This window comes from Embleya sp. AB8 (genome assembly GCF_049739465.1).
GTDB lineage: Bacteria > Actinomycetota > Actinomycetes > Streptomycetales > Streptomycetaceae > Embleya.
The window spans coordinates 230,687-288,357 of sequence record NZ_JBMHHY010000010.1 but is presented as its reverse complement, the minus strand read 5'-3'; the positions used below and the strand labels follow the sequence as shown (position 1 = coordinate 288,357).

General features: G+C 71.2%; 45 protein-coding genes and 1 pseudogene. 17 read left to right on the top strand and 29 right to left on the bottom strand.

Translation table 11 applies throughout. From position 1 onward, the window contains the following. Positions 1-19 precede the first annotated feature (19 nt). On the top strand, positions 20-1,099 hold the full coding sequence (locus tag ABIA38_RS16875) for a helix-turn-helix domain-containing protein (RefSeq protein ID WP_424639464.1): 1,080 nt from the start codon (positions 20-22) through the stop codon (positions 1,097-1,099). A 1,298-nt stretch (positions 1,100-2,397) separates the two neighbouring features. On the opposite strand, the gene ABIA38_RS16870 is transcribed toward ABIA38_RS16875, so the two are convergent. Beyond that, positions 2,398-3,477 carry a hypothetical protein gene (locus ABIA38_RS16870; protein ID WP_424639463.1) on the bottom strand — a complete coding sequence of 360 codons (1,080 nt, stop codon included), beginning with the start codon at positions 3,475-3,477 and terminating at the stop codon, positions 2,398-2,400. A 175-nt stretch (positions 3,478-3,652) separates the two neighbouring features. On the opposite strand from ABIA38_RS16870, the gene ABIA38_RS16865 reads away from it, so the two are divergent. Both ABIA38_RS16865 and ABIA38_RS16860 read left to right on the top strand, forming a co-directional pair. After that, positions 3,653-3,862: a hypothetical protein gene (locus ABIA38_RS16865; RefSeq protein WP_424639462.1), complete on the top strand. Its 210-nt coding sequence runs from the start codon at positions 3,653-3,655 to the stop codon at positions 3,860-3,862. Between the two features lie 88 nt (positions 3,863-3,950). Continuing rightward, entirely contained in the window at positions 3,951-4,610 is a 660-nt protein-coding gene (locus ABIA38_RS16860; protein WP_424639461.1) for a hypothetical protein, read from the top strand. 88 nt (positions 4,611-4,698) lie between these two features. On the opposite strand, the gene ABIA38_RS16855 is transcribed toward ABIA38_RS16860, so the two are convergent. From ABIA38_RS16855 to ABIA38_RS16840, 4 genes are all read right to left on the bottom strand, one after another. Beyond that, positions 4,699-4,953 (bottom strand): transposase, encoded by a 255-nt coding sequence (locus tag ABIA38_RS16855; protein WP_424639460.1) that lies wholly within the window; start codon positions 4,951-4,953, stop codon positions 4,699-4,701. Positions 4,954-5,930: 977 nt separating this feature from the next. Beyond that, positions 5,931-6,161 (bottom strand): hypothetical protein, encoded by a 231-nt coding sequence (locus ABIA38_RS16850; protein WP_424639459.1) that lies wholly within the window; start codon positions 6,159-6,161, stop codon positions 5,931-5,933. 1,496 nt (positions 6,162-7,657) lie between these two features. Beyond that, a complete protein-coding gene (locus tag ABIA38_RS16845) occupies positions 7,658-8,008 on the bottom strand; it encodes a MerR family transcriptional regulator (protein ID WP_424639458.1) in 351 nt (116 codons plus the stop codon). Positions 8,009-9,423: 1,415 nt separating this feature from the next. Next, on the bottom strand, positions 9,424-10,080 hold the full coding sequence (locus ABIA38_RS16840) for a type III effector protein (protein ID WP_424639457.1): 657 nt from the start codon (positions 10,078-10,080) through the stop codon (positions 9,424-9,426). A gap of 147 nt (positions 10,081-10,227) precedes the next feature. Here ABIA38_RS16840 and ABIA38_RS16835 point away from each other — a divergent pair, with 147 nt between their 5' ends. Further along, on the top strand, positions 10,228-10,662 hold the full coding sequence (locus ABIA38_RS16835) for an Hsp20/alpha crystallin family protein (protein ID WP_424639456.1): 435 nt from the start codon (positions 10,228-10,230) through the stop codon (positions 10,660-10,662). Positions 10,663-10,918: 256 nt separating this feature from the next. After that, positions 10,919-11,353 (top strand): DUF2267 domain-containing protein, encoded by a 435-nt coding sequence (locus ABIA38_RS16830; protein WP_424639455.1) that lies wholly within the window; start codon positions 10,919-10,921, stop codon positions 11,351-11,353. A gap of 226 nt (positions 11,354-11,579) precedes the next feature. Here ABIA38_RS16830 and uxaC read toward each other — a convergent pair whose 3' ends face one another. From uxaC to ABIA38_RS16810, 4 genes are all read right to left on the bottom strand, one after another. After that, positions 11,580-12,983, bottom strand: coding sequence for a glucuronate isomerase (gene uxaC, locus ABIA38_RS16825; RefSeq protein ID WP_424639454.1), 1,404 nt, complete (start codon positions 12,981-12,983; stop codon positions 11,580-11,582). Positions 12,984-13,299: 316 nt separating this feature from the next. Then, positions 13,300-14,316, bottom strand: coding sequence for a nickel pincer cofactor biosynthesis protein LarB (gene larB / locus ABIA38_RS16820; protein WP_424639453.1), 1,017 nt, complete (start codon positions 14,314-14,316; stop codon positions 13,300-13,302). Between the two features lie 307 nt (positions 14,317-14,623). After that, positions 14,624-15,997, bottom strand: coding sequence for a mannitol dehydrogenase family protein (locus ABIA38_RS16815; RefSeq protein ID WP_424639452.1), 1,374 nt, complete (start codon positions 15,995-15,997; stop codon positions 14,624-14,626). Continuing rightward, positions 15,994-16,176: a hypothetical protein gene (locus ABIA38_RS16810; RefSeq protein WP_424639451.1), complete on the bottom strand. Its 183-nt coding sequence runs from the start codon at positions 16,174-16,176 to the stop codon at positions 15,994-15,996. The genes ABIA38_RS16815 and ABIA38_RS16810 overlap by 4 nt, the downstream gene beginning before the upstream one ends. A gap of 99 nt (positions 16,177-16,275) precedes the next feature. Here ABIA38_RS16810 and ABIA38_RS16805 point away from each other — a divergent pair, with 99 nt between their 5' ends. The 3 genes from ABIA38_RS16805 to ABIA38_RS16795 all read left to right on the top strand — a co-directional run bounded on the left by ABIA38_RS16805 (position 16,276) and on the right by ABIA38_RS16795 (position 20,202). Then, positions 16,276-17,505, top strand: coding sequence for a lactate racemase domain-containing protein (locus ABIA38_RS16805; protein WP_424639450.1), 1,230 nt, complete (start codon positions 16,276-16,278; stop codon positions 17,503-17,505). Continuing rightward, entirely contained in the window at positions 17,502-18,827 is a 1,326-nt protein-coding gene (larC, locus tag ABIA38_RS16800) for a nickel pincer cofactor biosynthesis protein LarC (protein ID WP_424639449.1), read from the top strand. The genes ABIA38_RS16805 and larC overlap by 4 nt, the downstream gene beginning before the upstream one ends. 316 nt (positions 18,828-19,143) lie before the next feature. After that, the gene (locus ABIA38_RS16795) at positions 19,144-20,202 is read left to right on the top strand and encodes a LacI family DNA-binding transcriptional regulator (RefSeq protein ID WP_424639448.1); all 1,059 of its coding nucleotides are present in this window, start codon (positions 19,144-19,146) and stop codon (positions 20,200-20,202) included. A 437-nt stretch (positions 20,203-20,639) separates the two neighbouring features. Here ABIA38_RS16795 and ABIA38_RS16790 read toward each other — a convergent pair whose 3' ends face one another. The 7 genes from ABIA38_RS16790 to ABIA38_RS16760 all read right to left on the bottom strand — a co-directional run bounded on the left by ABIA38_RS16790 (position 20,640) and on the right by ABIA38_RS16760 (position 28,486). Continuing rightward, on the bottom strand, positions 20,640-21,287 hold the full coding sequence (locus ABIA38_RS16790; RefSeq protein WP_424639447.1) for an SGNH/GDSL hydrolase family protein: 648 nt from the start codon (positions 21,285-21,287) through the stop codon (positions 20,640-20,642). Between the two features lie 65 nt (positions 21,288-21,352). Further along, positions 21,353-22,201: a sugar phosphate isomerase/epimerase family protein gene (locus tag ABIA38_RS16785; RefSeq protein WP_424639446.1), complete on the bottom strand. Its 849-nt coding sequence runs from the start codon at positions 22,199-22,201 to the stop codon at positions 21,353-21,355. Between the two features lie 162 nt (positions 22,202-22,363). Further along, positions 22,364-23,788: a chondroitinase-B domain-containing protein gene (locus tag ABIA38_RS16780; protein ID WP_424639445.1), complete on the bottom strand. Its 1,425-nt coding sequence runs from the start codon at positions 23,786-23,788 to the stop codon at positions 22,364-22,366. A gap of 103 nt (positions 23,789-23,891) precedes the next feature. Beyond that, positions 23,892-25,217, bottom strand: a complete 1,326-nt coding sequence (locus ABIA38_RS16775; protein WP_424639444.1) for an alpha-L-fucosidase — start codon at positions 25,215-25,217, stop codon at positions 23,892-23,894. Positions 25,218-25,314: 97 nt separating this feature from the next. Continuing rightward, positions 25,315-26,181 (bottom strand): carbohydrate ABC transporter permease, encoded by an 867-nt coding sequence (locus tag ABIA38_RS16770; protein ID WP_424639443.1) that lies wholly within the window; start codon positions 26,179-26,181, stop codon positions 25,315-25,317. Then, the gene (locus ABIA38_RS16765; RefSeq protein WP_424639442.1) at positions 26,178-27,161 is read right to left on the bottom strand and encodes a carbohydrate ABC transporter permease; all 984 of its coding nucleotides are present in this window, start codon (positions 27,159-27,161) and stop codon (positions 26,178-26,180) included. Before ABIA38_RS16765 ends, ABIA38_RS16770 begins: the two co-directional genes overlap by 4 nt. Then, complete coding sequence (locus ABIA38_RS16760; protein ID WP_424639441.1) at positions 27,158-28,486, bottom strand: sugar ABC transporter substrate-binding protein; 1,329 nt, start codon at positions 28,484-28,486, stop codon at positions 27,158-27,160. Before ABIA38_RS16760 ends, ABIA38_RS16765 begins: the two co-directional genes overlap by 4 nt. 480 nt (positions 28,487-28,966) lie before the next feature. On the opposite strand from ABIA38_RS16760, the gene ABIA38_RS16755 reads away from it, so the two are divergent. Next, positions 28,967-30,004: a hydroxyacid dehydrogenase gene (locus ABIA38_RS16755; RefSeq protein WP_424639440.1), complete on the top strand. Its 1,038-nt coding sequence runs from the start codon at positions 28,967-28,969 to the stop codon at positions 30,002-30,004. Positions 30,005-31,156: 1,152 nt separating this feature from the next. After that, positions 31,157-32,494 (top strand): tetratricopeptide repeat protein, encoded by a 1,338-nt coding sequence (locus tag ABIA38_RS16750; RefSeq protein ID WP_424639439.1) that lies wholly within the window; start codon positions 31,157-31,159, stop codon positions 32,492-32,494. Positions 32,495-33,007: 513 nt separating this feature from the next. On the opposite strand, the gene ABIA38_RS16745 is transcribed toward ABIA38_RS16750, so the two are convergent. The 6 genes from ABIA38_RS16745 to ABIA38_RS16720 form a co-directional block, all read right to left on the bottom strand. Beyond that, the gene (locus tag ABIA38_RS16745) at positions 33,008-33,964 is read right to left on the bottom strand and encodes an ACP S-malonyltransferase (protein WP_424639438.1); all 957 of its coding nucleotides are present in this window, start codon (positions 33,962-33,964) and stop codon (positions 33,008-33,010) included. Continuing rightward, positions 33,961-38,940 carry a beta-ketoacyl synthase N-terminal-like domain-containing protein gene (locus tag ABIA38_RS16740; RefSeq protein WP_424639437.1) on the bottom strand — a complete coding sequence of 1,660 codons (4,980 nt, stop codon included), beginning with the start codon at positions 38,938-38,940 and terminating at the stop codon, positions 33,961-33,963. The genes ABIA38_RS16745 and ABIA38_RS16740 overlap by 4 nt, the downstream gene beginning before the upstream one ends. Further along, positions 38,937-40,280, bottom strand: a complete 1,344-nt coding sequence (locus tag ABIA38_RS16735; RefSeq protein ID WP_424639436.1) for an acyltransferase domain-containing protein — start codon at positions 40,278-40,280, stop codon at positions 38,937-38,939. Before ABIA38_RS16735 ends, ABIA38_RS16740 begins: the two co-directional genes overlap by 4 nt. 50 nt (positions 40,281-40,330) lie before the next feature. After that, positions 40,331-40,846 (bottom strand): acyl-CoA thioesterase, encoded by a 516-nt coding sequence (locus ABIA38_RS16730; RefSeq protein ID WP_424639435.1) that lies wholly within the window; start codon positions 40,844-40,846, stop codon positions 40,331-40,333. 152 nt (positions 40,847-40,998) lie between these two features. Then, entirely contained in the window at positions 40,999-41,892 is an 894-nt protein-coding gene (locus tag ABIA38_RS16725; protein WP_424639434.1) for a spirocyclase AveC family protein, read from the bottom strand. Between the two features lie 354 nt (positions 41,893-42,246). Next, the gene (locus ABIA38_RS16720) at positions 42,247-42,471 is read right to left on the bottom strand and encodes a DUF5988 family protein (RefSeq protein WP_424639433.1); all 225 of its coding nucleotides are present in this window, start codon (positions 42,469-42,471) and stop codon (positions 42,247-42,249) included. A 1,611-nt stretch (positions 42,472-44,082) separates the two neighbouring features. On the opposite strand from ABIA38_RS16720, the gene ABIA38_RS16715 reads away from it, so the two are divergent. The 4 genes and pseudogenes from ABIA38_RS16715 (at position 44,083) to ABIA38_RS16700 (ending at position 50,624) form a co-directional block, all read left to right on the top strand. Further along, complete coding sequence (locus ABIA38_RS16715; RefSeq protein WP_424639432.1) at positions 44,083-44,295, top strand: hypothetical protein; 213 nt, start codon at positions 44,083-44,085, stop codon at positions 44,293-44,295. Positions 44,296-44,675: 380 nt separating this feature from the next. Continuing rightward, positions 44,676-44,813: pseudogene (locus ABIA38_RS16710) on the top strand (HU family DNA-binding protein); the annotation flags it as partial. Between the two features lie 380 nt (positions 44,814-45,193). Then, complete coding sequence (gene ligA, locus ABIA38_RS16705) at positions 45,194-47,305, top strand: NAD-dependent DNA ligase LigA (protein WP_424639431.1); 2,112 nt, start codon at positions 45,194-45,196, stop codon at positions 47,303-47,305. Between the two features lie 1,477 nt (positions 47,306-48,782). After that, positions 48,783-50,624, top strand: a complete 1,842-nt coding sequence (locus tag ABIA38_RS16700; RefSeq protein WP_424639430.1) for a hypothetical protein — start codon at positions 48,783-48,785, stop codon at positions 50,622-50,624. A gap of 292 nt (positions 50,625-50,916) precedes the next feature. On the opposite strand, the gene ABIA38_RS16695 is transcribed toward ABIA38_RS16700, so the two are convergent. The 3 genes from ABIA38_RS16695 to ABIA38_RS16685 form a co-directional block, all read right to left on the bottom strand. Continuing rightward, the gene (locus tag ABIA38_RS16695; RefSeq protein WP_424639429.1) at positions 50,917-51,120 is read right to left on the bottom strand and encodes a hypothetical protein; all 204 of its coding nucleotides are present in this window, start codon (positions 51,118-51,120) and stop codon (positions 50,917-50,919) included. Continuing rightward, positions 51,087-51,491, bottom strand: a complete 405-nt coding sequence (locus tag ABIA38_RS16690; protein WP_424639428.1) for a hypothetical protein — start codon at positions 51,489-51,491, stop codon at positions 51,087-51,089. Before ABIA38_RS16690 ends, ABIA38_RS16695 begins: the two co-directional genes overlap by 34 nt. Positions 51,492-51,738: 247 nt before the next feature. Further along, positions 51,739-52,044, bottom strand: a complete 306-nt coding sequence (locus tag ABIA38_RS16685) for a hypothetical protein (RefSeq protein ID WP_424639427.1) — start codon at positions 52,042-52,044, stop codon at positions 51,739-51,741. 97 nt (positions 52,045-52,141) lie between these two features. Between ABIA38_RS16685 and ABIA38_RS16680 the strand changes: the two genes are divergently transcribed. Then, on the top strand, positions 52,142-52,519 hold the full coding sequence (locus ABIA38_RS16680; RefSeq protein WP_424639426.1) for a nuclear transport factor 2 family protein: 378 nt from the start codon (positions 52,142-52,144) through the stop codon (positions 52,517-52,519). A 700-nt stretch (positions 52,520-53,219) separates the two neighbouring features. On the opposite strand, the gene ABIA38_RS16675 is transcribed toward ABIA38_RS16680, so the two are convergent. The 3 genes from ABIA38_RS16675 to ABIA38_RS16665 form a co-directional block, all read right to left on the bottom strand. Then, positions 53,220-54,206, bottom strand: a complete 987-nt coding sequence (locus ABIA38_RS16675; RefSeq protein WP_424639425.1) for a hypothetical protein — start codon at positions 54,204-54,206, stop codon at positions 53,220-53,222. A gap of 364 nt (positions 54,207-54,570) precedes the next feature. Next, the gene (locus tag ABIA38_RS16670; protein WP_424639424.1) at positions 54,571-54,798 is read right to left on the bottom strand and encodes a hypothetical protein; all 228 of its coding nucleotides are present in this window, start codon (positions 54,796-54,798) and stop codon (positions 54,571-54,573) included. 323 nt (positions 54,799-55,121) lie between these two features. Then, positions 55,122-55,973, bottom strand: coding sequence for an alpha/beta fold hydrolase (locus tag ABIA38_RS16665; protein ID WP_424639423.1), 852 nt, complete (start codon positions 55,971-55,973; stop codon positions 55,122-55,124). A gap of 101 nt (positions 55,974-56,074) precedes the next feature. On the opposite strand from ABIA38_RS16665, the gene ABIA38_RS16660 reads away from it, so the two are divergent. Continuing rightward, positions 56,075-56,488, top strand: coding sequence for a winged helix-turn-helix transcriptional regulator (locus tag ABIA38_RS16660; protein ID WP_424639422.1), 414 nt, complete (start codon positions 56,075-56,077; stop codon positions 56,486-56,488). A gap of 21 nt (positions 56,489-56,509) precedes the next feature. Here the strand turns inward: ABIA38_RS16660 and ABIA38_RS16655 are convergent, their stop codons facing one another. Then, entirely contained in the window at positions 56,510-56,878 is a 369-nt protein-coding gene (locus ABIA38_RS16655; protein WP_424639421.1) for a helix-turn-helix domain-containing protein, read from the bottom strand. Positions 56,879-57,183: 305 nt separating this feature from the next. On the opposite strand from ABIA38_RS16655, the gene ABIA38_RS16650 reads away from it, so the two are divergent. After that, the gene (locus tag ABIA38_RS16650; RefSeq protein WP_424639420.1) at positions 57,184-57,519 is read left to right on the top strand and encodes a helicase associated domain-containing protein; all 336 of its coding nucleotides are present in this window, start codon (positions 57,184-57,186) and stop codon (positions 57,517-57,519) included. Positions 57,520-57,671 lie beyond the last annotated feature (152 nt).

The following is a 57,671-nucleotide window of genomic DNA, read 5'->3' as shown; positions in this document are numbered from 1 at the left end:
GACGACGGTGCAGCCACCCTTGCCGGAGCGAACCGCGCGGCCTCGGCGCCACAGCGTCCGCCGCGACCGGTTCAAGAGACCCGTCATACGCTCCGGTCCCGGTGTCCTGGGATCCGGCTCCCTGCCCGGCTTCGAGACCTGGCGCGCCGTGTTGCGGGACGCCGTCTTCGAGACGGACACGACACCGCTCGGCCCGCCCGACTGCCCCGACTACACCGGTTGGGTGTACCTCCTCGGCCTTGGACCCGTCAGCGTCACCGACCTCGGTAGCGAACCGGTCCGCGTCGCCCGCACCGCCCGCCTGATCAGGCGCAATCCGGTGGACCTGTACACCCTGTCGATCGCGCAGCGGCCCGCCATGATCCAGAGTCACGGACGACAGGTGTGGCTGCGCAGCGGCGACGCCTTGCTCTCCGACCCCAACGAGCTGCTCTCCGTGACGACCCAGGGCTTCGGGCACTTCGTCGTCCTCAACGTGCAGCGCGGCGCGCTGGAGCGCGGCCTCGGCACCTACCGGAACACACTCGGGCGACACATCCCCGCAGGCAACCCGAACCTGCGGGTGCTGACGACACTGCCGGCCGAGTCGGGGCGCGAAGCATCCTGCCTGCCGACTGCGACAATCCACGAACTCGGCCACACAGCAATTGAGTTGCTGTTCTCCACGGTGCGGCCGGCCGAGGCGGGGCAGGGACGTCTTCCGGACCCCGCGCTGTCGCGGGGTGCCCAACTGCTGCGCATGCAGGACTTCGTCCGGCTGCATCTGGACGAGCCGGACCTGTCCCCGAAGCTGCTCGCGGCCGCGTTCGCCGTCTCGGTGCGCTATGTCGAACTGGCCTTCCGCGAGGGCGGCCTGTCCCCGGCACGGTTCATCCGCGAGACCCGGCTCGCGCAGTCCCGGCGGCTGCTGGCCGACCCGCGGCAGCGCCATCAGCCGATCACCGTACTCGCCCGGTGGGTCGGTATCGAGAATCCGACCGTGTTCGCACGGAACTTCCGGGACAGATACGGGATGACGCCGCACGAGTACCGACGTTCCGCAGAGGCCACCCCGAACTGCCCGAAAGGCGAGGCGGCCGACGCTGTCGGCGACGGATGAAATGAGGTTCCGGAGCACTTTCCGTGCTGTCCTGACGGTGCGTCACCACCTTTGCCTCGGGTCGCCGGATGGTCGTCCGGCCAGGAGGACGCGCTTGCGCAGGACGGCCGGGCCCGCCCGGCCGAACATCTGCCGCCTTGAGCCGCTGTATCTCGTCGTCATCTCGTCGTCGCCGAGGCCGTCCGGGTGGCGGGTGATCCGGCTGGTGACGTCCCGGACCGACGCCGGCTTGGCCCGGTCAGCCGGCCTGCCGCCGCCCCGGAGGGGGTTGAGGTGGTCACGGACCACCGAGTAGCCGCCGCGGAACCCCGGTTGACGGGCGCCGGACCGCGCGAGCGCCGACTCGTACGCCGGATCACCCTCACCCGACCACCCCGACGATCCACCCCCCGGCCCACGCCGCGCCCCCCACCCTGAACCATGCCCGCGAGCCGAAGGGTGTCCTCCGAACGCCGGGACCTCGGGTGGCCGTTCTCGTCGGGCGACGGCCGTGAACCCTTCCGCCCGTCGGCATCGTCTTCCCGGACCGGGACGAACGACGGCCCCTCCGCGCCGTCCGAAGGACGGGGACACGACCGCGTGCCCGGGTCGTGCGCGTCCGTGGTCCTGCGCAAGGCGGCCTCGTCGATCGCGGAAGGAAAGTCGTGTCCGATGCCGTCGGTTCGGATGTCGCCGCCTCACCGGCGGCGGGGAATTCGCGGCACGACCGTCGGCCCGACGGTGGCCGGGTGGACACGAGATCGCCGGGCATACCGGCAGTGCAACACCGTCGACGGCCCGGCACCCCGAGTTGCTCGCGATTTCGGACCGGCGCATGCCACAGCTGTTACCTTCCGCGGATGCCGAGAGGCCGGGTTTTTCGGCTCGTTGCGTCGAACGGGAGAATCCGGCGTACCGATCGTCGTGGTTCGGCTCCATGACGCACAGCCGGGTGAGCAGTGGAGGCCGCCCATCGGGGGGCCTCCACTCTTCGCAAGCCGCGGCGACAGGCGATCGGCCCGCGGCTGGGGCTCGTCGACGTCGCCGACCCCACCGTCGAGAACCTCGCCACGGCCGGCGGACTCGACCTCAACCGCGGGCCGGGCCGGCGCACCCCGGAGAAAGTCGAGGAGTACCGGGCCGCACGCCTTGCCGCCCTGCAGACCGCCGTACTGCGGGTCGCCGCCGACCAGGATCCGAGCACCGTCATCGCCTACCACGCGCGGACCGCCGAGGCCCAGGCGTGCGCGGAAACCCCGCCCGACGTCGCCAGGCGGCTGCACGAGGTGGTGTCGGTGCCGACGAGCGGGTACGCGTCTTCACTCGTCCGGTTCGTTCATCCGGGGAAGTCGCAGACCGGGCAGGTCGAGCTGGAACTTGTGGCCGCGTCCGACCACGCTCCCGTGGTAGGTCAGTTCGTCCGCGTCATTGACACCCATGGCCCTGATCGCCTCCAGCAGCATGGTCGCCGCGGTGTCGGCGTGTCCGTTGTTGCCCGCGGCGTCGTCGAAGCGTCGTTGCCACCCGCCGCCGACGTCCGACCAGCCGCGCGTGGCGAGCAGGTCCGGGCCGATCGGGTCGGCGTGGTGGACGAAGGACTCGATACGCAGGTCGAGGCCCTCGTTCCAGGCGCTGACGAAGCGGAGCGGGTCGACGGCGGACCGCAGATGGAGGATGAACCGGCCGGGCAGGCAGGCCGTGTCGGCGCACAGCGCGCCCAGTGCCCTGGCCAGGGCGGGCTGCACCGACGCCCAGACAACAAAGGAGCGCCGCTTGCCGCGGTCGAGCACGCCGGGCAGGTCGGCCGGCTTTCCGGCGCGCCATACCTCGCGCGACATGCTCGGGTGGCCTGCCGCGTCGTGGTCCGAGGCGGTGTGCAGCATGGACATGACCGGCGCCGAATGTACGTCCAACCCCACGGCCAGGGTGGTCTCTTCGGGGCAGCGCCAGAGCATCCGGGGACCTCGGCTCTCCCACCGATTCCCGGCGCCGGTCCACAGCGTCGGTGGCGTGCCGAGGGTCTCCTCCATGACGTCCCAGGCGGTCCGCAGGAAGTCCACCTCGTCGCGGTGGTCGTCGTCGTAGGCGATGCCGTAGCCGAGATTCACCTCCAAGCGGACCGCCTGCTCCGACCTGGAGTGGTCGACGACCACGACCCCGATCCCCTGCCGTGGCCCGCGCGGGTGACGATCCAGCTCCCAGCCCACCCCGGGCAACGGCCCCCGCGCGAGGTCGACAACGTTGCCGGGCTCCACCGGGAGCAGTTCCCACCCGAGCGTGGCCAAGGCGGCCTTGACCTCTTCCATGCGCCATCCGCCCATGTCCAGCGGGGCCAACTCCTCTACCAAGCCCCGGAATCGATCCTCCGAGGACAAATACTTGTACGCAATGGTGCTCATGCGAGGCACTGTACGGATCGACACCGACCTCGACGCGCCCCGACGCATGCGGACGTGCTCACCCCGCCCGAGCCGCCGCGCCCCTACGGTCCGACACGGCGATCCGTGCCGGAGCCATCGCCTCTGCTCGACTGGCTCTATCCGACAAGCCGTAGAGCGCGACGACGCCGCGATCGTGGGCGCCCTCGACGCCGAGGGCGCCTTCCCCTCCCCGTGGGTGCGCGAGGCCATGCTCGCCGTGCCGCGCGCCGCGTTCACGCCCGACAGGGTCTGGCGCACCGGCCTCGCGACGGGCCGCTACACCGCGGTCGACCGGTACACGCCGCCGCGTTCCCCCACCGGATCCCCTGCGCGTGGATCGCCCGGGCCCACCCCGGCGCGGTGATCGTCGCCCGTGGTCACGCGGCGTCGGAGCCGGCGCCCTCCTGCGCCTGGTCGCGGGCGACGACGGCCGCACCGCGTCGGGGAAGCTCGTGCGCAGCGTCGCGTTCATGGAGTTGCGCGGCCAACGCGGCGACGGCGGCGCCGGGTTCGAGGCGGCGCGCGAGGCCGAGCCGGCCACGGGCGAGGTGGAGGTGGAGTGGGTCCTGGAGTCGCTGTACCAGGACGGGAACTTCACCCACGCCGTCGCGCTGAAACTGCCCGACGTGCGACTGGAGACACTCGATGGCGGGACGGTGTGGCGGCTGTGGGACCGGGGCGACCGGGGGCGTTCCTGGGCGCTGGTCGACGACCGGCCCCGCGTGGGAAGGGCCGTCCAAGGCGGGCCGCGCCGACTGTGGGACGAAGTCGCCGCCGCACTGGAGTGGCAGGACGAACACCGCGTGCACGGCTACGACTTCGGGATCACCGTCGAACCCGACCGGCAGTGGGCCTGGGCGGAGCGGCCCGACCGGCGCCGGCGATGTAGCCCGCGCGGGCGCGCGAACCACGACGGCAGCCGGGCCCGGCGCGGCGGCGGGTGGGCGTGTCGAGGCGAAGGAGCACCCGTCGCCGCGCCGAACAGGGCGATGCCTCGGCTGGGCGTCGGAGCGGGCGGAACGTGCCTGATGGGGGCCTGCCGGCGGTGGGCCCAGGGGCGGCAGTCGACGGCCCCTCGAATAGAACTTCGGATGATTGACAGCGGTCGGTAAATCGGCCGCCGGCGCGTTGATTGTCCGGCCGCCGGCAGGGAGGACTCAGGCTCTGTCGCGAGTTCCGTGAAACCCGAGATGTCGATCTTCAGTGGGCGAGCAGGACGCGCTTGCGCAGGAGGTCGGGCTTGGCCCTGCCGAACATCTGACGCTTGATCATTTTGATGCGGTTGACGTGCCCCTCGACCATGCGGGAGTTCCGGTGCACGGTGAGGCCGGCCAGGACCGCGTTCCAGTCCTTGCGCAGTCCGTTGGCGAGGCCGCGTAGCTCGGGCCGGTCGCAGTGCCGGGCTTCGCTCGTCCAGGATTCGAGTTCGTCCTGGCCGCGACGGTAGACGAGCATGGTGGCGAAGGCCCGTACTCGGCATGCCAGATCGTCCGGTTCGGCACTTCGGGAGCGCAATTCCTTCGGGACGACCCAACCTCGGCGGATACCTGACTCATCTCGGCAACCGACGGGAGGAAGCTCATGTCCGCGCGGCGCCGGCGAGCGACATCGGGCGTGCGGCCCACCGGGCGTGGCCAACGCGAAGTCGCGGGGGTCACCACATCGCGAACGTTGTCCGTGGCCCGCCGACTGCCCGGTCCGGTCCGCGAGATGGCCGCCGGGCCCGCGTGGTGGGCGGCGGCCGGGTTGCGCGAAGTCCACGCCAGGGTCGGTCCGTCGGTTGTTGGTCGGTGGCGCCACGGCGTGCGTTCGCGTGTCACCGGGTGGGCGCCGGTGGGGAGCGGCATGAACGGGCTGACGGCTGACGACCCGCCACACGTTGGGCCGTTCCGGATCGAGCGGCGAATCGGGCCGGGCGGCTTCGGCCTGCACATCCTCGACACGGTCACCACCGACTGGGGCGTCCGGACACACCGGGCAGGCAAGACCGTCCGGGCCGACATCGACGGCCCCCGCCCCGACACGAGCCGGCGCCCGTGGTCGGTGCGCGCCCGATCGGGGGCCGTCTCGGCCCGAGCGGCCCTCGGCTCGGGTCAGTGGGCGGGCATGGCGGCGGCCCGTCGAGGGACCCGACCGGGTCGGTCGGTGGTGTGCGTGTGGCGGCGGGTCGGCGCGAGCGCGACGGTGAGGCCGGCGGCAGTGTCGTGGCCCATGGCGTCGAAGACGGCCGGGTGCGCGGTGTCGCCGTCGACGGCGTACGCGTACGCCGTCGCCGCCCATCTCGTACGCGGGCTCCATGGCCGCGCTGACCGTGACCTGCTCGCCGGCGAAGGAGCCGGGCGGCGTCACGGGCCACTGCATCTGCGCGGCCGGGCCCAGAAGTCGACCGGTTCGACCCGGGCTCGAGGCCGCGCGGGTCTCGTCGTCTCCCGTCAGGGCGCGTGCCCGGCCGCGTCGTTCCAGGGGTCGCGCCCACGATGGAGGGCGGTGATCCGCGTGGCGCTGTTCGTGAGGCAGCTCGCGACGTCACGCAGGTGGGCTCCGCTGTAGGAGTCGGTCGACCAACCGAGGTCGTCCATGCCCTTGACGGCCAGGAGCAACTGCTCCGCCGCGGCGGCCAACCGCCCCGCCAGAGCGGCCATGTCCCCCGGGTCCCGCTCCATCGCCTGCCTCCGATCGTCGACCGGGCCCACGGCCCGAGCGGTCTCCTCGTCGCGGGCTCCGCTGCGTTCGGGTAGGGCCGGCCGCTCAAGACGAGGACCCCGGTGCCACAGCACCGGGGTCCGGGTTGGGGTTGTCTCACCATCCACCGGCTTACGAAGCCCGGTTTCGTATCCGCACCACTGCCGCACGCGACGGGGCGATGTGCGGGGATCGTCTATGCGTGACCGAAGACCACCTTTCGTTCGGATGGACCGCGGTGCCCGCTCGGCCGAAGTCACCGGGCGCGGGCGATCCGATGGCGCCTGGACCCTTCCCTTCCTCCTCCGACCTGCGACTGCCTGTCCGACGTACTGCGCTTGCCCTGCCTCTGCTTGCTTCCGTCGTCGGCCGAAACCCTTACGACTGCCCGGTTCCGACCCGCTCGACGGCCCTGCCATGTGCACTGTCGGAGCCCTCCAGACATCGGCCCCGACGGTTTCCTCACACGTTCACCTTCACGGGCAGTTCGTCATCTGCCACGTCCGTTTGACGTTTCCTTCGCTTCCGACGTCGAGAACATTATCCATGTCGCACGCGAATGTCTATCTCCGCTGTGACAGATTTTCGTTCGTGTCGATGCCCACTCATGTCGGTTGCGCCATGCACCCGTTCGGTGCTCTCGCCGGCGAAGTAAATGGGCCCGTCGAGGCATGGGCTGCGGAACGCGCCTACGCAATCGGCCGGGATTCGACGGTGAAGGCGCCTTCGGCACGGATGGTTTCCAGGATCCGGACCATCTCGGGGGAAGTACGCGCAGCCGCAGACGGACGCCCGCGCGTGCGACGGTCCGACCGCCGGCCCGGGGGACGCGCGGCCCGGAGCAGTCGCAAAGCGTCACGCCGGACAGGGCCGGGCACGATGTCCACGAGCCCGACCAGAACCCTGCGCAGGAGATCGGGCAGTTGTTCGGCGGTCGCGATGTCGGTTCCCCGACGAGGCCGGCGACGGCCACGCCCACCGAGTCGGTCGTCACGGCCAGGGACCGGACAACCGGGTGCAAAAAGGCCGACTCGCCCGTTCGGCGAACCGTCCCCGGTCGGTGGACGGGCGCTTCACCGGCGCCCGCGTCCACCACACGGCCGACGTCGTCCCCACGTCGGCCGGCCGCGACGATCCGACGCCGCGGGACGTGTCCCTCCAACGCGCCACGGAGCATGTGTCGTTGCGACTGCGGGAGGCCGAGTTCGAACACGCCCCCGCATCGGGCGGGCCAGACGCATCACGGTCGGGCGAGGAAGGCGAGACGGTCGCGACGAGTGCGATCGTCGGGCACCGGGGCCTCGGGCACCGCAGGGCGCCTTCGCCGGTGGCTCCCGGACCGCGGCGAGAACGGGGAGTCGGCATGCGGCCCACGGGCGAACACCCGCGCATGACGGGCCGGACCGGGCTCGGCAACCGGCGGCGGGGAGAGCGATCCGCGCCCGTCGGGGCGCCGCACGTCGATGTCTTCGAGGAGTCAGGGGTTCTCGTCCGACCCGGTCCCGGCCGCGTCGCGCAGTTCGGCGTTCAGGCGCAGGGCCTCTTCCAGCTGATCCTCAAGGATGACGATGCGGCAGGCGGCGTCGACCGCGGTGCCCCGGTCGACGAGTTCGCGAGCGCGCTGGGCGATGCGCAACTGGTAGCGGGAATAGCGGCGGTGGCCGCCCTCGGAGCGCAGCGGGGTGATCAGCCCGTATTCGCCGATCGCGCGCAGGAAGCCCTGGGAGGCGCCGATCAGTTCGGCTGCGCGTCCCATCGTGTAGGCGGGGTAGTCGTCGTCGTCGAGTCGGTCGGGCCTGGCCGGATTCGAGCCGGGTGTGGGAGCCATCGGCGCCTCTCTTGAGTTCACATCCGTCGGAGTTGCTTCGGGGAACGCGTCGAGGGGCCCTGGTGCCGTACGGCACCAGGGCCCCGAAAGAAATCCACACCATCCGCCGACACCGACGTGTCGGCCTACCTGTTCCGCATCCGCCCCAGGTGATGGGGGCGCGGGGATCGCAATTGCGTGACCGCGGACCACCTTTCGTACCGGCGTCCCTACGGATCCCACTCGGCCGAACAACTTCACCGCGCCGAGCGGGCGATCCGGATGGCGTTCGCTCCTTTCTCTCCTGTCTTCGTCGTGCAACGTGTACTGCCACTGCGGGTACAACCGAACTGCAGGTACTGCCGGGTACTGCTCGGCGGCCCCGTGGGCCGCCCTCGGTTTCTCCTCGGCCCGACAACCAGCCTCCGGAACCCTCGCGTACGACCACCGGCCCCGGGACTCTGCTGTCGAACCCTCAACAACGCGCGCCAGTTCGTCTCTGTCGCGCCTCACTGACTCGCTTGGCTACGCGAGAAAACATACCGACGGATTCGCTCAATGTCTACTCCGAGCACGATAGATATTCCGACGGTGGCGGACGCGGAAACGGCCCCGCCCCTCGTGGTGTCCGCAAATCCGGCGGCCATGCGACGCGGACCGTGGGCCGGCAGGTGAGCCCTCATCGCCCGGAACCGGTCGGCTCCGGCTCGCTCAACGCACCCGCCCGGTCCGCGGACATGCCCGCGCTCCCGGTCTTGTCCGCGAAGATCCGGCCGCCTCGCACCCGAAGACGGGGCGTTCCGGGCGGGGGTGCCTACGCCCTGTGAGCTCTGTGCGGCGAGGCGCAGAGGAAGGTCCGGGAGTGTCCCGGAAAGCGATCGATGCGTCGATCCGGGCGGGCGTCCGCAGGCCGCTCCGTCATCAGCCGGGCCCGCGGCAGCACGGCCGACGGGGCCGACTCGCCGATCGGATGAGCGTCCCACCGCGCTTCCCGTCGAAGCCGACGCCCCCTCGCCCGGCACCCGCCGAAGTTCTCGCCGCCCGCGTCGGCACCATGCCCCACATCTGCCGGCACCGGCGGCGGCCGCTGGTACCGCTGGTAGAGGCGCCGCCCCGGGCGAGACCACGATGCACGGCGCACACGCCGACATACCGTCCCGAACACGCGTCCCGGACCAGGAACGCTCACCCGCCTGCGCCCGAGCCCGGCTCCTCCCGTGCCCACGTGGCCCTACCGACGGGCCCTCGACGTCGTGCCGCGCCGGCCCCGCGATGGAACGCCTGCGCGGTGGCGGGCCATGACCGGCCGTTACCTACGACCATGACCGGCGCCTCACCTCGTCCGACTCCCGCCCAAGCCTTCGAGTTGCTGCCGGCAGGCAACCGGCGCTTCGTCGGTCCGCGGGCATCGCCATCGCGCGGGAGCGGGCGAGCCGTCACGTCGCGCCGGCGCGGCCGGTCGCGGGCGGATCCACCAGGGCGTCGATGCGGGCGACCAGTTCCGGGTGGTCGACGGTCAGGTGCGGGCGGGTGGCATCGAGGGGAGCGATCAGGGCGGCGGGGTCGTCCTCGCCCAGGGCCCGGTCCAGCCTTCCCACGCTCGCGCGGGAGCCGGCCGGGAGGTCGGTGAGTGCGGTGATCTGTCCGGCGAGGCGGCGCAGGTCGGCGGCGTTGTCGCGGGCCCGGGCGCCGGCGGCGCGCTCGGCGGCGCGGCGTTCGCGGGTGGCGGTGACGCGTTGTTCGCCGGTGGTCCCGGCGAGGCCGGGGCGCAGCCTCAGGTAGCGGCGCTCGGCGGCCTGCCGGCTGGCCACTCCCAAGGGAAGGGCCAGGTCCGCCCAACTGGCGCCGGCGTCGCGGGCGTTCTCGATCAGCCCGCTCTCCCACCCGGCGAGCCGCTCGCGGATCTCGCGCAGCAACAACAGCGAGGCCAATGCCTGTTCCGGTCCTTCGCCCGGACCGGGTGGCCCGACCTCGCCGTGTTGTGCCGTGCGCACGGCCCGGTCGATGGCTTCCAGGGCCGCCGCGGCGGCCGGAAACGACGCGGGGCCCGCAGCGTGGGGAGCGGGTGTGTCGGGCCGGTCCTTCGCGTTCACCGGCACTCCTCTCGGCTCGTCATCACTTGTCGGCTCGTCATCACTTGGACGACCTTCATGTTTGTCATCCTTCCGATGACATGCTACAACGGTTTCGGGCAGCCCGTCAGGGCGCCACCGACCGAACCTTTCGGAGGTGTTCTCGCGATGTTGATGCGTACCGACCCCTTCCGCGAGCTCGACCGGCTCGCGCAACAGTTCCTCGTACCCGGCACCGCCTCCAGGCCGACCGCGATGCCGATGGACGCCTGGCGCGACGGCGAGGTGTACGTGGTCGCGTTCGACCTGCCGGGCGTGACCCCCGAGGCGATCGACATCGACGTCGAACGCAACATGCTCACCGTCAGGGCCCGCCGCGAACCCGTCGCCAAGACCGACGAGGTGCAGGTGGAGTTGTCCGAGCGACCCACGGGCGTCTTCTCCCGCCAGATCGTGCTCGCCGACACCCTCGACACCGAACGCATCGACGCCGACTGCGAAGCCGGTGTCCTGACCCTGCGGATCCCCATCGCGGAGCGGGCCAAGCCCCGCAAGATCCCCATCGGCAGCAACAATTCCGACCGCAAGGTGATCACCGCCTGAGGCAGGCCCCGGACACCCCCGTGCGAGGCCGGCGGCGAGCACGCCGAAACGAAGGGCGCCCGCCGCCGGCCCTCTCCCCGACACGGACCGCGAACCCGCAGCACGGGATCCGTGGGCGACAACACGGGTCGGGCCCTCTCCGGCCCGCAACGACTGCTCGTCCGCCCGGACGACCGCAGCCGTGCCGACCTGTGCTCCCGTGCCCCGATCCACTCCGCCCCCGCACAGCCCGAGACCGGAAAGGCGATCCGCGACCATGCACCCCCGAAACGAACCACTCTCGGCCCCGGCGGTGAGCACCTACACCGAACTGGTGGACAAGGTCCGTCTGGAAGGGGCCTACCACACCCGGGAACAGGCCGAGGAGGCACTTCGCGTCGTACTCCGCGAGCTGGGCCGCCAACTCGCCGACCGCGACCGCCCGGACCTCGCCGCCCGACTCCCCCTCGAAGCCGCCCTCCTGCTCACCTCGCACACCACCGAAGCCCGGCCCTCGACCGGCCTGGGCTTCGTCAAGGCCATCGCCGCCCACACCGGAGCCACCCCCGGCGTCGCCCGTTGGGACACCGGATCGGTCCTGACCGTCGTCGCCGCCCTCGCCGGCCCCGACCTGATCACCCGCATCCTGACCCGGCTGCCCCCCGGCTGGGCCCTGCTGTTCGGCCGCGCCGAACTCGCCCCCGCGGCCTGAAACCCGGCCTCCTCGGGACCGGGCCCGAGCGCCGGGCGCCGGGCGCCGGTGGGCGGGGCCGGCAACGGAGGCAGGGGTCACCGTGAAGAAGGCGATACCCCGGTGGGCGGTGTCCGTCGCATGCCCGGTGTACCCGGCCTGGTGTGCCGTAAGAACCCGCCCGGTCCCGGATGGAAAATGCGAATCGGCGCCTGACGCCCGTCGAGGGTGCGGGTCGAGGCCGTGCTCACAGCTTGAACGCCTTTCGCGGGTTGACCGTGACCAGATCCACGGCCGCCTCCATCGCCTCGTCCTCGTCGAGTCGGTGCTCGGCGACCAGTTCGGCGAGATAGCCACAGTCCAGCCGCCGCGACATGTCGTGTCGGGCGGGGATGGAGCAGAAGGCTCGGGTGTCGTCGACGAAGCCGGACGTCCGGGAGAATCCCGCTGTCTCGGTGACCGCACGGCGGAACCGGCGGATGGCGTCGGGGGCGTCGAGGAACCACCACGGGGCGCCCGCGTAGACCGAGGGGTAGAACCCGGCCAGCGGAGCGATCTCCCTGGTGAAGACGGCCTCGTCGAGGGTGAACAAGATCAGGTGGAATCCTTCGGCGGTTCCGTACCTTTGCAGGAGCGGACGCAGGGCGTCGGTGAACTCGGCGCGCAGCGGAATGTCGTGACCGGTGTCGGGGCCGTACCGGTGGTGGGTGGGCACGTGATGGTTGCGGCGCACCGATGGGTGCAGGGTCATCACAAGGCCGTCGTCGCAGGACATGCGGGCCATCTCGAGCAGCATGTGTCGACGGAAAGCGACGCCCTCGGCTTCGCTCGCCGTCTCCTGCAAGGCGGCCCGGTAGATGCGGGCGGCCTCGCCGTGGGTCAGCGGTTCGGTGCCCACGTCCGGGTGGCTGTGGTCGGCGGAGGTGGCGCCGTGCGCGATGAAGTGGCGTCGTCGGTTTTCCAACGCCCGGATGTAGCCGTCGTAGTCCGAGGTATCGATGTCCGCGGCCTCGCCCAGGCACGTCACGGCCTTTCCCCAACTCCGACCGGGTTCCAGGTAGCGGTCGGGTCGGAAGGTGGGCAGGACCCGCGCCGTCCACCCGGGGTCGGCGGCCAGTGCCCGGTGGGCGGCCAGATCGTCCGCGGGGTCGTCGGTGGTGGCCAGCACCTCGATGCCGAAGCGGCGGAACAGTGCCCGCGGGTGGAAGGCCGGATCGGCCAGCCGCGCCGCGATCCGGTCGTAGATCCGGTCGGCCGTGGCCGCGGCGGGCTGCTCGGTCGCGCCGAAGATCTCGACGAGTTCCGCCTCCATCCAGTAGCGGACAGGGGTCCCTCGGAAAGCGGTCCAGTGCTCACACATCGTGCGCCACACCTGGCGGCTCTGCTGTTCGGGCAGTGGCCCCTGCCCTACCCCGAGTGCGTCCAGCGGGACACCGCAGGCGTGCAGCAGGCGCGTGACGTAGTGATCGGAGGAGATCAGCAGACTCGCCGGATCGCTGAACGGCTTGTCGTCGACCAGCAACCGAGGGTCCACGTGACCGTGCGGCGACAGGATCGGCAGGTCGCGGACCGCTTCGTAGAGACGGCGGGCGACGGCGCGTGCTTGTGCATCGACGGGCAAGAGCCTGTCGGGGTGGAGTGAAAAGGGCATACTTCGCATGGTTGTCCGCGGCCGGAGGCCATGGCAATCGGTTGTCATGTATTGCCGCGAGAGCTTGTGTGCGGGGGTGGGCGCAGGCGCCGATCGGCAAGGCCTGTCGACGACTTGGGCCCTGCGTGGGACCGAGCGCCCGAGCGCCCTGCCGGAGCCGAACCCCGACGACATGGATCGAGGTGGGATGGCAGATCGGGACGCCGCAGGCGTGCAGGCGACTGCGCGGTCTGCCGCCCGTCTCGCGTCCGATCATGGACTCGGGTCGGGGCGGGTCCGCAAAACCGCCGGGAGGTAGCCGGCCACGGGGCGACGCTCATTCCCGGCCGTCCGACCCCCACGATGGAGCGCCGGCCGCCGGCGTGGGGGGTGCCGCGATCTGCGCCGCGAGGTGCCCGGCCCCGAAGCCGTTGTCGATGTTGACGACCGCAACCCCGGGGCTGCACGCGTTGAGCATCGACAGCAGGGGTGCCAGGCCGCCGAAGGCCGCTCCGTAGCCGATGGAGGTCGGCACCGCGACGACGGGCGCGGCGACCAGCCCCGCCACCACGCTGGGCAGCGCGCCGTCCATGCCTGCGGCAACCACCACGACCCGGGCGGAACGCAGCAGGTCGAGCATGCCGATCACGCGGTGGAGTCCGGCAACGCCCACGCCCACGGCCAACTCACAGCGCCGTCCCGGATAGCGCGCGATCGGTTCGGCCTCGCGCGCCACCGGGAGTTCGGAGGTGCCCGCCGCCAACACGACCACGAGACCTCCCTCCGGAGCGGGCGGTTCGGGCGGCCACACCAGCAAGCGGGCGGCCGACTCGTGACGGGCGTCGGGCAGTTCGGCGAGGACGGCCCGCGCGTGCTCGGGACCGGCGCGGGTGAACAAGGCCACCGCCCGGCCGCGCTCGCGCAGTTCGACGGCGATCGCGCCCACCTGGTCCGGGGTCTTCCCCTCGCCGTAGGCGACGGCCGTCAGGTCGTGCGCCCGGACCACCTCCGCAAAAATGCGGGCGAACAACTCGTCCTTGCGGTGGAAGCACCGGTCGAGGCCGTTGGCCCGGTAGGTCGGCGGGTCGCCCTCGTGGGTGGCGACCTCGACCACGCGTGCACCGATCTTCGCGGCGGCTCCCAGGGCTGCCGTCCGCTCGTCCACGGCGAGGCTGGGCGAGACGCCGAGCACCGCGACCGCGCGGTCGGCGCCCAGCGCTCGGACGGCCAGGGCCAACGGCACGCAGGAGTCCACTCCGCCGGAGAAGGCCACACCGAGCCGTCCGGGCGTGTGAAGCAGTGTTCCGACGCGGTCGGCGGCCTCGCTGTCGGTGCCGGACAGTCCCGGGAGCATGACGTGCTTCTCCGGTTCGAGGCTGGTTCGAGGGTTTGCGGCCGTCGAGTCCGCCGCGGCGGGTCCGCAGCGCATGAGCGGCCGACTCGAGCCGCCGGTCACGGGGGAAAACGCCCTTGTCTTGTCCGTTGACCCGATGGATGCCGTTGCAGGTCCGGAAGTCCGCGAAGTTCCATACGTGTTCGCCAACGAACGCCTCGATTCGGTCGAACACCCGGTGGTTCGTCTCCGGGTATGCCTGCCGATACCTGTCGGTCCAGGGGATGTCCCGGGTTTCCGACGTCCACGCCGATGGCGATGTCTTCGGTCAGGCGAGTTCCCGGGCGCGGGCGGTGAGCGCCTCGACCAGTTCGGTGTCTCGCGCGAGGGCGGGATCGAGGAAGGCCAGCACGGCGTGCGCGGCGTCGGACGGTGATCCGGTGAGGACCGGGGCGGCGGCGTCTCGTACGGGGATCCCGTTGCTTCCGAGCAGGTGCAGCAGCCACGCGGCGATGACGCGGAGCGCGCCGGGCGGCATCGCGCCGGACGCCCGCTCGGCGTAGAGCGTCGGAAGAACGCGCACCGGGATCTTCTGGGCTCCGTCCTCGGCGATCTTGGCGAGGGTGTGCCGGATACGCGGGTTCGCGAAGCGGGCCGTCAGCGCGTCCCGATAGGCGGCCGACGCGGTTTCGGGGAAGTCCAGGTGGGCCGAGGCCTCGTCCCACCATTCGCGCACCCAGACCCGGCAGACCGGATCGGCCACGGCCTCGGCGACGGTGGCGTGCCCGCGGAACGGCGCCGCGTACGCCAACAGCGAGTGGGCGCCGTTGAGCAGCGCCAGTTTGCGTTCCTCGTACGGCGTGACGTCGGCGACGAAGCGGGCTCCGGCGTCCTCCCAGCGGGGCCGCCCGGCCGGAAACTCGCCGCCCAGCACCCATTCGGTGAACGGCTCGGTGACGACGGGGACTTCGTCGCGGCGCCCGGTCGCGTCGCGAACGGCGGTCACCTCGTCCGCGGTGGTCCACGGGGTGATCCGGTCGACCATGGTGGCGACGTACGAGGCGTGCGTGGCCGCCTCGCGCCATCCGGGGCGCCCGATCGCGTCCGCCAGTTCGCCGATCACCCGTGCGGTGACCTCGCCGTTTCTCGGCAGGTTGTCGCACGGCACGACAGCCACGGGGCCGCCGCCCGCGCGCTGCCTGGCGGCCAGCCCGGCCAACAGCCGCGCGGCGACTGTCGATACCGGGGCCTTCGGATCGGCGCGGAGTGCGGCGATATCGGCACGCACATCGGCGCGTCGGGTGTCCAGGCCGCCTCCGGGAGCGCGGGTGTACGCCGCCTCGGTGACCGTCAGGGTGATCACTGCGAGTTCGGGTCGCCGCCAGTGGTCCAGCCACGCGGTGTGGTCACCGCCGGAGTGCGCCGAGGTGAGCGAACCGACCACCTCGAAGCGGTCGCGGTCGGGGGCCCGGGTGACCAACGTGTAGAGCCCGTCCTGGGCGGTCAGCCGGTCGGCGATCGCGGGGCTGCGCCCGGTGAACGCCGCGATCCCCCACCGGTCGGCGTCGCCGGCGTGCTCGGTGTACCAGGCCTGATGGGCCCGGAAGAAGCCGCCCAGGCCGAGGTGGAGCATGCGCACCGGCGCGGCGGGGCGTCCGTCGACCGCGCGGGACAACGGCCGGGTCACGGGTTGGACGGTCACGGTTCGAGGGCCTTTCGCGAATTGACGCTCACCGGTTCCGCCGCCGCGAATGCCTCGTCCCGGTCGAGCCGGTGCGGTGACAGGGTCGGCAGGTCGCGCACCGTCTCGGAGCGGCGCCGGGCGAGAGCCCGCGCACCGGGGTCGACGGGAAGTGGTCGGTCCGCATGGCGGCTTGGCATGACGGCATGTTCGCTGCCGTCGGCCCGCCGCGGCAACCGGTTGCCATGTGTTGCCCCGGGCACTTGCACCGCGTCGGACGCCATGGTCCGCTGGCCGCCATGACAGCACAGATCGGTGGGCCGGGCGCCGTCCTCCCCGAGGCCCGGGTGCGAGCCTTCGTCGCCGAACAACTGGCCGGCGAGGATCTCGACGGCCGGAGCGTATGCCTGGTGGTACCCGACGGCACCCGCAGTTGCCCACTTCCGCTGCTGCTCGCCGCGGTGCACGAGGCGCTGTACGGCCGAGTCTCCCGGTTGACGGTGCTTGTCGCGTTGGGTACGCACGCGCCGATGGGCGAGGCCGAATTGGCCGGCCACATCCCGCCGCTGCCGGGCATGACCGTCCTCAACCACGAGTGGTGGAAGCCGTCGACGTTCGCCTCGGTCGGCACGATCGGCGCCGAGCGCGTGGCCGAGTTGTCCGGCGGGCTGCTGCACCAAGAGGTCGACGTACGCCTCAACCGGGCCGTCGTCGAGCACGACGTGGCCCTGGTCGTCGGCCCGGTCTTCCCGCACGAAGTGGTCGGTTTCTCCGGCGGTGACAAGTACTTCTTCCCCGGCGTCGCAGGTGCCGACATCATCGATCTGTCGCACTGGCTCGGGGCGCTGATCACCAGCGCGGAGATCATCGGAACGCGCGGCATCACGCCCGTCCGCGCGCTGATCCACGAGGCGGCCGCGCTGATCCCGAGCCGCAGGCGCGCGCTGTGCGTCGTGGTCGAATCCGGCACCGGGGCGCTGCACTCGATGGCCTACGGAACGCCGGAAGCGGCCTGGTCGGCGGCGGCCGACGTGTCCGCGCACGTCCACGTCCGCTACCTCGACGCCCCCGTGCGGCGGGTGTTGTCGGTGATCCCGGAGAAGTACGAGGACATCTGGACCGCGGCGAAAGGCTTCTACAAGCTCGAACCGGTCGTCGCGGATGGCGGTGAGATCGTCCTGTACGCGCCGCATGTGCGGACGATCTCCGCGATGCACCCGGAGATCGAGGAGATCGGCTACCACTGCCGCGACTACTTCACCAAGCAGTGGGACCGCTTCAAGCACCTGCACTGGGGCGTCTTGGCGCACTCCACACACCTGCGCGGCGCGGGTACGTACGACGAAGAGCGCGGCGAGCACTGCCGGTTGACCGTCACCCTCGCGACCGGCATTCCCGAAGGCGTCGTCCGCGGCGCGAACCTCGGCCATCTCGATCCCGCCACCGTGGACTTCGCGGCTTTCGCCGCCGACCCGGACACACTCGTCGTGCCGCAAGCCGGCGAGGTCCTGCACCGGTTGCGCCGATGAGGGCCGCGTGGGTCGATGCGTCCGCCGGCATCGCCGGGGACATGTTGCTCGCCGCCCTCGTCGACGGCGGGGCCGCGTTGCGCGCCGTGCGTGCCGCGGTGGAGGCCGTGGTCCCCGGCGAGGTACACCTCGTGCAGACCCGGGTCACCCGCGCCGGTATGCGAGCGACGCGGATCCACGTGACGCCGAGCGACGACGACCACGCACACCGAACGTGGCGTGAGGTACGCCGCCTCATCGAGCGGGCGCCCCTGGCCGATCCGGTCCGCGCGTCGGCACTCGCCGCCTTCACCCGCCTCGCCGCCGCCGAGGCACGCGTACACGGCACCGGAACGGAAGAGGTGCACTTCCACGAGGTGGGGGCCTGGGACTCCATCGCCGACGTCGTCGGCGTCTGTGCCGCGCTCCACGACCTCGCCGTCACCGATCTGACCGCGAGTCCCGCGGCCTTGGGCGTCGGACGCGTCACCACCGCCCACGGCGAACTCCCCGTCCCCGTCCCCGCGGTGGCCGAACTCGCCACCGCGTGGCAGGTGTTCGCGGGCGGCGAAGGCGAGCTCGCCACCCCCACCGGCATGGCACTGCTCACCACCCTGGCCCGCGAGTGCTGCCCCCTGCCACACCTGCTCCTGGAGCGAACCGGCATCGGCGCCGGCAGCCGCGACACCCCCGGACGCCCCAACGTCACCCGCGTCTTCCTCGGCGCCCCGGTCTCCGCCACGACCCCCGGCTCCGCCTTCGACGCCGCCGAAGCCGTCGTCCTGGAAACCAATATCGACGACCTGGACCCGCGCGCCTGGCCCAGCGTCCTCACCTCCCTCATCGAGGCCGGCGCCTCGGACGCCTGGCTGACCCCCATCCTCATGAAGAAGGGCCGCCCCGCGCACACGCTCTCCGTCCTGTGCCCACCGCAACGCGCCCAACCCCTGCGTGACGCCGTCTTCCGCCTCACCAGCACCCTGGGCGTACGCGAACGGCCGGTCCGCAAGACCGAACTCCAGCGCGGCTGGACCCACGTGGACGTCCTCGGCAGCCGCCTCCCCGTCAAGGTGGGCCACCGGTCCGGCGAAATCCTCCAGGCGACCCCCGAGTTCGCTCCCGCCGCCGCCCTCGCCGCCCGTCTGGTCCTCCCCGTCCACACCGTCCTCGCCGCCGCCACCACCGCCGCCCACCAAGCGGGCCTGACCCCCGGCACCCCCACCCCGCAAACGCTCACCCCCGAACCCGCCCTCCCGCCTGATTCCGCGGCGCCGCCGCGGGCGCCCGTCTCGCCCGTCAGCGGGGGGACCGCTGCTCGGGCCGCCGGGTGGCCGGCGGCGTAGCCGTTCGACGACGACTGCGCCGGGGGCACCGGCGTCGACCATGGCGGGCCGGGAAGCCGGGCCGGCGCAGGCGGTCGGGACCGCGGTGGCGGCGGACGACTGCACGATCGGGGGCGTGGCGCGGGCGCCGGACCCGATACCGGTGAGGACGACGGTCATCGTCGTCGACCCCGACGACCGCGCGGTGGGTGAGGGTGTCGAAACGGAGTACAGTGCGCTCCCTCCCACCATCCCATGGGCAGCCATGGCGTCGTCCGATACCGGGGATCGCCGCCCCGGATCCGTGGCTTGGCCACGAGAACGGAAGTGAGATCGGGTGAGCGGGCGTGACGGCGCACCGACCGCCGCAACCGGCGGGAGCAAGGCACCGACGATCTACGACGTCGCCCGGGCCGCGGGGGTGGCCGCGTCCACCGTGTCCCGGGCGTTCGCCAGGCCGGGCCGGGTCAACGCGGCGACCGCGGAACACATCCGGCGGGTGGCCGCGGAACTCGGCTACCGCGTCGATCCGTTGGCTTCGGGATTGCCCACCGGCCGCACCTCGATGCTCGCGTTGGTGGTGTCCGACGTGACCAACCCGTTCTACGCCGAGATCATTCGGGGAGCCGAGTCCGCCGCCGCCGAGGCCCGCTTCGTCCTCCTGCTGATCGACGCCCAGGAGTGCGACCGGGTGGAACGCGCCAGTCTGGAAAGGGCGTTGCCCGCCGTCGAGGGACTCGTGCTGGCGGGTACCCGACTGTCGGACTCCGCCATCCGCATGACTGCCAAGCAGCGGCCGGTGGTCGTCCTCAACCGGGACGTCGCCGACGTCCCCAGCATCATCCTCGACAACCCGCACGGCATGCTCGTGACCGCGGCACATCTGGCACGGTTGGGTCATCGCACGGTGACCTACGTGGCCGGCCCGGAGGCATCCTGGGCAAACGGGATGCGCTGGCGGAGCCTGCGCGAGGCGGCGACCGGGCTGGACATGCGGGTGCAGCGCGTGGGCCCGTTCGCGCCGACGGTCGCAGGTGGTCGCGACGCCGCCGACGCGCTCCCCGCGGATCTGCCGACCGCCGTCGTGGCCTACAACGACCAACTGGCGATCGGGGCGATGCTCGCTCTCCAGGCACGCGGCGTCCGAGTTCCCGAGGACGTCAGCGTGGTCGGCTTCGACGACATCTTCCCGACACGCATCGTCCGACCCGGGCTGACCACCGTCGCCGCCCCGCTGCGCGCCCAGGGACGGGCTGCCGTCGACGCGCTGCTGTCCTCGCGCGGCAACCCGGCACCGCGCACCGGCAAGCCCATGACCTTGCCGGTAAGGCTGGTCGTCCGTGACTCGACGACACAGTCTCGACGCACCCGGCGCGGTCCGCGCGGGGCGTCGTAGGGCGCGACCACCGTGACCGGACCGAAGCACTCTTCGAGCGGCACGTCGTACTCGGGCCCACGGCCGGTGGAGGCGCCGAAACGGTCAAGACATCGGCACGGACGACGTGTTCGCCGTGGCGACGCGACCACGGTGGGCTCGTCCGGCAGCAGACCGGGAACCTGGTGGACGGCCGACGTGCCGGCCCCGGTCGGCATGACGACCGGCCTCTCGCGGCGTCGCATCACCGCTTCCATGGCCGGCAGCTGCTCGGGATGCCGCTGCCGGTCGGCCTCCCGGTCCGTTCGTCAGGCCGGCCCCGTGGCCCACCACCGCGGCCGGGCGGGGAGAAACCGGGCCCTGGAGGAGAGCCGGCCGGGCGGTGACCGCACCGGATCCAGGGTCTGCGCCGACGCGAGCGCGCGCATCCGACGCTCCGGTGGTGACCCGCGGCGCTGCTACCGCCGTGCGACCGGGGCGGTGGGAGCGACCTCGGCGAGCCACGCATCGGCGATCAGCCGATGCCCCAGCGGGCTCGGGTGGACGCCGTCCGGGGCCAGCTCCCGCGACTCCCGGTCCTGCGCCGCGCGGGGCAGCACGAGGTCCGCGCGCACCACGTGGGCTGCGTTGTGCACAGCTGCCCGCAGGACGGCGTCGGTACGCGGCGACAGGTCCTCGAACCAGCGTTCCTGGTCCGGCCCGATCGGAAGCAGGAACGGGGTGATGACGACCAGCCGTGCGGACAGCTGCCGCGCGGTGGCCGCGAGCAGGCGGTCGAGGCATGCCTCGAACTCGTCCACCGGACTGAGCAGGTTTCGGTCGTAGCGTCGCCAGGTGTCGTTGATGCCGATCTTGACCGTGACGACAGTGGGCCGGTGGTCGATGACATCGGTGCTCCAGCGGGATTCGAGGTCGTACACGCGGTGGCCGTTGATCCCCCTGTTGATGATGCGGGGGCCGGGTCCGTCGGGTGCCCGCCCGCGCAGAGTCCGGGCGATCTCGTGGACGTATCCCTCGCCGAGCGATGCGGGATCCGCCCGGTCGCGGCCAGCGTCGGTGATGGAGTCGCCGATGAACAGGAGCGTGTCGTCGTCCTCGGGATGCATGCCTGCCGTCCTGGCGTCTTGGTGGGTGGGTGGGCGACGGGACATCCCACTCGCGACCCGCCGGATCACGGTCGACCACGTCGGATCGTGGAGGTTTGTGCTGCGATGCGCCTCAGGGTCTCGGCCTCGTGCCCCAGCACCGCGGGATCGTCGCCGGGGACGAACTCCAGGAGCGCCTCGACACCCCGGACCGCCGGCAGGCCGAGGGCGGCGACCCACAGGCTCCAGCGGTCCGCCAGCGGCAGCCGGTTGTTGCCCGGCCACCACGAGAAGACATGCACGGCGGTGACCCGGTCGCCGAGTTCGACGAGCCCTGCCAGCGCCTGCTCGTCGGGGGTGTCGAGCGGCGGCTGCCAGTATGTGCGGACGTTGTCCGCGCCCACCTCGTCCAGCAGCCGGATGGTCGAGGCGACGGTGTCGGTGAGCGTTTCGCCGTGGAACTCCGTTGCGAGCTCCAGGCCGTGGTCCGCGGCGATCCGGGCCGCCTCCCGCAGGCAGTGCACGGTTTCGTGTCGTTCGTCCGGCAGCGCGGACCGCGATCCGGTTCCGCCCGCCCACACCCGTACCCGGGGTGCCCCGAGCAGCACGGCGGCCCGAGCGACGGCGGGGAAGGCGGCCGACTCGGCGGGGGTGGCGCGAAAGTACGACCCGTATGAGCAACAGACCAGCCCGTAGCGGTCGGAGACCGCGCGGACCGCGCGGACCGTGCCGGGCTCCCCCGCGGGCGCGTGCACGTCCGCTCCCCACTCGATCGCCGCCAGGCCCGCGTCGGCCGCGCGTCGCGCGACCTCGGCGGCGGGCAGCCGGCGGAAGGTGACCGAGCACAGGCCCAAAGTGGTCCGCCCGGTGTCCGGCCCGGCCGGCGGGCGGAGCGGGGCGTGGTCCGCCGCGCTCCGTTCGCTCTCCTCGGTCATGGCCCTGCCTTCCTGCGGTCGGCCTGCGGATGGTCTGCGATCGCCCTGCGGGGGTCCGACCCGGTCCGCCCGGACGGGGGTCGGGCGGACCGGGTCCGTCCACCCGACGGGGTCGGGTGGACGGACCGGTCAGGCGTGCGGTGCCCCGTCACCGGTGGTCGCTCAGGGGGCGTTCGGGCCCACGTCCGCGGCGGTGAGGGGGTGGCGGAGTGCGGGCGTTGTCGCGTACTCGTCGGCACCGATGTCCCGTACGCTGCCGCGCGGGTCCCCGTCGATGTCGTCGGTCGGGGCCAGGCCGCCCGTGGCCGCGCCGATCGCCGGGCTGCCTGCCGTCAGCCGCAGGACGCCGTCCGCGCCCTGCCCCAGCCGGGGGTCGGCCCGGAGGAGGCCTCCGGTGGGGATGTTGCCGTTGCCGGCCGCCCCCCACAGCAGGTTGCTCTGCCAGACGAAGCCGGTGGTGGCTCCCATGGCAACGAGGTTGCCGGAGTCGGCGACCAGCAGGTTGTCGGCGATGGTCACGTCCCGCGGCTCGAACGCCCGCGTCTCGCCCGACAACATGCCGACGTTGTTGATCAGCGAGTTGTGCGCGATCACCACGCGGTCGCAGGCGTCGTTGCCGCGCCGCTGGCTCTCCGTCTCACCCGGGGTGTGGTCGCGGGTGCTGCCGCTGCCGACCACCAGGGCCCGGCCGGACAGCCCGCTGAGGTAGTTGTTGACGATCACGTGGTCGTTGCCGTAGATGCGTATGCCGTCGGTGCCGCCGATCAGGTAATTGCCCTCCACCGTCGAACGATTGCCGTGCCGCAGCACGATGCCGCCCTTGCTGTCGCGGATGGTGTTGTACCGCACGGTGTTGCCCGAGGACTTCACCGAGATGGCCTCGGGGTCGCCGTTGCAGCGCTCGAACAGGTTGTACTCGACGTGTCCGCCGGCGTCGGACAGGGCCCGGCCGCTGACGCCGAAGCGGATGGGCTCACCGCCGTTGTCCCCGGTGAAGCTGTGGTCGGAGAAGTGGTTGCGGACGATCTGCACGTTCTGCGCCATGTCGGTCTTGCCGGGACCGTCGACGACGATGAAGATGCCCGCGGTGGTCTTGTCGTGGAAATGGTTGCGGTCGATCTTCGAGTCGTTCGCCCGCACGACGACCCAGTACGGATCGCCGTCGTCCGCGAACTGGAAGTCGTTGCGGGTGAGTCGGATCGCCGAGCAGTCCGTCGGGAGTTCGAACGTGGTGCTCTGCCGGAAGGCGAAGCCGCTGATGACGATGTTGCTCGAATTGCTCAGCGCGAAGCCGCGTGCGCCCCGCAGCACCACGCCGCCGCGGGTCTTGGACACGATGGTGATGGGCGCGGCGTCCGTACCGTGCTTGCCGGAGATGGTGATCGCGCTGCCCGTCGGGACCGTGTAGGTGCCGTCGGCGACGACGATCCGGTCACCGGGGGCGGCGCCGTTGATCGCGTTCTGGAGCGCCGCGAGGGAGGTGACCGGGACGTCGGCCGCCGATGCGCTGCCCGTCAGTGAGGTGGCGAGGGGTACGGCGGCCAGTGCGGCCACCGCCGTGCTCTTGAGGAACGTGCGGCGTTGCATGGTGCCTCCGTGAGGATGGTGGTGGAGGTACGGACGGTGTCCCGGCTTGCGATCAGCCGGCGGCCGGGGCGTTTCGGGTGGTGTCCCCGGCGTTTCGGGTTGCCTATGCGTCCAGGAACAGTTCGATGACCGGTACGGGGGTGTCGGGGCGCCGGACCGGGAGTTGGAGTGTGAGCGTTCCCGCCGGTTGGCCGCCCATCTCGGTGTTGACCGCGGGCCGGTCCGGGTCGATGTGGACCGGGATGATCTCGGACGCGTCGCCCAGCAGTTGGGCGTAGCGCACCCGGCCGGCCAGGCCCGGCAGGTGCAGGTGACGCAGCGGCCAGGCGAACAGGTGGACGTAGAGCCGGTCGCCGCGCTGGGTGTACCGGCATTCGGCGGGGGCGGTGTACGCGGAGGAGCCGCAGCCGCGAATCGACCGCTCGTGCAGCTGCGTCCATCGGCCGATCTCGTCGAGGATCGCGGTGTCGCGCGGGTCGAGCGCGCCACGGCCGGTGGGCCCCACGTTGAGCAGCAGGTTGCCGCCCTTGGACACCCCGTCGACGAGCATGCGGATCAGCAGGTCGGGGCTCTTGTGGTCCGGGTTGTCCCGGTCGTAGCCCCAACTGCCGTTGAGCGTCTGGCAGGCTTCCCACAGCACGGGTTGCCCGTTCTCGGTCATCGGACCGGACGGCTGGTACTGCTCGGGGGTGACGAAGTCCCCGGGAAGGCCGGTCCGGTCGTTGACGAGGATGTGCGGTTGCAGTTCGCGAATCGTCCGCAGGAGTTGCGGGGAATCCCAGTCGTCGGGGCCCTTGCCGCCCCACCAGGTGCGCTCGGCATACGAGAAGTCGAAGAACAGGTAGTCGATCCGCCCGAACGAGGTCAGCAGTTCGCGGACCTGACCGTGCAGATAGCGCTGGTAGTCGCGGATGTCCCGCTCGGCGTTGGCGGCCTTGAACGCCTCGTCGTCGCGCTGGGGATGCACGCCGTCCACGGGGAAGGACGGATGGTGCCAGTCGATCAGTGAGTAGTAGAGACCGACCTTGAGTCCCTCGGCGCGGCACGCCTCGACGAACGGCCCGACGAGGTCACGGCCGTGTGGGGTGTTGGTGACCTTGTACTCGGTGAGGGTGCTGTCCCACAGGCAGAAGCCGTCGTGGTGCTTGGTGGTGAGGACGACGTACCGCATGCCGGCCGCCTTGGCCGCTCTGGCCCACTGCGCGGGGTCGTAGCGGTCGGGGTCGAAGTGGTCGAAGTACGCCTGGTACTGCTCGTCGGTCAGTCGCTCACGGTTCTTGACCCACTCGTGCCGTGCGGCGAGGGAGTACAGACCCCAGTGGACGAACATGCCGAACCGGGCGGCGGTGAACCAGTTCGTCTCCGGGCCTCCCTCGGGATCCGGGGTCGCGGACGGATACGCCTGCGGGGGGTCGGTGCTCGCAGTCATGGGGAATCGCTCTTTCTCGTCGGCGTCCGGTGGCTTCTCGGTGCGCGTCGGGGCTGGTCGGTCGACGGGGCCGCGCGTCGGCGGGTCGGTCTGTGGGTCAGCCCTTGAGTGCCCCGGAGGACAGACCGCTGACGAAGGACCGCTGGAAGAACAGGAAGACGATCACAGAGGGCAGCAGGGCCAGCAGAGAAGCGGCCATCACCACTCCGGGGGTCACGGCCGGGTCGATCCGCAGGGTCCGCAGCGCCAGCGGCAGCGTGTACGAGGAGGAGTCGGTGGCGACGAGCAGAGGCAGCAGGTACTGGTCCCAGATCATGGTGAAGCCGAAGACCCCGATGACGCCGAGGGCGGGCTTGCACATCGGCAGAATGATCTGGGCGAAGATCCGCAGGTCTCCGGCGCCGTCGATGCGCGCGGCCTCTTCGAGTTCGCGCGGCACGTCCTTCATGAACTCGGTCATCACCAGGATGGAGAATCCCCAGGCGCCCAGTGGGACGATCATGCCGGCGAGGGTGCCGATGAGGTTGAAGTGCACGACCGGCAGATCGGAAAGAATGACGGACAACGGGAGGGCCAGGATCTCCTCGGGCAGCATCAGCGTCGCCAGGATGGCGACGAGCGCCAGTGTCATTCCGGGGAAGACCTTCCTGGCCAGCGCGTATCCGGCCAGGACGGAGACGGCCACCTGGAGCAGCAGCCCGAAGCCGACGACGAAGAACGAGTTCAGCAGGTACTCGAGCACCCCTTGGTCGAAGGCGATCCTGAAGTTGTCCAACGTGAAGCCCGAGGGCACGATGCTCAGTTGGGTCGGGTCCTTGAGATGGCCGAAGGCGCCGACGAGCAGGGCCAGCAGCGGACCCGCGAACACGATCAGGACCAGCAGGTGGACGACGGCCTTGAGAATCCGTCCGCCGACGCTCCGGCTCTCGGTCAGGCCCAGCGCGGTCTCGGTCTGCGCACTCACTTGCTCTCCCTGCGCCGCAGCAGTTGGACGACGATGGTCAGGATCAGCGTCGCGACGAACAGCAGGACCGCTCCCGCCGCGCCGACACCGAGCCGGTTCTGCTCGAGCCCGAGCTTGTAGATGAGGGTCATCAGGACCTCGGTGGAGCCATTGGGCCCCCCGTTGGTGAGCAGGAACACCTCGGTGAACACTCGCAGTCCGCGAATCGCGGCGAGGACGAACAGGATCGAGAACACCGAACGCAGTCCGGGCACCGTCACGTTCCACACCCGCTGCCACCTGGAGGCACCGTCGACCCTGGCCGCCTCGTACAGACCGCGGTCCACACTCGTCAAACCGGCGAGGAAGATCATCATGTCGTAGGGGGCTCCCCGCCAGACGCCGGTGAGCATGATGGACGCCATCGAGGTATCGGGGTCGTTGATGAACCCCGACGGGCCCAGTCCCGCCAGGCCCAGAACGGAGTTGAGCATGCCGTCCCCGGTCGGGTGGTACATGATCCGCCACAGCTCGGCGACGACCGCCATCGGCACCACCACCGGAAGGAACGCCGCGGAGCGCACGAATCCCAGTCGACGGCTCTGCCCCTCCATCAGCAGGGCCAGGGCGAAGCCGAGCGACATCGAGCCGACGGTCTCTCCGACGGCGAGGACGAGCGTGTGCCAGGCGGCCTCGCGGAATCCGTGGGACTGCAGCACCGTGGCGTAATTCTCGGTGCCGACCCACCTGTTTCCCAGGTAGGGCTGAACCTCTTGGAAGGACATGGTCAGTGCGCCGGCCATGGGGATGAACTTGAAGTACAGGAAGAGGAGCAGCGCCGGGGCAAGGAACAGCCAGGGCGTCCACCACCGACCCGATCTGCGGCCGCGCGCCCGGCGGGCGGCGGTCCCGCCGCCCCGGCGGCCCGCTTCTGGCGGGGCGGAGCCGGCCGCCGGATGGGCGGCCGGATGGGCGGCCGACTCCGCCTGGTCAAGGCTCATGACGCGGCGATCCCCTGCTCCTCGAGGATGTCGGCGAGCTGCTTGTCGAGCTCACCCAACTTGGCGTTGATGTCGAGGCCGCAATCCGCCATCAGCGCGTTCACCGCGTCCGCCGTCACCTGCCGCACCGGCGTCCAGTTCGGGATGGCGGGCGCGTACCGCCCGGAGTCCTGGTACGCCTGGGCGTAGGTCTTCCAGCGAGGGTCGGGGCGGATCCGGGAGATGTCCACGGCGGTGTTGACGGGAATCTGCACGGTGTAGCCGGTGGCGCCCTCCATCCCCTTCATCTGGCCTTCGACGGAAACCGCGAAGCCGGCGAAGGCGTCCTGGCCGGCCCGGTTGTCGGAACCGGCCATCAGGTAGACGGAGTTGCCCTCGGCGAGGACGGTGGCGTCCTTCGGTCCCTTGGGCATCGGCACGACCTCGTACTTGTCCTCGCCGAGGGACTTGTCGAAGCGGGGCAGCAGGTACGGTCCGACGACGTACATGCCGGCTCTGCCCGCCTCGAACGTCTCGTTCGTCGGCGGGGTGTCCATGGTCACCGCGCCGGGCTGGATGGCCTTGGCCTTGCACCCCAGGTCGCGGAACCACTGCATGGCCTGCACCGACGCCCTGGTGGTCATCGCCGGCTTGTACTTGCCCTTCCCTGCCTCGGTGATGAAGTCACCGCCTGCGGCCCAAAGGAAGTTGGAGAAGTACCAGGAGGCGTAACCGCGCTTGGTGGACAGCGGGGCGGCGAGCCCGGCGGTGTTGTTCCTGCCGTCACCGTCGGGGTCCTTGGTGGTGAAGGCCGTGGCCATCGCGGCGAAGTCGTCCCAGGTCCGCGGGATGTCGAGTTTCAGCTTCTGGCGCCAGTCCTTGCGGATCAGCAGCGCGGACGCCTGCGCGGAAATCGGGAGTCCGTATTGCTTGCCGTCCAGGCTCTTCCCGGACTCCAGCCCCTGTCCGATGATCTGCTTGCTGTCCTTGATCCTGCCCAGGTCGATCTCCCGGAGCAGACCCTGGCTGTGCATGGTTCCGATCTGCGTCACGTCGTTCATGACGATGTCGGGAAGCTTCTTCTGGGCGGCCCGCTGCTGCAGTTTGGTCTCGAAGTCGTCGAAGATGGCCGTGACTTCGACCTTGTAGCCGGTGGCCTTCTCGAAGGCGGCGGCGAGCTGCAGCGCGCCCTTCTCCCCCGGTCCACCCGGCGTCGTCCTGGTCCAGAGCTCGAGAGGCGCCTTGGAGTTCTGCTTGGCGTCCACTCCCGCAGGCCCGGATATACAGCTGGTGAGGATCAGTGCCGAGGCGAGAGTCCCCGCACCGATCCATCGCGATCTCTGCATGACAACTCCCGTTTTCGCCGCATCACAGTGGCCTGGAAAGCGCTTGCCTGGGACGGTAACCGGGTCCGATTCAGCGGTCAATAGTCCGATGAATACAAAGGTTTTGGTGACCGACGAGAGTACTTATCCGGCACACTCCCGCACTCCTCCCACTTAATCCGACAGACGGGCAGGACGACCCGATATCTATAAATAGGCTCTTACTTGTGCAATTTGGGCATCGGCGGGAACGACCCTTCGCCTCAAGACGCGTCTCACTCTCCACAGCAGCCACCCGGACAAGAAGATCGGGAATCCAAGGTCACGGCGATGACATTTCAATGATCCGATGTATGGTTCCTGCGAACTACGGGCCGGACAACGCACAGACCACGCCAATCCGCGACGCTCGGTCGGACGCTTGCCATCACATCCGAGCAGGGACCGCCGACCGTCCGGCTGCCGGTCCACCACCGAACAGGCCGAGGAGACCAACCCGACATGAACGAACCGGCCACCGCACCGGACGTAACCGAACCGGCCACCGCACGGACAGCCCTGTTGGTCATGGAGGAAGAACGCCGGGCCGACGTCTACCCGCCCGAAGTGCTGGCCGAGATCGGCCGGCTCGTGCACTGGCAGGGCCCGCCCCGCACCCGGCAGGAGCTCGACGCGGACCCCGAGGTGCTGCGGACCGTCGACCTTCTGCTCACGGGCTGGGGTGCACCCGTCCTCGATGGTGCTCTCCTGTCACGTGCGCCTCGGCTGCGGGCCGTTCTCGTCGCGGCGGGATCCGTCCGGCACCTGACCACACCCGCCTTCTGGGAGCGCGACATCCCGATCGTCTCCGCCGCCGCGGCCAATGCCGTTCCGGTGGCGGAGTTCACCCTCGCCCATGTCCTCCTCGGACTGAAGCAGGCCCACCGCATCGAGCGGGAGATGGCACAGAACCGCTGCTTCCCCACCGATCGCGATGTCCCGGGCGCCTACCGGTCACGCGTGGGCCTGTTGGGACTCGGGCACATCGGCCGGCTCGTCGCCGCCCACCTCGCCCGCTTCGACGTCGAGGTCCTCGCCACGGATCCCGTCGCCTCCCCGGACACCGCCCGGCGCGCGGGAGTTCGGCTGATCTCCGTCGAGGAACTCTTCGCCACCTGTCACGTCGTCAGCCTCCACGTACCGCTTCTCCCCGAGACCCGCGGCTCGATCGGGGCACGTCTGCTGAACTCCATGGGGCCGGGCGCGACACTGATCAACACCGCGCGAGGCGCACTGATCGACGAGGTCGCCGCCGCGCAGGTCCTGCACGCCAGGCCCGACCTGACCGCCGTGCTCGACGTGACGCACCCCGAGCCCCCGACCCACGACTCACCACTGTTCACCCTTCCCAACGTCGTCCTGACACCGCACCTGGCAGGCGCGCTGGGCGCCGAACGCCACCGCCTCGGCCGGCTCGTACTCGACGAACTCCGCCGCCTCACACAGAACCGGCCGCTCCGGCACGCCATCGACCCCGCCCGCGCCGCCTCGCTGGCCTGACACCGCCAGGCACTGGGGCCCGGTCGTCCACGCACCGGATGGGCATCCGGATCCGAACTCGCCGGGTTCGGTCCGAAGGTGCAACGGTGGTGAGGTGTAGACGAGTTACCTGAGCGGGTCTCTCGGTCGCGGCCCGAGCCAAGGGTCTGCTCCCCGGCGGACGAAAAGCGCGCACCGATTCCACGCACGTGTCGTCCGCCGCACCGGAGCCGGGCCGGTCCCCCATTCCCTCCTCTTCGCCCTGGTCGAACCCGCCGCCGAGGACCCCGCGATGCACGCGGGCCTGGTCGTGGGGTAAGCGTGTGATCGTCTTCGACACCGATGTGATTCGTCGTCGGTCCGTCGACTCCTCGCCCTGACCATGCTGCGCGCGGCCACCGCACACGAGGGCCTGCCGCCGGCGTTGCCCACGATCGTCCTCGAGAGATCCGCCGCGTCAAGGCGTGCACGGTGAACAGGCTGTTCTTCCCCGGCGCCCGCCGGGCCGTCCGACTCGAGCGGCGTCGCGTGAACCGCAGGAACGGCAAGGTCGGGATCGAGACCGTCTACGCGGTCACCGGCCCGAGCACGGAGCAGGCCACACCCGCTCGGCTCGCGAGCATGATCCGCTCGCACCGGCGGATCGGAAACCGCTTGCCGAACCATGGAGCCGACCGGAAACCGCCTTCCACCATGGGGTGTCGGCAGAGCGGATGTGGCTGCCCCGGACGGGAAGAGCAACCGCGGACGTGCACCGGAACGAACCGGTGAACCTCCTCACGATTTCCCACGCCGGCGGGGTCGAGGGCAGCGGAGGCCACACTCCGGCATGGTCCGGCCACCCGGCCGGAGCCCGAACGACTTGGCGTCGTGACCGTCCGACGGCGGCTCGCGGGCATGGTGGGGACCCAGGGCTTCGCCATGGCCGCGGGTCGAGCGGGTTGCCCTGATGCGGGCCTCTCATGGCTCGTCTGTGAGTCCTTGGGCCCACCGCGTTCGCAGTGGCGCGGCGGCCCGGGTGTGTGCCTCCAGCGCACCGCTCGGGGGCCGCGCCCGCACCGGGCCGGGGCCGTGAACATGCTGCACGCGCCGCGCTCTTGTGCGGTCGTGAAAGCGGGTGGGACAGTGCGATCGTGCGGCCGTTGCGGCCGCGCGTCGCCCCTGTGGGGAAGCGTGCCTCGAACACCCAACACCCGGCTGGCCGCGCTGCTCGCGCAGGCCGGGTGGAACACGTCGCAACTCGCGGCCGCCGTGCGGGTGGTGGCCGCGGAACACGGACACACACTGCCGGTGGACCGCTCCATGGTCACGCGCTGGCTGGCCGGCGGCCGTCCGCGGGCACCGGCACCCACCTACGTCCTGGAAGCGCTCACCCGACGCCTGGGCCGACTCGTCACCGCCGAGGAGGCCGGCCTCACCCGAACCCCCACCCTCGTAGCGAACTGGTCCTGGGAGGTCGATCCCGTGCAACACCTCGCCCGATTGACCGGCAGCCAACTCGACGACGACCGCGGCAGAGTACTCGGCGTCAGCATCTACAGCCTCGCCGCCCTCACCATCCCCCCGTGGGAGGAACTCACCACCCCACGCACCACCGCCCGCCGATCGACGACCCGGGGGCACCGGGTGGGCCGGGCCGAGGTCGAGGCGACGCGGGACATGACCCTCTTCTTCGCCCGCACCAGCGGACAGTACGGCGGCGGCCACGCGCGCACCACCCTGACCACCTACCTCGCCGACGACGTCAGCACCTGGCTGCACCGTGCCTCCGGCGACGCGATCCGGCGACAACTCCTTTCCTCGGCCGCGCAGTTGACGATCATCCTCGGCCAGATGTGCGCCGACGACGGCGCCGACGCCCTCGCCCAGCACTACCACCGCACCGCCGCCCACCTCGCCGCCGAGGCCCGCGACCCCCACACCCACACCGTCGCGCTGCGCGCCCTGGCCACCCAGGCCCAGGAACTGGGCCACCACCGCCCCGCCCTCGCCCTCGCCCTCCAGGCCGCCGACATCGCCGCCCGCCACACCCCACCGATCACCCAGGCGTACGTCCGGGCCCAACTCGCCGTCGCCCACGCCCACACGGGCGACACCCGCCAGGCATTGGACGCCCTGCACGCCGCCGAACGCCTCCACGCCCACGCGGACCAGACCCCCGGGCCCTTCACCGGCTACCCCACCGCTGCCCTCCACTACCAACGCGCCCGCGTCCTCGCCGCCCTCGGCGACCACCCCGCCGCCGAAACCGCCCTGACCACATCGCTGAGCGCCCGCGCCTCCGACTCCCGACGCGCCCGTGCCCTGACCACCGCACGCCTCGCCGAGACCCAACTCCACCGAGGACACCTCGAACAGGCCCTCACCACCTGGCAACGCTTCCTCCAAGACCACCCCGACCTCCGCTCCACCCGCAGCACCCGCCGCCTCACCACCATGCGCCGACTCCTACGCCCATACGCGGGGCGGCCCGACGCGGCCCACGTCCTGGAGCAGGCCGCGGACCTGTGACCGCCGGGGCCCGGCCCGACCGTCCGGGATCCGCCCGTGGCGGTTCTTCGGATCGTCCATGGAGCATGGCAATCGCAGGTCGCGCACAACCAGGAATCCGACACGCTGGTTGGTTGTGATCGAAACCCGTTCGCCACGCCCCACCCGGCCGGCGGACGGCGGCGCGCGTTTCGCGAGAGGCCGCGCCCCGGCACGGCGCTGCGATCCGTTCCCGACTCCCGCGAGCCCCGGCCCACCGCGGCGCCATCCACGACGAGACCACCGGACATCCCTGCGCAGGCACCGGTGACGTGACGAGAACGGCTCCGACCGCACGCGCGGCCGGACGTCATCCGCCCGAGCCTGCCCGGATGGGCGCGCCGACCCGGGCACCCGGTCCCAGTCGTCGACGCGGGGCTCGGTTCCGGTTCGGCGCCGGGGCCGGGTCGACGGTGTCGGCGGGGCGGGCGGGGCGGTGCCGTCGAGATCGCCCCGCCCGGCGGCCCGTGCCTGCCGGCGCTGCATGGACCCCCGCTACCGGTATGCGAGTCGGCCGTCCGCCGGGAGGCATTCAGGGAGCAGCTCGGTCAGTACGGTGCCGGGGCCGCACTCCGTGAACTGCCGGATACCGTCCCCGTGGAGGCGGCGCAAGGCGGTGAGCAGGCGTGAAGGGTGTTCCAGCGGGGCGCTGAGCAGTCCGGCGATGTCGTCGTCCGGGCTCAGCCGGCGGCAGAGTACGTCCGAGTACACCGGCAGGTGCGGGGTGAGTGTGCGGAGCCGGGTCAGGCGGTCGCGCAGGTGGCGGGCGGCTCGGCCGAGGGAGGGGTGGTGATAGGGGTACGGGACCTGGAGCCGTACCGACCATGTTCCGAGTCCGGCGACAGTCTGCTCCAGCCGGGCCAGATCCTCGTGCGGTCCCGAGACGACCGTCTGGCGAGGAGAGTTCGTCGATGCCACGCATAGTCGGGGGGCGTCGAGGGCGGTGAGCAGGCGGGCGGTGGCGGACCGCCCCAGGCCGAGGGCGGTCATGCCTCCCGGCGGGGCGAAGCGTTCGACGGCCTCGGTGCGCGCGCACACCACGGATGCGGCGTCCGGGAGGGAGAGCAGTCCGGCGGCGGTCATTGCCGTGACGTCCCCGAAGCTGTGCCCGAGTACCGCCGCAGTGCCCCGGGGGTACGGGGTTGGGGTGGTCCGGGCGGTGTGCAGGGCAAGGGAGGACGCGAACACCGCGAGTTGGAGTGCGTACGGTCGGCGGGCGACGAGTTCGTCCGGGCCGGGTCCGTCGATGTCGAGAATCATCGGGGTGAGGGCTTCCCGTCCGGCGGCCAGCACGACCCCATCGATGTGCCGCAGCACATCTCGGGCGGCCCCGTGGTCGGCGAGGTGCGCCACGCAGCCGGGCCGGTAGGAGCCCTGCCCGGGGAAGAGCAGGGCCTGCTTTTCCCGGTGGACGAGGGTATCGGGGGGCGTCCCGAGGGAACCGGACGTCATTGCGAGGGGGCGGGGCGCGGCAGCGGCACCCTTGGGAGGCGGCCGAAGGGGTGTCGCTCCAGCCCGGTGATCCGGGCGGCGACTCGGCCGTCCGCTCCCACCGCCGTGTATCGGGACGCGGCCGGTTCGCCGTACAGCGTGAAGCCCGAGGGATGGGCGGCGGCGAGTTCGCTGTCGGATCCCGCCACGTACAGGTCGATGCGGGCGATCCCCAAGGGTGCCTGGACGACGAGGTCTCCTTCACCACTCACGGGGAAGCAGGAAGTGCGGCCCAGCGAGTCCAGCAGCAGGACCGGCAGCGGGGCACGGGCAAGGATGTCGTGCGGGGAGAGGACCGGGTGGCATCGGCACCAGGCCAGGTCCTGGCCGGCTGCCGTGGCGATGTCGGTGCAGTTGCGAAAGACGCCGGTGAGGTGGACTCTTCCGCCGCTGTGGCAGCACGGATCGGTGTGTGAGGTGCTGTCGGGGGCGGGGACCTTCCCTTCCCAGACGGGGCCGGTCGGCATTTGCGCAGCGGTGAGCACGGTCAGCCTGGCGTGCTCGCGGTCGCGCCGCAGCAGCCTTCCGTCGCGGGCGGTCACGTCGGACAGCACGCGGACCAGCACACGCCGCGGTGCCGGGGCGCTGGGGTCGCCGGCCGAGGTGAGGCTGCAGGCCGTGATGCGGTACTTCGTGGGTCCGGGGCGGCGCGGATCGGCCCGGACGAACTCCTCGAACCGCACGTCTCGGAGCCCGGTGACCTGCTCACCGCCGTTCAGCAGACGTGCCGCTTCAGCGGCCATGGCCACCATGTACATCCCGGGCAGGGCGGGCTCGCCGTCGATGAGGTGTTCCAGGAGGTACGCGTCGGCGAGCGGGTCCAGCCGCCAGGTCCAGCGGACTTCCCCGTCCGTACGGTGGTCCGGCTCGCCCAGGAGACCCCGGCCGGGCCGGGGCTCGGCTGCCGGGGAAGGGGCGGCCGTGAGGCCGGGGGCCCGGCGGGCGGCGAGTGCGCGGTCTTCGGCGGTGGTGTAGACGGGCGCGGGCTCACCGGTGCGTGGGTGGGCGAGCTCGGCGAGGAAGAACGCTGCCCCTTCGGCGTCGGTGACCCCGCTGACGACCCCGGTGCGGGCCAGCCGCTCACGCGCCTCGGGGCCGGCCACCGAGCCCGCCTCCTCCCATAGTCCCCAGCCGATGGTGATGGCGGCCCGGTTCAGCAGCCGGCTCTCGTAGCGCGCCGCCGCGGCCAGGAACTCGCTACCGGCCGCGTAGTCGGTCTCCCCGGCGAGCCCGAACAGCACGATCGACGATCCGAAGCTGCACCACAGTCGCGGTGGTCGCTCGGCGAAGGCCGTCCTCAGGTTGCGGAATCCGGTGATCTTGGTGGCCCGCACCGTGCGGAATGCGGCCAGGGACTTGGCGGGGTACCGGGCCGACTCCTGGTGGAACGCGGCGTGCACCAGGAGGTCGACGTGTGGTGCGCCGGCCAGGACGCGGGTGGCTGCTCGGGCGGTCGCCTCGGGGTCGGTGATGTCGCAGGGCACATAGTGGACCCGGTCCTCCCCGCACAGGGTGCGGAGCGTGGCGAGGTTGGCCGCCACCGTGCGGGCCCGCCAGTGGCGTTCGAAGCGCCGGTTGAGTTCGGCGACCGAGGTGCCGCGGGATACCGCGCGGCCGTGGGCGATGAACCGGGCCCGCAGCGGGCCCTGGTCGTTCTCCGCGGCTGCCAGGATCTCGGGCGGTGCGGCAGCGGGATCGGTGCGTCCCAGCAGCCACAGCTCCGGCCGGTGCCGCCGGGCCAGCTCGGCGAGGGCGACGAAGGCCACCCCGTGAGCGCCACCCGCCGCCACCACCACCGGGTCCGGCCCGAGGCCGGGCACCGGTTCACCGGCCGGCAGCAACGGCAGCGGCAGCCGACACAACTGCTCGGTGTGACGCAGTCCGTTGCGGTAGTAGGCGACCGGAGCGGTGGGCCGGGCCGCACATTCGGCGGCCAACTCGGCGAGGGCGGTGCCGAGCAGGGCGTCGGTGACCACCGCGCGGGTCCGCTCGGGCGGGATCTCCCAGCCCAGGGCGCGTAGGAAACCCGTGAACTGAGCGGTCTCGGGGTGGACTTGGAAGTCGGGCAGCGGGTCCCGTATCAGTACGGCCACCGAGCCCGTCGATTCGACGAGCCGTTCCCCGTACCTCTTGAGGGACAACAGGGTGAGTTCGAGCAACCGGGTGAGGGTGGTGTCCTCGGTGGGCCACTGCTCGGGGCCGTGGTGGATGGTGGCGATGATCCGCAGGTGCGGAGGCCGTCGGTCCAGGGCCTCGAGCAGGGGTGTCGCGGCTGCTTCGTCGGGCAGTGCCGACACCACGGTGGCGAGATGCCGTGCGGTCCGCGGGTCCGTGCTGAACAGTACGCCGTTCGCCTTTGCCACCACCGGGGCCAACTCGGCTGCTGCTTCGGCCGAGTTGACCAGGACCGCGGCGCCGTCCGGCAGCGCCTCCATCTGCTGTTCTCCCGGCGCGGCGTCGGCGCGGCGGAGCAGCACGCTGCCGCGTTCGGCGCGTTGGGTTCGGGGCTGGTCCGGGGCGTCGTCCAGGGGCGGGGCGGGCTCGTCGGCGAACTTCGGGGTGACGCGCAGGCGCAGGGCCGGGGTCGGGCAGCGCAGTTCCCGTGCGGTGCCGCTCTCGACGGCCCGCAGCAGGTCGACGGCGCCCTGGGCGCCCAGGTAGTCGTACTCCGATCCTTCCGGGAGCGCCTGCCCGTCGGCGCCTGCGGGTGCGCGCGACACACTGGTGTCGAGTGCGGCCAATATCGGCCAGCCCTGTTCACGTGCCAGCGAGGCCCTGGTGAGCGCGAGGAGAAAGGCTCCCTCGGACAGCTGATCGGCGGGGCGTTCGGTGAAGAGGGCCGACTCGGGGGAACTGCCCTCGTTCATCGCGATGACCAGGGCGAGGTCGAGGATGCCCCTGGTGAGGTAGCGGCGTGCGGCGTGCAGCGCGGCGTGGGCTGATCCGGGGCCCGCGTCGATGCCCATGCCGGCACCGTGCAGGTCCCAGCGGTTGGTGACACGGTAGGCGGCCAGGGAGGGGACACCGCCCGCCAGCGTCTCCTCGGAGATGGCCTGGCGCTCCTTGATGTGCGCCAGGTAGCCGGCCAACGCCTCCCGGTCCGCGCCGGTCACCGGTAGTGCCTCCGCCAGATCGGGGGAGCAGGCCCGTACGGTCGCGTCGAGCCAGGTACGGGTGGGACCGGTGTGTGCGGTGATCACTCCGGTCCGATCCCGGTGGTCCTTCCACAGCTCGCCGTGGTCGGTGACGAAACGGTGGGCGACGTCCAGGACCATGCGGTGTGTACGGTCGATGTCGCGGACCACGACCGGCGGCAGCCGGGTGGCGGCGAAGGCGGAGGCCGGATAGTCGGCCCCGAAGCTGCGCTCGGGAGCCTCGCCCTGTCCCGCCAGCCATCGGGCGATCTGCTCCTGCCCCGGGTCGCCGGGCAGCCAGGCGCTCCAGGCGACCAGGACGACCCCGTTGCCGTCCGCGCCGCTGTCCCCGCCCACGGGGGTGCCCGGGGCCGAGACGCCGTTCACCGGGCGGTGTCGCGAGGGGCGGGATCCGGGAGCAGGCGCTTCCTCGACGAGGATGTGCGCGTTGGCCCCGCCCACCCCGAGGCCGCCTACGTCCACCCGCCGAGGTCGGCCGGGGCGGGCGGGCCAGGGCACGGGCACGGTGGGCACCCGCAGCCCTGAGCCGGCCAGGGCCGGATGCGGGGTGCTGAACCGCTGCTGGGCCGGGATCTGCCCGTGTTCCAGAGCGAGCAGCGCGTGCACCATCGACAGCCCGCCGGCCGACCAGGCGGCGTGTCCGAGCAGGCTCTTGTTGGCGGTGCACAGAAAACCGGTGTCGGGGGCGGCTTCGGAGAGCACCTCGATTTCCACTTGGTCGCCGGCGAGTGTGCCGGTGCCGTGGGCGAGTATCCAGTCGATGTCCCGGCCGGTGACCCCGGCGGACTCCCAGGCCCGGGCAAGGGCCCGGCGCAGCCCGGCCGGGTTGGGCGCGGACATGCTCTTGCCGCGCCCGTCGGTGGCCACGCCCGATCCGGTCACCAGTCCCAGGATCCGGTCGCCGTCGGCCTCGGCCCGCTCCAGTCGCTTGAGCACGAGCATGGTGGCGCCCTCGCCGAACAGGGTGCCGTCCGCCGCCGCGTCGAAGGCCCGGATGTCCCCGGCCCGGGACATGCCCTGGAACTTGGCGGCGGAGATCGCCATCAGCCGCCCCATCCCGCTCACCGAGCCGCAGAAGGCGACTTCGCAGTCGTCCGCCAGCAGGCTGTGGATGCCCAGGTCGACGGCGTACAGGGAGGAGGCGCAGGCCGCGCTGACGGTCAGCCAGTCGGTGTGCTCGGGCAGCAGGCCCTCGGTGGCGCGGTGCACCAGCATGTCCGGGAGCGTCATGCGGGGGCGGGAGGAGGCGTACGGGTAGCGGTGGCGCAACAGGGTGTGCCACCGGTGTTCCAGCGACCCGAGTTCCTGAGGGGCGCGGGCCTGCCGGGCGGCGAGATGCGGGGGCAGTACGGCGGTCAGGACGGTGTCCTCGACGGCGGAGGAGGCTCCGACCCAGGTGGCCACGTAGCAGCCGGCCCGGTCCGCGGGGCCCGGTGTCCAGTGCTCCGTCGCCTGCAGCAGGGTGTGCCGCAGCCACATCGCCTCGTTGTCCCCGCGCTCCCAGCGGCCCTGGTCGATCTCGCCGGCCAGCCGGGGGTGCGGGCGGAAGGCATCGATGTAGCCGCCGTTGACGCCGAAGGTGCGGTCGGGTGCCTCGGGGTCCGGTGAGTACAAAGGCTTGGGGTCGAAGCGGCAGGGCGGCCGGTGCTGCGGTTCGGGCTGCCGCAGTACCTCCCACAGTTCCTGGGGGCTGGAGGCACCCGGAGCGACGACACCCATGCCGACGACGGCGACGGGCTCCTGGGGCTCCGGGGATCCGGCCCTGCTCGGCCCGGCCCTCATGACTGCACCGCAAGGCGGGTCAGCAGGTCCGCGACCTCGGGTACGGTACGGCAGGCGGTGGGCCTGGCCTCCGCGGTGGGGGTGGGGAGCGCGAAGGCGTCCAGGAGTTTGACGAAGATCTGTGTCTGCTTGAGCGAGGAGACCCCCAGCTCGCCCTCCAGTTCCACGGCGTCGTCCTCGAAGACGTCGAGGGGGTATTGCAGTTCGTCGGCGTAGACCTGGCGAATACGGGCGAGGAGTTCGTCCCTCCCCGGGAGCTTCCCGCCGACTGCCGTGGCCGGGACGACGGGGGACGCCGGTACGGGCGGGGGCGTCTGCGGGGCGGCCGGGGGTGTCGTCGTGACCGGTTCGGCAGGAGACAGGGGGACGGGGCCCGGTGCGCCGGCGCGCCGGGCCAGGCCGTCCAGGGTGTCCCTGAACCGAAGGGCCTGGGCACGTCCCGGCAGCAGGGGAATCGCCCTCGCTGCCGCCGGCAGGACGGTGGGTACCAGGTCGCTGAGCACCTGGCGGGCCCCGCACTCCAGGAAGGTCTCGATCCCCTCGTCGTAGAGCGTGTGCAGGGCGGTGCGGAATCCGACGGGCAGCACCAACAGTCCGTTGAGCAACTCTCGTACGTCATCGGCGCTGCGCACGAAACGGCGCAGCTGCGGAGAGTACAGACGTGCCTCGGGAGCGTGCACCGGTATGCCGGCGGTCGCCTCGGCGAATCGTCGGGCAACCGGTTGGAAGACCGGATTGTGGAAGGCACCGGGTGCTTTGTGGCGGGTGGCGCGCACGTCGAGCGCGCCGGCGAGTCGCTCCAGCGCGGTGACCGCGTCCGACCATCCGGAGACGACGACCTGATGGGGCCCGTTGTCCACGGCGATGACGAGCGAGGGATCGCCCACTGCGGCGCACATGTGCTCGGTGCGGCCGACGTTGGAGTCCAGCACGATCATGGCGCCCTCGGGCAGCGGTGTCCTTTCCACTGCTTTGATCCGTTCGCACAGCAGCCGTGCCCCGTCCTCCGGGCTCACGCTGCCCGCGGCGACCAGTGCGCTGACCTCACCGCTGCTGTGCCCCAACATCACGTCGCAGCGCACGCCTGCCTCGCGCAGGTGTGCCGTCAGGGCCAGGGACGTCGCGTAGAAGCCGAGCCAGAAGTGTTCCGGGCGGTCCTGCGGGCCAAAACCGTCCTGCAACAGAGGGGAAACGGGGCCCCAACCGTACTCCGCGGCCACTTCGTCGACCTTCTTCAGGGCGCAAAAGCCGGTGAGTCCGTCGGTCAGGGGGCGGAGTGCTCCGGGTAGGTGCGCTCCGGGGTTGGGGAACATCCAGGCGTACGCGGGGGACGTGGTCACGGAAATCTCACTCCTCGAGGGTGCGGGGGCAGGCGGAGCCGGTGGACGGCTCAGGCGGTCAACGCGCGGGAGAGGTCGGTGCCCATGCGGGCGCAGACCTCAAGCATTTCCTCCGACCAGGGGGCGGGGGCGAAGACGGGATCGTCCACGGGCCCCGACCGGATGGTGTTCGCCCAGGTCTGGACGCCGCGGGCGACGAGTTGTTCGCCACCGCCCTCCGCGATCCGGTAGAAGGCGAAGTCGCCCTGCATGAAGTGCAACCGGACCCAGGGCAGCGCCAGGCGCAGCGAGATGTGCTCGCCCTCGAAGGTCTCTCCCAGGAACTCGCAGGACGCCGATGTGGTGAGCATCGCGTGGTCCTCGGTGAGCGACTTCATGTACTTCGGGCAGTGGGTGAAGCCGAACCGCTCACGGCACACTCCTTGCCAGTCGAAGAGCCGGCTGTAGTACACGAACCGGGCCCTGCTCGTCTCGCCCACCGTGACCATGTGATCCAGCGCGTACCAACTCAGTCGGCCGGGCCCGCTCGGCGGGAGCAGGACACCGGTGTCCGGGAAGGTGCTCATGGGACGTTCCTCTCTGCGGGCGGGGGCTCGGCCGTGCCGAGTGGGTTCGGCCCGGCGCGGGCGGGACACCGGCGGGTTTCGCAGTGACAAGGGGTGTCGGGCGCCGGAGAACCGGGGTGTTAACCGGCCGCTGCGCCCGCCCGGACCGGTGCTCACCGCGGGCTTCCGGGCCACAGGTAGGAAGGCATGTCGGTCGGTGTGGAGCCGCCCAGGGCGTGGGCGATCAGCACGTTGGCGGCGAAGTAGCAGAGCAGTTGGATGTTGGCGAGCCCCACACCGGACAGCAGCCGCAGGGTCTGCCCCGTCCGGCGGCCGAGGCGTTCGCTGCCGCGGAAGAGGTACACCTCGGTACCGTGCAGGCGTGCGTAGTGCCGCAGGACGACTACGGGCGTGGCGATCAGGAGAGCGGCGACCACCGGAAACAGCAGCGGGAGCCCGTACCAGTGACCGGCGAAGAGCGTCAGCCCCCGCAGCGGGGTGGCGTAGGCGTACAGGCCGGTGTTCATCCAGATCACTTCGATCAGAGCGGCGGTCACGACCCCTGCGGCGAGGCTCACCGGCAGCAGCCGCCCCCAGCTCCAGCCGGGGCGCCACTCGGCGATGCGCCGGGTGACCCAGTCCTGCGCCCACGGCCAGAACAGCAGCAGCCCGAAGGAGGCCCCGCTCAGCCCGAGCAGGGACTCGGCCTGCGCCTGCGGGGCGGGGCTGTTCCAGCCGGGGATATAGGGCCCCCAGGTGGCGACGTTCAGTGCGTAGCGGTTCAGCACGATCGCCCTCTGCTCGTAGTTGAACAGAGGGCTCTGCCAGAAGCTCAGCATGAAGCCGGCGAAGAGCGCGAGATTCAGGGTGACTTGGCGGGCCCGCCAGGCGGAGCGGACCAGGACGACGCCGAGCACCAAAGCGGTCAGACCGATGGCGATCTGGGCGGCCCAGGTCACGGCGGCCCGCCCGGAGGAGATCTCGTATCCCGAGGAAGCGACGGCCCGGAACCCGCCGTCCGCCGCCCATCGCCCGAAAACCCACAGCTGGAAGGCGATTGCCGCCATCCCGATCAGCGCTGCCGCCCCGCAGGGGGTGGCGAGGGCGCGCGGCGACCGAAGTGGCTCGCGGCGTACAGCGGCCGGCGACGACAGCCGCCCGCCTGCCGACGATTCGCCGGCTGTCTCCATGGGGATCCCCTCCCTCGTGCGACGGCGCCACCTCACGGCGACGGAGTACGGACAGGGCCCCGTGGAGGGGGCCGTTTCGCTGTGCCGGGCGGTACTTTCTCGAGCGCGCCTCCGGACTTCCGTAGCACGGGGGCGCGAGATGATCGGCCAGGCATTCGACGGAGGCGCACGAAGCAGGGCACCTCATGGGACCTGTGATTCGACGGTCACTCCGACAAGCGGCGCGCCGGGTCACTCCGCGATCTTCGTGCTGTAGATCCAGCGGAACAGTGCCACCCGATGTGCGTCGTCACCGACGTACCTTCCGGTGAACTCGAAGTGCTCACGCCCGTTGCGGTACTTCACTGCTACGCGGTCCGGAACCTCCCGCGCGAAGACACCGGTGTGACGGGGCATTCCGGGCGGCCCCCCTTCCAATGTCAGCACAAACTCCCGGCACGCGATCGAAACAGGCATCACTCGCTCCTCGTACAGCTACGGACCACGCCGAGGCGGCTCTACCGCCGTTGTGGCGGCGCCCGCAGGGCGCACTGCAGGCCGGTCGGATCGGCCGAAGCCGGGCAGGGTATCTGGTGCGACAGCCATCAGGGTCTTCCTTCGCCGGGGTCCGGGGCGGGTACGAACCCACCACGCCCCGCCCGTAGTTGGAGGCGGGCGGACGCCGGCTGGAACCAGTGCACCGCCTCGCTCATGGGCCGGAAAAGGGGCTGGAGCAGAGAATGCGCTGCAACCTGTGCAATTTTGGGCGGTTGTGAAATTGGGCGGTGCCGTCCGATCGACCGGCGGGAGGAATGGACGTGCCCGACACACACGCGCTACCGGTCAACAGGAGAAGTACGTGCCGCGCAGGTTCCGTCGACGCCCATGGAGGCGACGCCCTCGTCGAAGGACGACCAATACCGATCCGGAGGGCCGGCGACCAGTTCGCCGAACTCGTCTGCGGTCGGCTCGGGTTCGTGCCACCGGTTGCGCGCAGCGGCAGCGGATCCGCACGTTGCCGCGGTGGCGCCCGCGGATGGCAAGGGCACGACGGCTCGCGAACGTCGGTTCCCGGCACCGTGGTTGCGGTGACTTCGTGGTCGTTCGGGCGCCGGCCCGAAGGTCGATCCCCCTGTGTCCCAAGGCGCTTCGTGAGGCGGGGAACCGGATCCGTACGCCGCATCGTCGGAACGGACCGCCGAACAACCGGAGAGCATGGGCGCGGCGTTGGACGCCGGGCTCCGGGACCGGATCGCCTGCGCCCCGGCCGCGGTCGAGGCTCCCCCGCCAAGGCCAGCGACGCCGTCGTGGGTACGGCGGCTGTGGTCGGGATCCTCCGCGAGGGCGGGCAGGGCCGCGCCCAGGGCCGTCGCGCAGTCCACGCACACCGAACTCGCCCGTGCCGTGGAGGCGGACGCGACCTGCCGGCGCAGCGTGGAGGAACACGCACGGGCGGGCCGCCGCCGCCAGGGAGCGTTCGCACGCGCCACCGCCCCGAACGCAGGCTGGGGTGCCCGAGCCGAACTCGACCGCCGGCTGGGATTGTCCGCCGAGACCCTGAAGGAGATCGCCGCCCGCGGCCCCACGCGCCGGATCGAGCTGTACGAGGGAGTCTGGCGTGGTGGCAGGCGACCGAGCAGGACCTGGCCGCGTACCGGGAATTCCGATGCTCGTCCCCGCTGAATCCGAAGCGTATCGGCGGGGCGAAGCAAAATCGCGAGGCCGCTGCTTTCACGCTGCTGTATCGGTGGGGGAAGGTGGATCCGTTGCCGATCGACGCGGGGCGACGTGAGGATAGGGCTGCGAACGCCCGTCAGCGGAACGTTGGTGGTTGACGCCGCGGATGTGGCGGCTGTGGCAGGACTTGGGGCTGCGCTGCCTGGGCGTTGACGGATCACGACTGCCTGGCCGGGACGGGCGGACCGAGGTCCGGAACACGGCGTTCGCGCGGCTGCGGCCGAGTTCGGGACTGCGTCGGCAGGAGCGCAGCGCGCTGCTGACGTTCGAGCCGCCGGACCGGAAGTCGGGGCGGGGTCTTACCTGCACGGGACTGTGCCGTGGGCGCCGACCAGGTCGAAGGCGACTCGGGTGTTCTACGCGCGGGCGGACGCGTTGCAGCAGGTGACCGCGTACCGCGAGTCGGAGCGGGCGTGGGCGGTACGCCAGGCCCAGCTCAAGGGCCGGTACGACGACCTGCCGGTGCGTTTGGTCACGGAGGTGAAGCGGGGGCCGAAGCCGGCAGTGCGGCGGGTGGACCGGGACGGTGTGGCGGGTGGACGGGAGTTGGGGGCGCTGGACTGACGGGAACGGCAGTGGCTGTTCACCGAGGGGCCGGACGGGCAGGAGCCGCTGTGGCTGTGGCTGCGGCTGACCGAGGAGGGCATGCCGTTGTTGCCCGACCGATGGAACGCGCCGTTTCGCCCGGCCCATCTGCGGTGCGAGGAGGCCCTGTTGACCGTGCGGAAGCGGGAGACGCCGCGGCACCTGCGCAGTGCCGAGGTCCGCGGCCGGATTCCCTACGCGACGCCGAGCGCAACGTGGCACTCCTTCGCACTGCAGATGCCGGTGGTGCCGAATGATCCGGTGGACCGCAAGTACGAACGCCGTCGGCCGGAGAGACTCGCGCGATCACCTACCAGGTCCGGGGCGAGAAGGCGGAGGCGTGTCGGCGGCGTCGGTCAGGGTTCGGCACCTTCAGCGTCAAGGACCGCGCCGAGCGCACCGGCAGGAACCCCCAGACCGGCAAGGCCATCACGATCACGGCGGCCAGGGGGCCCGGCTTCAAAGCGGGCAAGGGCCTGAAGGACGCCGTCAACTGAGACACCCCGGAGGATGACGTCCCGCGCGCCACCGGGGCCCGTCGGCGCCCGCGCACCACCCGCGCAGCCCGACGCCGCCCCGGCCGGCGGACGCGCCCCGCCCGTCCCGGACGACGAGTGCGTGTGTACCGGTGCGGGACGGGACCCGCGCCGGACCGCCGGACGGGCGCGCCGGCGCCGCTTTGCCGGCCGCGCGCGGGTGCGAGGTCGTCTCGGTCGGGATCGACCTCGCGGAACAGGCTCGGGCCAAAAGTCGGGAAAGTCGGCCAGGTTGGGGGGCCGCCTGTGATCACCCGGGCCCCACCCCGGCGTCGGGTCGACGCCCCTCCGTCACCGCCCGCGGCAGGGGCGTGTCGGTGCCGTTGGGGATGATCGTCCGCATGACCGACACCCCGGCGCCGGCCGCCGCTCTCGCCGACTTCGATGCCTACGCCCAGGCTGTGGAGACCGTTGCCGCCGCCGCACGCGCCTACTACGGTGGCGCGGACGCCACGATCGACGACGACGTCTACGACGCGCTGCTGCGCGGCATCGAGGACTACGAGCGGGAGCACCCCGACCGGGTGCTCGCCGACTCGCCGGTGGGCAGGGTCGCCGCCGGAGCCCTGCCCGCCGGGGACGTGACCCACTCGGTGCCGATGCTCAGCATCGCGAACGTGTTCGACCCGGACGGGCTCGACGCCTGGGGCGCCTCGCTCGAGCGGCGCCTGGGCCGCACGGTCGAGGGGTACACGGCCGAGCCGAAGATGGACGGCCTCGCGGTCGCGGCCCTGTATCGCGACGGCCGCCTGGAACGGTTGGTCACGCGCGGCGACGGCATCGCCGGCGAGGACGTGTCCCACGCGATCAACGGCTCGATCGAAGGGCTTCCGGAGCGGCTGACCGAGCCCGTGTCGATCGAGGTCCGCGGAGAAGTGCTGCTCTCCATCGAGCAGTTCGAGGCCGCCAACGAGATCCGCGTCGCGCACGGCGCGAGCGTGTTCGCCAACCCGCGCAGCGGCGCGGCGGGAACGCTGCGGGCCAAGGACCGGCCGTACGTGATCCCGATGACGTTCTTCGCCTACGTCGGCATGCCGCTGTCGGGCGACGAGAGTGCAATGTCCGTGTTCCTGCGCAGCGCAGCGCATTCCGAGGTGATGGCCACCGTCGCGACCCTGGGGGTCAACACCACCGGGAACACGCCGGCCGGGTTGCGGGTGTGTCCCACGCTGGTGGAGGTGCAGGAGGCCGTGGACACGATCGCGGCCATGCGGGCCGAGTTGCCGTTCGGGATCGACGGCGTGGTGATCAAGGCCGACGCCGCCGCCGACCAGACCGACGCGGGCACCGGTTCGCGTGCGCCGCGCTGGGCGATCGCGTACAAGTTCGCGGCCGTGCACCGGATCACCCGGCTCGTCGGGGTCGACTGGGCCGTGGGCCGCACCGGGGTGATCGCGCCCCGGGCGATCCTGGACCCGATCGAGATCGACGGAAGCGTGGTCGGCTTCGCGACGCTGCATAATCCGGCCGACATCGAACGCCGCGGGCTCCGCATCGGCGACCGCGTCAGCGTGTACAAGGCCGGGGACATCATCCCGCGTGTGGAGGCGCCGTTGGTGCACGTGCGCACCGGTGACGAGACGCCGATCGAATTTCCCGCGGCCTGCCCACAGTGTGGTGGGGACATCGATCGGTCGGAGCAGCGGTGGCGGTGTGTGAAGGGGCGTGCGTGCGGGTTGCACGCGGGGATCCTGTACGCGGTCGGGCGCGACCAGCTCGACATCGAGGGCATCGGCGGCCGGCTCGTCACGCAACTCGTCGCCTCCGGCGCGGTGGCCGATGTGGCCGACCTGTTCACCCTCACCCGCGAGCAGCTCCTGGCGCTGGAGCGCATGGGCGACACGAGCGTCGACAACATTCTCGGGCGGATCGAGGACGCACGTTCCCGGCCGTTGAGCCGGGTGTTGTGCGCGTTGGGGATTCGGGGCACCGGGCGCTCGATGTCGCGGCGTATCGCCCGCCACTTCGGCACGATGGACGCGATCCGTGCGGCGGACGTGGTCGAGATGGCGCGGGTCGAGGGCATCGGTGACGGCAAGGCCCCCGTCCTCGTCGCCGAACTCGCCGACCTGGCCGACGTCGTGGACAAACTCGTCGCCGCGGGGGTGAACATGACCGAGCCCGGTGTCACCCTCGGAGCGGCGCCCGGACCGGCCCCGACCGAAGGCGAAACCCCGCCGGCCGGGCTGCCGTTGGCGGGCCGGGCGGTGGTCGTCACAGGTGCGATGACGGGCGTCCTGGCCGCGTTGTCCCGCAACGAGATGAACGAACTGATCGAAGGAGCCGGCGGCCGAGCCTCCTCGAGCGTCTCCGCCAGGACGTCCCTGGTCGTCGCCGGGGACAAGGCCGGCTCCAAACGCGCCAAGGCCGAGTCCCTGAACATCGAAATCATCACCCCCGAGGAATTCGCGGCGATCGTCCGGCCGGTCCTGAACGCGGGCGCCTCCGACTGACGAGAGCGCCTTCACCGGCGGCGGGCCGGGGCCCTGTCCACAGGACCGGCCCGGTCCGGCGCCGCAAAACCACCGTGCCCGGGACCGAGGCGGGGCAGGTGCCCGGCGTCGGCCGTACGCATGCGAGGCCCCGGTCGACTCGTGGACGAACGGCACTTCGACAACGCGCAAGGCCCGGTTGTCGGAGCGGGCACCCCGAACTCGCGATGTGTGAAGCCCCGGTCGATCGACGGACGACCGGGACCTCGATACCGCACAGGGCCTCCCCCGGTCCGACACATCCGTCGTGGCCGGCCGCTACCAGGGCACCCGGGAATGCCTCTTCACCGCTACCAGAACAGATCTGGACATCCCCCATATCACCGGAATTTCATCTTCCGCAGGTGTCCTCGACCGACCCGACGTCTCGTCGGTCCCGCCACTTCGGGCCCGCCCCCACAGCACCCGCGCGGCGCGGGCGTGGACCGCACCCGGCACACGCGGGTACCGGCCGGGATCCGTCCCCGCAAGGGGTGGGTTCCCCCGGCCGCCGGGCGGATGTGCCCACGAGGGATGGACCCGCTGTTCGGCCCGGGTCGCCCTGGTGCGTTCGCCTCGGGCCGCGCCACGCGTCGCCGCGGGGGCGGCCCCGGGTGACGTCGCCGGCGTGGTCGGCGAACGGGCAGGTGAGGGGGTTCCGTCGGACGCAACCGCGCCTTCGACTCCGGGTCGTGACAACGTGCTGCGGCCGACCGCGAAACGCCGTCGCGGGACAACTTCACCCGGAGAGTGCTTCTCTCCTTGCAGCTGACAGGACCCTCGACAGGTCCCGTCGTTGCAGGTCGGCAGCACCCTTCGCCTTTTGATCACGCCCCGGACAATCCCACTCGCGAAAGCGCGAAGCTCGAGCCCGCGCTTCGCAGGTCGCGCACCGGTGAGCAAACGTTGCGCCCGCTGCGGGCGAACCGAACTCCGCGCCGACTGCCGCGACCCGAAACACCCGCTCGCACTATTCGGTCTCACGTGACAACGAATCGAACATCACGCGACCATGTCGAAGCCCTGCCCTGTCCGGTAATCGTTCGGCGGCACCATCGGACCGAAAACCACTTGCCGAACCATTGAGCATGACCGGAAACCACCTTCCACCAGGGGGTATCCGCAGAGAGGATATGGCTGCCCCGAGTGAGAAGAGCAGCCGCAGACGTGTACCGAAACCAACCGGCGAGCACCCTCACGATTTCCCGCGCCTGCGTATCGAGGGCAACGGAGTCCATACGCCACCACGCTCCGGCCGGACGGCCGGAGCCCGAACGACGCCGGGTCGTGACCGATGGATTACGTGATATGCCGCGCTCCCACTCGGAAACCAAGACCTCGTCACCCCTCTCGGCCGACCCACGCCGCATACATCCGGCCGAGGGGGACGCGCGGCGGAGGAAATCCGGGAGATAGCCGAGACGGTTTTCCCAGGCACACGATCTCGAGGAGGAACCGAATGTCCGCGAACGGGAAAAAGGCACGCCGGCCGGCGAAGGCGGTGACCAACGGAGCCATCGCCGTGGTTCTCTCACTCGGGGTCGGCTCCGTACCCACCCTTGTCGCCGCCGCTCCCGCCGGCGCCGCCACGTACAACAGCACCGAACACAGCACATGGATCGAGGGCCAGACCACCATCCCGATCCTCAAGGACCTCATCAAGGGCACCACGTTCCTGGACTGGGCACGCCCCGGCGTCACGCAGTCCGTGAAAATGAAGAACACCCTGAAACAGAACATATACGTGCTCCAAAGAATACACGCCATGTTCCTGCTGGCGGACATGTCGACCGCGATCGCCAGCATGTCGTCGACGGTACTCAGTGGCGGGGTGCTGGCATTATTCGGAAGCGCGGTGACGGAGGCGATGATTCGCTCGGCGGCGAAGGGAGCCGAGGATTGGCAGAATTGGTTCAAGGACGAAATCGAAGCCGAATACCAGAGGGCGGCGAAGGGTGAGATCAGCCGCAACAAGGCTTTCGACAACATCCTGATCGCCACGGCGAAGAAGGGCGCGTCGCTGAACGGGGACCTGAGTACCGTCCTGAACGGCCTCTTCGGCGAGAACGGCGTCTTCGACAGAGTGACCAACACCCAGAGCGCCCTTGCCGAGAACGAGCCGTTCACGAAGGAACTGGTCAAGCGCATCAAAAAGGAAGCACAGGTGATCAAGCCGGGCGAAACGAAAGCCCTCGCGAAGAACAACTACATCGAAAGCGCCATCACGTTCAGCGGGACGAACGAGCCGCCCAAGGATTTCGTACACCAGCTTGGCAACCTGCTGCAGGCCGTCAACATCATGGGTCCCAGTGGATGGGCGGGCCAAGTCGGGTTCCCGACCGTCGACATGTACGTCATGACGCACGACGCGAAAAAGATCGCGCACATGACGACGGCCCCGAACATCTCATGGATCGTCGAGCGGGACAAAATCGTACCCGCCGCCGACGGGACCGTCACCGACCTCGACAGGCAAGAAGGTCTCGGATACTACCTGTGGACCTCCACCCCCAACGCGGACGGCAACCTGCAAACCTACAACCGCAAAGCCTACAACGCGCTGGAATCCATCGGATTCGACCGAGGCGCGGCCACCGTGATCCTGGGCAGGCTTCGAGAGCATTTCACCGCCCAGAAAACCACGGCCGATGCGACCACTGTCGCGAAGGCGACCGCCATGGTGCTCGCCGGACCCAGCGTCCGCAAGCTTCTGTGGCTGGACTACAAAAACGGCGAGTCGGACCCCGGAACAACAGGGGCGGTGAATGCGGCATATTGGGTGTACATGGATACCATTTGGGGGGTCAGCCAGCTGGCTTCGGGATCTGGCGGCAAATATGAAACCTATATAAGCCCGGACTTTATCGTGGAGTACGGTGGCGACATGTTCGAAAAGGGCGCGGCCCACCGCTTCGAGAAGGACAACTATCCCAAGAACGTGAACGACGAGGACATCCACCAATATGACGCGTGCCTGAGCGCGACCTACTACGGACTCACTTTCCAAGACGCACAGGCCGCCCTCAAGGAAATCGGGGACAAGTTCCTGCTCGGGGGCAGTACCATCTGGCAGCTCGCGGCACCCATCGGCACCGTGGGAAATCAACAGACATCCGAATATGTGGAACTCGTCGCCGCCCTCAACGCCAAGATCAAGACCCGCACCGACATCTCCGCAAAATTGATCGCGGCGATCGACAAGCTGGCCACCCTCCATGGCAAGGACCCGTCGAACCTTCGGACGTGGTGGGAGTCGAACGAGGATCTTCCGGCGGACATCCTGGCCGGCCTCGAAGCATAGACATCCGTCGATCTCAATCCTTCGTGACGGGTCGTCGGATTCCCCGGCGGCCCGTTTCGGTGCGACCGAAATCCTGGCCGAACGATCACGGGTTGCTGTTCGGGGAGTTCGTCCAGGCCCTCGTCGGCGGCACACGGTGCGCCACCGGCGCCCCTCGACCCTGGTCCTGGAGCAACTGCGGGAAATCTCCCGACCCCCGACACGGACGCCGAGCACGCGCTCGCGTACGGATTCCACGAATGGCGCGGCAGCGAGTGGACCGACTTCGAGCTCGAGCCGCACAGCGTCGACGTCACCGAACCACGGTGCCGTGCAGGGTGACCGTGGCAAGGTCGGCGCCGGCGGGCAGGGCCAAGGGCGCGTAGAAGATCCAGGTGGCGGCGCCGTGGGGACCGGAGGCGGTGCGCAGGGCGGGCATGTCGGCGAGGGGGTCGACGTAGAACGCGTCGACGGCCTCGTCGGTCAGGGCCGCGTGGGCGGCGGTGGGGGGTCGCACACGGTGAGCCGGCGCGCCCAGCGCTGCGCGACGGGAGCGGTGGCGGGGGCGGTGGTGATGTTGCCGAACGGCAACCGCGGCGGGACCTGATGGAACGCTTCGGCCAGGACGGCGACCGCGTCCGGGTGCGTGGCGGCCGCGACCTCGGCCCAGCCTGCGGCGAGGAGTTCGTGGTCCTGGTTCTCGGGGATGCGATGGACCAGGCGGACGGTCCCGATGTCGGTGTGCCAGTCCGTCGCCGGGCCCTGGGGTATGTCGTGGGCGCCGGCCCAGCGTCCGGGGTGGGGGTTTTCGGGGTCGGTCCGCAGCAGGAGGGCGCCGCGATGGGCGAAGTCCGGCTGGTGGGCCGCCCATCGGTACGAGGCATCCACCGCCGTTGACACGGAGGACGGGCCCGGGCCGCATCCGCGCAGGGACAACAGCGGACGAGCTTGCACGAGCGACCGCCGATTCTCGGAACACCTCGATCGGCCGTGCTTCACATACGTCGAACGCCCTGCGAGCCCGGATCCGCGTCGACGTACGACCTGCTCGGTGCCGTGCATCGGGCTGCGCGGCACCACGGAGGCGGTTCGGGGCGTGCGTGCGAGGGCTCGATCGTGGTCGATGGCGTGATGATCACCCGAGGGCGGGTGCCGGAGCGGGGAGCCGGTAGCGGCGGCCGGTGTCGGGGGCGCCTTCCCACACGTACGGTTCGTGTTCGGTGATGGTGATGCCGTGGTCCCGGCGGCTGACGCTGCCGTGTGCGGTCCACGCGTCCCAGGCGGTCTCGAACGCGTCGAACAGGCGCCGGGGTCCGCCCTGTTCGGCGCGGGCGCCGCCGTCGGGCAGGGCGGTGACGGCGGCCCAGGACGAAATCCCGTCGTGGATCCAGCCGTTGACACCGTCCTCGTCGGTGGTGTGGACGACGTGGGGCAGCGCCATGCGCAGCGCCCGGAGCTGTGACCGGGATGGTTCACCGTGGTCGGGAGACGGCTCACGGGACGAGCGCGGTCCGCGAGGCGACTGGTATTACTGGTGCATGCAGGAAGAGACCGCGCGCTCCGCGATCGACACGTTCACCTCCGCGTTCAACGCCTCGGACGACAGCCATGTGTCTGCGCTGCTCTCCCAGGCCCTGACCTCGGACGTGGTCTTCTGGGGTCCGTTGGGCCGCAGTGAGGGGATCGAGGCGGTCGAGCGGTTCGTGCTGGACATCCGGCGCCACCCCGCGGGGACCGGCACGATGGTGCGCTGTTCGGCGGTGGACATGCCGGACGAGTGGGCCCGGTACCAGTGGGTCTTCACGACGCCGGATGGAGGCCCCCGCCTGGCGGGAACGGACGTCGTCCATCTGCGGCGGAGCCTCATCGACCAGGTCATCGTCTTCGCGGGGGAGATCGAGCCGTCCGCCTCCTGAGTCGTTCTCCTCCGGCACCGTCCTCCTCCTGAACCGGCCCCGTTCGGGGCTCCGGGTCTGCCCAGCCGAGATCATCTCCACCACGCTTCGGTCGTCCGCGCTTGGCCACGAGCGGACCGATGATGCGCTGTGGCTGCACCGGAACGGGCCCATCACGGCCGCACGTTCAGACCTTGACCGGCGGCTTCACGGGTGTCGAAGCAGCGGGCGGCGAATCGGGATCGAGCAGGATCGTGCGTTCGCCGACCTCGGCGATCGGCGCCGGCGAACACGACCGGCGGGCCGTGCCCGGTGCCGGCCAATCGGGTGCCGATACCGGCCCCGGAGGCGGCGGTAACGGGGCCTGTACGGGCCCGTACCCGGTGTCCCGCACGGTCGGTTGCCGTCCTCGGTGGTGCGGGTGTCGGGCCGGTGGTCGAATTCGCGGTCGGCGATCCGCCGGTCGACCGCGCGATTGCATGCGGCGATCTGCTCCCGGCAGTGGCGCAGCAGGAGTTCCCCGACGACCATGACGCGTTCGGTCGGGTGCCCTCCGACCCGGGCGCTCCGCCGTGGAACGGCGATTCGGGTTGTGCCCGCGATGCCACCACGACCCCGAGGGCCGTCTCGCCCGGGGCCGCGGAGCCCAGGGCACACCATCGGGGTCCCGCAAGGACGACCGGCACCGCCTCGACCGCGCGATCGGCGTCCGGCGGGGTCGTCACCAGGTGCGTCGGAACGCCGCGGCCTGGGCGATTCGGGACCGGGAGGCGTTGCGTTTCCAGCACCACGGGCAGGGGTGGACCTGGAGGCCGAGCTCCTGGATCCGGCCCACGGTCAACGGCGGTAGGGCGAGGGGATCCCCGATCCAGGGATCGCGGCAGACCGGGCACAGGAACTTGTCGCGTAGGGAGGCGACCAACCAGGCGCCGGAGAGCGCGAACCTCTCCAGCGCCTCGTCGCCGCCCCGGTGCCGGGCACGGCTGCGGATCGACGGCGCGCAGGTCGGGCACCAGCCGGTGGCGACGGTGTCGGCGTCGAAGGCGACCGCCCCGACGTGGAGGGCGGCCACCCGATCCCACCCGCGCGGCGGCGCCGACCCGTCGGCGCGTTCGCAGCCCAGGCAGCGCCGGCGCAGCCTGCGGTCCCACGCACGGGCGATGTTCCGCGGCGGGGCGGGGACCGGGACCAGCGGGAAACCCCCCTCGTCCTCGGGCCGTTCGTGGTGGGCCATCAGGCGCTCCTCGAACGCCTCGGCCTCCTCGTCCCACCGGTCCGGGTCGGTCGCGCACCGCGCACGCGGACCGGCCGTGACCCGACCCGGGGGCGCGTCACCGGCGGGCACGCGGCCCGTCACGGCCGCACGCAGCCAGGTCACCACCTCGACCGGGCCCGGAAGCAGATCGTCGAACGGCCCCCGCACGGGCGCGGCGTCCGGCCCCGGGAACCCGTACAGGAACCAACCCCGCGTCTCCGTCCACAACGCGTACCGGTCCTCGTCCTCCTCCGCGTCGCCGAACCAGGCGACGGCCGCCCGAGGCCCGCCCGACATACCGGACGCCCTGTCGAACACGAGCCCGTCCTCCTCCAACGCCACGAAGACCGCGTCGGTGTAGGGCAGATGCGAACGCCTGGGACTGACGAAAGCGGCCTCGTGCAGCCCCGCGATCCGCCGCGCCGGCGACGCCTTCGACCCACCGTCCGCCATGAACCCACACTCTCCCCGAACCACACACCGCTCGGCGCATCCCGACCGGTATCGCCCTCGGCGCCGCCGAGCGCCGACACCCGCACCACCGGTCACCCCCGACGCGCCGACCACCGCCCCGGAGTTCCCGCGAGCGCTGCGCGCTCCGTGCCGGCCGGGCCGAAGGTGGCACAGGACAGTCGTCGGAAACTCGGTTCTCGGGAAACGGCCCCGCCTGCGCCGGGCCGTTCGATTCCTCGCGCCGGCCGGCCACCGCGGTGGTGCGGGACCGCATCGCCCCGGCCGACGGCACGCGCGTAAACGACCTGCCCATCGTCTTCGATACCGCCACCACCGCCGCGCGAGGCCCGACCGCCCGGGACGGTCACCCGGAGCCGGCCACAGGCCTCCCCGGCCGGACGTTCGCGACGGGCAGGCCGATGCCGGCGGCGATCATGGCGTCGGGAAGTCCGTATCGCAGGGTCGGCATCAACCGGTGGTGGTCCTCGAACAGTCCGACACCGGCAAGGCCTTCGGGCCGGCCTTCGGGGTGGACGAGGGGAGTGCCGAGGTACGCCGTGCCGGACGCGTCCGGCCACGTCGGGTCGACCACCCGACCATCCACAGCGGCCCTGGTTCGACCCGGGACGGGAGCGGTGCGGGGGTGAACCATCGCCCGCGGTCCAGGAGCAGGTGGTACACGGGCTGGTGGACCCATCCGTCCCGGACGGCCTGCGGCGTCGGGAGGGACCAATCCGGCCGTCTCCTGCAGGTGGTCGACGAGTGCCGGCTGTACGGCGTCGTTCGGCATGCGGTTCTCCGGTGTACGGCGTCGTTCGGCATGCGGGTCCTCCGGCCGGGGCGCGGGCGTGTAGGGCGTGTAGGGCGTGTAGGGCGTGTAGGGCGTGTATCGAGAGTCAGCCCCCCCGGACCCGGTCACGTTGCTTTCGCGTCGTCACCGGCAAGGAATGGACGCAGCAGCGTGAGCAGGGCGCGCGGCCGGTGCAGCGGGATGATGTGGCCGCAGTCTTCGATGACGTGTCCGGTGAGATCGTCGGTGATCGGGCGGAGCTGGCGTTCCAGTGCCGCACCGACGGGCCGGGCGCCCAACGTCATCGTCGGCACCGTCAGGCGGGCAGTGGCAACCGCCTGCTCGATCTGTACCGCGCTCTCGGGCAGCGCCCGGTAGTACGAGAACGCGCGGCTCAACGCCTGGCGGCCGGTGTATGCGCGGACGAAGGTGTCCCGGAGGGCGGGGCGCACCCCGTCGCCGAGCGTGCCGGTACTCAGAAACCAGTCGACGTAGGCGGCCTCGTGGCCCTCCAGTACGGTCTCGGCAAGGCCGGGCGCGGCGGAATGGAAGCCGAACCACCACGGCGGCCCGTCGGCAAGGAATTCCTCGGCGCCGGGCAGCCTGCCCAGAACGGACTCCATGACGACGAGGCGCCGGACGAGACCGGGGCGGCGCAGGGCAAGGAGGAAGGCCGGCGCGGTACCCGCGTCGATGCCCACCACCGCAGCCGAGGACACGCCGAGCGTGGTGAGAAGCACCGCGGCGTCCTCGGCCAGGGTTCCCGCGTCGTACCCGGAGGCGGTCCCGCTGCTCGCGCCGAACCCGCGCAGGTCCGGCGCGATGACGCGGTAGCGGCCGGACAGGCCGGCCATGACGTCCGTCCACAGCTCCCAGGTGTGCGGGAAACCGTGCAGCAGCAGGACGGCCGAGCCCGATCCGGCGAGAGCGACGTTCAGTTCGACACCGTTGACGGGGACGCGGCGCAGCTCGGGCATGGAGAGGCTCCAGGTGTGGTGAGGAATAGTGACCACGTCACGCTAAGGAACTACCCTGGTTCCTCCAAGACGGCACGTTCCCTTCAGGTGGTGAGCCCTGAGTGACCACATCGAGGCCCGGCGAACCCAGCCGGCGGCCCGGTGAGCGGGGTGATTTGCTGAATCCGCTCTGCCCGACCCGCCAGTTGCTCGACCGTATCGGCACCAAGTGGACGTCGATGGCGGTCAAGGTGCTGGCCGCGGAGGCGCCGGACGAGCTCCGTTTCGCGGAACTGCGGCGCCGTATCCCCGGCATCTCACAGAAAATGCTGTCCGTCACCCTGCAGAGCCTCGTCCGCGACGGCCTGGTCGCGCGCCGAGTGGAACCCACCGTGCCACCCGCCGTCCACTACCGGCTCACCGAGCTCGGCCTGTCCCTCGAAGGGCCGCTCTCCGCCCTGCGGGTCTGGGCCGAGACACACATGCCGGAGATCGACCGCAGCAACCGGCTCGCCGACGAGTCACCCCCCGACTAGGGCCTGGATCGAACGTGCCGGTCACAGCCACTCGTTGATGGCCGCGACAAGAACGGTCGCCTCGTAGCGGACCGCGAGCTTGTCGTACCTTGTGGCCACGGCGCGGTGCCTGATGAGGCGATTAATGGCGCACTCGACCGCGTAGCGGGCTTTGTAATCCTCCGGGTCAAACTCGTGCTCGCGATCCGAGGCGCCCAACGCGCGGCGCAGGTGATCCACGTGTCCCCACCGCACGATGCCCCGGGCGCGTTCGTACCTGCTGACCGTCGCCTTGGCCAGGCCGGCGCGCTCACCCGTCTGTTCGGCGGCGAGACCGCTCGCCTCGCGCAACGCCGCGAGACGCAGACCGAGTTGACACCGTCGTGCCGTCGGTTCGGGTTCGTACCGCAAGCCGCGACGGGGCCTCGGTCGACGAGGCAGTCGTCCGGCCGAAGGACATCCACCCGGCGCCGACACGCACTCCAGGTCGGGTTCCGTCGACCACGGACTCGGTGTTCGACGCCTTCCCGCCGTGCACGTCGCCCTGTGCCGGCTTCGGCCGGCCGAAGCCGGGCGACGACGTACCCGGCGACGGCGCGGCTCACCGCCACCACCGGGTGCGGGGCCCGCACGTGGCTGCGCTCTTCCGCGTCCGACCGTCCACGCGTCCGCCGCCCGCGGGGATGTCGGCCGGTGCCCGTAGCCTCCGGGCGGGCATGCGCGGAAAACCACGCGGTGGGTGGTGGTGGGGGCGAGTTCTGACGCCGGCGCAGCGGGAGGCGCCGGCCGGGGTGGGCGTCGCGGTGGTCGAGGTGCCGGCGCAGCGGGCGGCACCGGACCGGTGGACGTTGACCCTGGCCGCGGCGGGGGCGTTCCGGGAGTGGGAGGGGCACCTGGTCGTGCCGCGCAAACACGTCGAGACCGTCCGGGTCGACGGTGTGGGGCACCCGGTCAAACTCGGTGTCGTCCTCGCCAACGCGAGGCAGCGGCAGACCGCTTGGCCCGCCGAACGGATCCAAGCACTCACCACACTCGGCATGCGCTGGACCTGAGGCCGGTCTCGTTCGGGTGAACCGGCTACGGCCCGGGCGGGGTGATGGCAGGGTGGGCGGGTGCCCGTCGCGGGGTCCACCTTCGCTCCAGTAGTCGCGACGCGACGCCGGCGCACACATCCACAGCGCCGAGAGTCGATCGAGGGTGGACG

What these genes read in the sequence shown, in the direction of transcription:
- ABIA38_RS16775 (WP_424639444.1), bottom strand. Translation starts at nt 25,217, where the DNA reads ATGACTGCGAGCACCGACCCCCCGCAGGCGTATCCGTCCGCGACCCCG.
- ABIA38_RS16830 (WP_424639455.1), top strand. Translation starts at nt 10,919, where the DNA reads ATGCACCCCCGAAACGAACCACTCTCGGCCCCGGCGGTGAGCACCTAC.
- larC (WP_424639449.1), top strand. Translation starts at nt 17,502, where the DNA reads ATGAGGGCCGCGTGGGTCGATGCGTCCGCCGGCATCGCCGGGGACATG.
- ABIA38_RS16785 (WP_424639446.1), bottom strand. Translation starts at nt 22,201, where the DNA reads ATGACCGAGGAGAGCGAACGGAGCGCGGCGGACCACGCCCCGCTCCGC.
- ABIA38_RS16740 (WP_424639437.1), bottom strand. Translation starts at nt 38,940, where the DNA reads ATGAGGGCCGGGCCGAGCAGGGCCGGATCCCCGGAGCCCCAGGAGCCC.
- ABIA38_RS16725 (WP_424639434.1), bottom strand. Translation starts at nt 41,892, where the DNA reads ATGGCGGCAATCGCCTTCCAGCTGTGGGTTTTCGGGCGATGGGCGGCG.
- ABIA38_RS16805 (WP_424639450.1), top strand. Translation starts at nt 16,276, where the DNA reads ATGACAGCACAGATCGGTGGGCCGGGCGCCGTCCTCCCCGAGGCCCGG.
- ABIA38_RS16755 (WP_424639440.1), top strand. Translation starts at nt 28,967, where the DNA reads ATGAACGAACCGGCCACCGCACCGGACGTAACCGAACCGGCCACCGCA.
- ligA (WP_424639431.1), top strand. Translation starts at nt 45,194, where the DNA reads ATGACCGACACCCCGGCGCCGGCCGCCGCTCTCGCCGACTTCGATGCC.
- ABIA38_RS16780 (WP_424639445.1), bottom strand. Translation starts at nt 23,788, where the DNA reads ATGCAACGCCGCACGTTCCTCAAGAGCACGGCGGTGGCCGCACTGGCC.
- ABIA38_RS16680 (WP_424639426.1), top strand. Translation starts at nt 52,142, where the DNA reads ATGCAGGAAGAGACCGCGCGCTCCGCGATCGACACGTTCACCTCCGCG.
- uxaC (WP_424639454.1), bottom strand. Translation starts at nt 12,983, where the DNA reads ATGCCCTTTTCACTCCACCCCGACAGGCTCTTGCCCGTCGATGCACAA.
- ABIA38_RS16720 (WP_424639433.1), bottom strand. Translation starts at nt 42,471, where the DNA reads ATGCCTGTTTCGATCGCGTGCCGGGAGTTTGTGCTGACATTGGAAGGG.
- ABIA38_RS16665 (WP_424639423.1), bottom strand. Translation starts at nt 55,973, where the DNA reads ATGCCCGAGCTGCGCCGCGTCCCCGTCAACGGTGTCGAACTGAACGTC.
- ABIA38_RS16845 (WP_424639458.1), bottom strand. Translation starts at nt 8,008, where the DNA reads ATGGCTCCCACACCCGGCTCGAATCCGGCCAGGCCCGACCGACTCGAC.
- ABIA38_RS16810 (WP_424639451.1), bottom strand. Translation starts at nt 16,176, where the DNA reads ATGCCAAGCCGCCATGCGGACCGACCACTTCCCGTCGACCCCGGTGCG.
- ABIA38_RS16650 (WP_424639420.1), top strand. Translation starts at nt 57,184, where the DNA reads ATGCGCGGAAAACCACGCGGTGGGTGGTGGTGGGGGCGAGTTCTGACG.
- ABIA38_RS16835 (WP_424639456.1), top strand. Translation starts at nt 10,228, where the DNA reads ATGTTGATGCGTACCGACCCCTTCCGCGAGCTCGACCGGCTCGCGCAA.
- ABIA38_RS16700 (WP_424639430.1), top strand. Translation starts at nt 48,783, where the DNA reads ATGTCCGCGAACGGGAAAAAGGCACGCCGGCCGGCGAAGGCGGTGACC.
- larB (WP_424639453.1), bottom strand. Translation starts at nt 14,316, where the DNA reads ATGCTCCCGGGACTGTCCGGCACCGACAGCGAGGCCGCCGACCGCGTC.
- ABIA38_RS16870 (WP_424639463.1), bottom strand. Translation starts at nt 3,477, where the DNA reads ATGAGCACCATTGCGTACAAGTATTTGTCCTCGGAGGATCGATTCCGG.
- ABIA38_RS16790 (WP_424639447.1), bottom strand. Translation starts at nt 21,287, where the DNA reads ATGCATCCCGAGGACGACGACACGCTCCTGTTCATCGGCGACTCCATC.
- ABIA38_RS16855 (WP_424639460.1), bottom strand. Translation starts at nt 4,953, where the DNA reads ATGCTCGTCTACCGTCGCGGCCAGGACGAACTCGAATCCTGGACGAGC.
- ABIA38_RS16730 (WP_424639435.1), bottom strand. Translation starts at nt 40,846, where the DNA reads ATGAGCACCTTCCCGGACACCGGTGTCCTGCTCCCGCCGAGCGGGCCC.
- ABIA38_RS16765 (WP_424639442.1), bottom strand. Translation starts at nt 27,161, where the DNA reads ATGAGCCTTGACCAGGCGGAGTCGGCCGCCCATCCGGCCGCCCATCCG.
- ABIA38_RS16675 (WP_424639425.1), bottom strand. Translation starts at nt 54,206, where the DNA reads ATGGCGGACGGTGGGTCGAAGGCGTCGCCGGCGCGGCGGATCGCGGGG.
- ABIA38_RS16685 (WP_424639427.1), bottom strand. Translation starts at nt 52,044, where the DNA reads ATGGCGCTGCCCCACGTCGTCCACACCACCGACGAGGACGGTGTCAAC.
- ABIA38_RS16850 (WP_424639459.1), bottom strand. Translation starts at nt 6,161, where the DNA reads ATGGAGCGGGACCCGGGGGACATGGCCGCTCTGGCGGGGCGGTTGGCC.
- ABIA38_RS16760 (WP_424639441.1), bottom strand. Translation starts at nt 28,486, where the DNA reads ATGCAGAGATCGCGATGGATCGGTGCGGGGACTCTCGCCTCGGCACTG.
- ABIA38_RS16745 (WP_424639438.1), bottom strand. Translation starts at nt 33,964, where the DNA reads ATGACGTCCGGTTCCCTCGGGACGCCCCCCGATACCCTCGTCCACCGG.